This window comes from Pseudarthrobacter sp. rb (genome assembly GCF_056389225.1).
The window spans coordinates 55,516-112,993 of the sequence record NZ_JBWJAR010000009.1 but is presented as its reverse complement, the minus strand read 5'-3'; the positions used below and the strand labels follow the sequence as shown (position 1 = coordinate 112,993).

General features: G+C 65.5%; 52 protein-coding genes and 1 pseudogene (2 of these 53 running past the window's edge). 40 read left to right on the top strand and 13 right to left on the bottom strand.

What is annotated here, in order from left to right:
- From ACWRN3_RS13825 to ACWRN3_RS13815, 3 genes are all read left to right on the top strand, one after another.
- On the top strand, positions 1–284 hold the 3' end of the coding sequence (locus tag ACWRN3_RS13825; protein WP_476740979.1) for an SDR family NAD(P)-dependent oxidoreductase. 484 nt of this gene lie to the left of the window's left edge; 284 of the gene's 768 nt are visible here — the last part of the coding sequence; its start codon lies beyond the left edge, outside the window; it ends in the stop codon at positions 282–284.
- An 83-nt stretch (positions 285–367) separates the two neighbouring features.
- Positions 368–1,714 carry an MFS transporter gene (locus tag ACWRN3_RS13820; protein ID WP_324644265.1) on the top strand — a complete coding sequence of 449 codons (1,347 nt, stop codon included), beginning with the start codon at positions 368–370 and terminating at the stop codon, positions 1,712–1,714.
- Between the two features lie 28 nt (positions 1,715–1,742).
- The gene (locus ACWRN3_RS13815; RefSeq protein ID WP_476740978.1) at positions 1,743–2,561 is read left to right on the top strand and encodes a triose-phosphate isomerase family protein; all 819 of its coding nucleotides are present in this window, start codon (positions 1,743–1,745) and stop codon (positions 2,559–2,561) included.
- Here ACWRN3_RS13815 and ACWRN3_RS13810 read toward each other — a convergent pair.
- Positions 2,519–3,001, bottom strand: a complete 483-nt coding sequence (locus ACWRN3_RS13810; protein ID WP_324644266.1) for an SRPBCC family protein — start codon at positions 2,999–3,001, stop codon at positions 2,519–2,521. The genes ACWRN3_RS13815 and ACWRN3_RS13810 overlap by 43 nt on opposite strands.
- The gene (locus ACWRN3_RS13805) at positions 2,998–3,360 is read right to left on the bottom strand and encodes an ArsR/SmtB family transcription factor (protein ID WP_476740977.1); all 363 of its coding nucleotides are present in this window, start codon (positions 3,358–3,360) and stop codon (positions 2,998–3,000) included. The genes ACWRN3_RS13810 and ACWRN3_RS13805 overlap by 4 nt, the downstream gene beginning before the upstream one ends.
- 149 nt (positions 3,361–3,509) lie before the next feature.
- Between ACWRN3_RS13805 and ACWRN3_RS13800 the strand changes: the two genes are divergently transcribed.
- The 16 genes and pseudogenes from ACWRN3_RS13800 (at position 3,510) to ACWRN3_RS13725 (ending at position 21,121) form a co-directional block, all read left to right on the top strand.
- Positions 3,510–3,914: a tautomerase family protein gene (locus ACWRN3_RS13800; protein WP_476740976.1), complete on the top strand. Its 405-nt coding sequence runs from the start codon at positions 3,510–3,512 to the stop codon at positions 3,912–3,914.
- A 190-nt stretch (positions 3,915–4,104) separates the two neighbouring features.
- Positions 4,105–5,121: a 5-dehydro-2-deoxygluconokinase gene (iolC, locus tag ACWRN3_RS13795; RefSeq protein ID WP_476740975.1), complete on the top strand. Its 1,017-nt coding sequence runs from the start codon at positions 4,105–4,107 to the stop codon at positions 5,119–5,121.
- Positions 5,118–6,056, top strand: coding sequence for a Cgl0159 family (beta/alpha)8-fold protein (locus ACWRN3_RS13790; protein ID WP_476740974.1), 939 nt, complete (start codon positions 5,118–5,120; stop codon positions 6,054–6,056). The genes iolC and ACWRN3_RS13790 overlap by 4 nt, the downstream gene beginning before the upstream one ends.
- A 29-nt stretch (positions 6,057–6,085) precedes the next feature.
- Positions 6,086–8,044, top strand: coding sequence for a 3D-(3,5/4)-trihydroxycyclohexane-1,2-dione acylhydrolase (decyclizing) (iolD, locus tag ACWRN3_RS13785; RefSeq protein WP_476740973.1), 1,959 nt, complete (start codon positions 6,086–6,088; stop codon positions 8,042–8,044).
- Positions 8,045–8,086: 42 nt separating this feature from the next.
- Complete coding sequence (locus ACWRN3_RS13780; protein WP_476740972.1) at positions 8,087–9,598, top strand: CoA-acylating methylmalonate-semialdehyde dehydrogenase; 1,512 nt, start codon at positions 8,087–8,089, stop codon at positions 9,596–9,598.
- A gap of 92 nt (positions 9,599–9,690) precedes the next feature.
- The gene (locus ACWRN3_RS13775; protein WP_476740971.1) at positions 9,691–10,602 is read left to right on the top strand and encodes a sugar phosphate isomerase/epimerase family protein; all 912 of its coding nucleotides are present in this window, start codon (positions 9,691–9,693) and stop codon (positions 10,600–10,602) included.
- A 31-nt stretch (positions 10,603–10,633) separates the two neighbouring features.
- Positions 10,634–11,647, top strand: a complete 1,014-nt coding sequence (locus tag ACWRN3_RS13770) for a Gfo/Idh/MocA family protein (RefSeq protein ID WP_476740970.1) — start codon at positions 10,634–10,636, stop codon at positions 11,645–11,647.
- Between the two features lie 75 nt (positions 11,648–11,722).
- On the top strand, positions 11,723–12,598 hold the full coding sequence (locus tag ACWRN3_RS13765; protein WP_476740969.1) for a sugar phosphate isomerase/epimerase family protein: 876 nt from the start codon (positions 11,723–11,725) through the stop codon (positions 12,596–12,598).
- Entirely contained in the window at positions 12,595–14,037 is a 1,443-nt protein-coding gene (locus ACWRN3_RS13760) for a sugar porter family MFS transporter (protein WP_476740968.1), read from the top strand. Before ACWRN3_RS13765 ends, ACWRN3_RS13760 begins: the two co-directional genes overlap by 4 nt.
- 252 nt (positions 14,038–14,289) lie before the next feature.
- Entirely contained in the window at positions 14,290–15,285 is a 996-nt protein-coding gene (locus tag ACWRN3_RS13755; protein ID WP_476740967.1) for a substrate-binding domain-containing protein, read from the top strand.
- Between the two features lie 49 nt (positions 15,286–15,334).
- Positions 15,335–16,390 carry an ABC transporter permease gene (locus ACWRN3_RS13750; RefSeq protein WP_476741021.1) on the top strand — a complete coding sequence of 352 codons (1,056 nt, stop codon included), beginning with the start codon at positions 15,335–15,337 and terminating at the stop codon, positions 16,388–16,390.
- A gap of 10 nt (positions 16,391–16,400) precedes the next feature.
- Positions 16,401–17,336, top strand: a complete 936-nt coding sequence (locus ACWRN3_RS13745; RefSeq protein WP_476740966.1) for an ATP-binding cassette domain-containing protein — start codon at positions 16,401–16,403, stop codon at positions 17,334–17,336.
- Positions 17,337–17,427: 91 nt separating this feature from the next.
- Positions 17,428–17,958, top strand: a pseudogene (locus tag ACWRN3_RS13740) (Gfo/Idh/MocA family protein); the annotation flags it as partial.
- Positions 17,959–18,207: 249 nt separating this feature from the next.
- The gene (locus ACWRN3_RS13735; RefSeq protein ID WP_476740965.1) at positions 18,208–19,296 is read left to right on the top strand and encodes a Gfo/Idh/MocA family oxidoreductase; all 1,089 of its coding nucleotides are present in this window, start codon (positions 18,208–18,210) and stop codon (positions 19,294–19,296) included.
- Positions 19,296–20,081 carry a TIM barrel protein gene (locus ACWRN3_RS13730; protein WP_476740964.1) on the top strand — a complete coding sequence of 262 codons (786 nt, stop codon included), beginning with the start codon at positions 19,296–19,298 and terminating at the stop codon, positions 20,079–20,081. The genes ACWRN3_RS13735 and ACWRN3_RS13730 overlap by 1 nt, the downstream gene beginning before the upstream one ends.
- Positions 20,078–21,121, top strand: coding sequence for a Gfo/Idh/MocA family protein (locus ACWRN3_RS13725; RefSeq protein ID WP_476740963.1), 1,044 nt, complete (start codon positions 20,078–20,080; stop codon positions 21,119–21,121). Before ACWRN3_RS13730 ends, ACWRN3_RS13725 begins: the two co-directional genes overlap by 4 nt.
- Before the next feature lie 12 nt (positions 21,122–21,133).
- On the opposite strand, the gene ACWRN3_RS13720 is transcribed toward ACWRN3_RS13725, so the two are convergent.
- On the bottom strand, positions 21,134–21,583 hold the full coding sequence (locus ACWRN3_RS13720) for a MarR family winged helix-turn-helix transcriptional regulator (protein ID WP_476740962.1): 450 nt from the start codon (positions 21,581–21,583) through the stop codon (positions 21,134–21,136).
- A gap of 165 nt (positions 21,584–21,748) precedes the next feature.
- Between ACWRN3_RS13720 and ACWRN3_RS13715 the strand changes: the two genes are divergently transcribed.
- Positions 21,749–22,951, top strand: a complete 1,203-nt coding sequence (locus tag ACWRN3_RS13715; RefSeq protein ID WP_476740961.1) for an MFS transporter — start codon at positions 21,749–21,751, stop codon at positions 22,949–22,951.
- Between the two features lie 38 nt (positions 22,952–22,989).
- Here the strand turns inward: ACWRN3_RS13715 and iolB are convergent, their stop codons facing one another.
- Together iolB and ACWRN3_RS13705 are read right to left on the bottom strand one after the other, a co-directional pair.
- Positions 22,990–23,883: a 5-deoxy-glucuronate isomerase gene (gene iolB, locus ACWRN3_RS13710; RefSeq protein WP_476740960.1), complete on the bottom strand. Its 894-nt coding sequence runs from the start codon at positions 23,881–23,883 to the stop codon at positions 22,990–22,992.
- A 17-nt stretch (positions 23,884–23,900) separates the two neighbouring features.
- Complete coding sequence (locus tag ACWRN3_RS13705) at positions 23,901–24,641, bottom strand: GntR family transcriptional regulator (protein WP_324644281.1); 741 nt, start codon at positions 24,639–24,641, stop codon at positions 23,901–23,903.
- 411 nt (positions 24,642–25,052) lie between these two features.
- Between ACWRN3_RS13705 and ACWRN3_RS13700 the strand changes: the two genes are divergently transcribed.
- Positions 25,053–26,189 carry an LOG family protein gene (locus tag ACWRN3_RS13700; RefSeq protein ID WP_476740959.1) on the top strand — a complete coding sequence of 379 codons (1,137 nt, stop codon included), beginning with the start codon at positions 25,053–25,055 and terminating at the stop codon, positions 26,187–26,189.
- 41 nt (positions 26,190–26,230) lie between these two features.
- Here ACWRN3_RS13700 and ACWRN3_RS13695 read toward each other — a convergent pair whose 3' ends face one another.
- The gene (locus tag ACWRN3_RS13695; RefSeq protein WP_476740958.1) at positions 26,231–27,370 is read right to left on the bottom strand and encodes a VIT1/CCC1 transporter family protein; all 1,140 of its coding nucleotides are present in this window, start codon (positions 27,368–27,370) and stop codon (positions 26,231–26,233) included.
- A 266-nt stretch (positions 27,371–27,636) separates the two neighbouring features.
- Between ACWRN3_RS13695 and ACWRN3_RS13690 the strand changes: the two genes are divergently transcribed.
- The gene (locus ACWRN3_RS13690; protein ID WP_159632808.1) at positions 27,637–27,861 is read left to right on the top strand and encodes a hypothetical protein; all 225 of its coding nucleotides are present in this window, start codon (positions 27,637–27,639) and stop codon (positions 27,859–27,861) included.
- Positions 27,862–27,936: 75 nt separating this feature from the next.
- Here ACWRN3_RS13690 and ACWRN3_RS13685 read toward each other — a convergent pair whose 3' ends face one another.
- Positions 27,937–29,457: a sodium:solute symporter family protein gene (locus ACWRN3_RS13685; protein ID WP_476740957.1), complete on the bottom strand. Its 1,521-nt coding sequence runs from the start codon at positions 29,455–29,457 to the stop codon at positions 27,937–27,939.
- Positions 29,458–29,716: 259 nt separating this feature from the next.
- Between ACWRN3_RS13685 and ACWRN3_RS13680 the strand changes: the two genes are divergently transcribed.
- Positions 29,717–30,292 (top strand): helix-turn-helix domain-containing protein, encoded by a 576-nt coding sequence (locus ACWRN3_RS13680; protein WP_224025126.1) that lies wholly within the window; start codon positions 29,717–29,719, stop codon positions 30,290–30,292.
- A 123-nt stretch (positions 30,293–30,415) separates the two neighbouring features.
- Here the strand turns inward: ACWRN3_RS13680 and ACWRN3_RS13675 are convergent, their stop codons facing one another.
- Positions 30,416–31,246, bottom strand: a complete 831-nt coding sequence (locus tag ACWRN3_RS13675; protein WP_476740956.1) for an endonuclease domain-containing protein — start codon at positions 31,244–31,246, stop codon at positions 30,416–30,418.
- Between the two features lie 282 nt (positions 31,247–31,528).
- On the opposite strand from ACWRN3_RS13675, the gene speB reads away from it, so the two are divergent.
- The 10 genes from speB to ACWRN3_RS13625 all read left to right on the top strand — a co-directional run bounded on the left by speB (position 31,529) and on the right by ACWRN3_RS13625 (position 45,472).
- Positions 31,529–32,593 carry an agmatinase gene (gene speB / locus ACWRN3_RS13670; RefSeq protein WP_476740955.1) on the top strand — a complete coding sequence of 355 codons (1,065 nt, stop codon included), beginning with the start codon at positions 31,529–31,531 and terminating at the stop codon, positions 32,591–32,593.
- A gap of 4 nt (positions 32,594–32,597) precedes the next feature.
- Positions 32,598–34,301, top strand: coding sequence for a thiamine pyrophosphate-binding protein (locus ACWRN3_RS13665; protein ID WP_476740954.1), 1,704 nt, complete (start codon positions 32,598–32,600; stop codon positions 34,299–34,301).
- 155 nt (positions 34,302–34,456) lie between these two features.
- Positions 34,457–34,951, top strand: a complete 495-nt coding sequence (locus ACWRN3_RS13660) for a MarR family winged helix-turn-helix transcriptional regulator (RefSeq protein ID WP_324644286.1) — start codon at positions 34,457–34,459, stop codon at positions 34,949–34,951.
- Positions 34,944–37,151, top strand: coding sequence for an MDR family MFS transporter (locus ACWRN3_RS13655; protein WP_476740953.1), 2,208 nt, complete (start codon positions 34,944–34,946; stop codon positions 37,149–37,151). Before ACWRN3_RS13660 ends, ACWRN3_RS13655 begins: the two co-directional genes overlap by 8 nt.
- 233 nt (positions 37,152–37,384) lie before the next feature.
- Positions 37,385–39,118, top strand: a complete 1,734-nt coding sequence (locus ACWRN3_RS13650) for an ABC transporter ATP-binding protein (protein ID WP_324644288.1) — start codon at positions 37,385–37,387, stop codon at positions 39,116–39,118.
- Positions 39,115–41,160: an ABC transporter ATP-binding protein gene (locus tag ACWRN3_RS13645; protein WP_476740952.1), complete on the top strand. Its 2,046-nt coding sequence runs from the start codon at positions 39,115–39,117 to the stop codon at positions 41,158–41,160. The genes ACWRN3_RS13650 and ACWRN3_RS13645 overlap by 4 nt, the downstream gene beginning before the upstream one ends.
- A 38-nt stretch (positions 41,161–41,198) precedes the next feature.
- Positions 41,199–41,615, top strand: a complete 417-nt coding sequence (locus ACWRN3_RS13640; protein WP_324644290.1) for an acyl-CoA thioesterase — start codon at positions 41,199–41,201, stop codon at positions 41,613–41,615.
- A gap of 66 nt (positions 41,616–41,681) precedes the next feature.
- The gene (locus ACWRN3_RS13635) at positions 41,682–41,939 is read left to right on the top strand and encodes a PLD nuclease N-terminal domain-containing protein (RefSeq protein ID WP_476740951.1); all 258 of its coding nucleotides are present in this window, start codon (positions 41,682–41,684) and stop codon (positions 41,937–41,939) included.
- 70 nt (positions 41,940–42,009) lie between these two features.
- Entirely contained in the window at positions 42,010–44,241 is a 2,232-nt protein-coding gene (locus ACWRN3_RS13630) for an McrB family protein (RefSeq protein WP_476740950.1), read from the top strand.
- Positions 44,228–45,472 (top strand): 5-methylcytosine restriction system specificity protein McrC, encoded by a 1,245-nt coding sequence (locus ACWRN3_RS13625; protein WP_476740949.1) that lies wholly within the window; start codon positions 44,228–44,230, stop codon positions 45,470–45,472. The genes ACWRN3_RS13630 and ACWRN3_RS13625 overlap by 14 nt, the downstream gene beginning before the upstream one ends.
- Here the strand turns inward: ACWRN3_RS13625 and ACWRN3_RS13620 are convergent.
- The gene (locus tag ACWRN3_RS13620) at positions 45,441–47,105 is read right to left on the bottom strand and encodes a sensor histidine kinase (RefSeq protein ID WP_476740948.1); all 1,665 of its coding nucleotides are present in this window, start codon (positions 47,103–47,105) and stop codon (positions 45,441–45,443) included. The genes ACWRN3_RS13625 and ACWRN3_RS13620 overlap by 32 nt on opposite strands.
- A gap of 94 nt (positions 47,106–47,199) precedes the next feature.
- Between ACWRN3_RS13620 and ACWRN3_RS13615 the strand changes: the two genes are divergently transcribed.
- Entirely contained in the window at positions 47,200–47,964 is a 765-nt protein-coding gene (locus tag ACWRN3_RS13615; RefSeq protein WP_324644295.1) for a response regulator transcription factor, read from the top strand.
- Here the strand turns inward: ACWRN3_RS13615 and ACWRN3_RS13610 are convergent.
- A complete protein-coding gene (locus ACWRN3_RS13610) occupies positions 47,937–48,347 on the bottom strand; it encodes an Hpt domain-containing protein (protein ID WP_324644297.1) in 411 nt (136 codons plus the stop codon). The genes ACWRN3_RS13615 and ACWRN3_RS13610 overlap by 28 nt on opposite strands.
- A gap of 277 nt (positions 48,348–48,624) precedes the next feature.
- On the opposite strand from ACWRN3_RS13610, the gene ACWRN3_RS13605 reads away from it, so the two are divergent.
- Complete coding sequence (locus ACWRN3_RS13605; RefSeq protein WP_476741020.1) at positions 48,625–49,809, top strand: glycosyl hydrolase; 1,185 nt, start codon at positions 48,625–48,627, stop codon at positions 49,807–49,809.
- Between the two features lie 136 nt (positions 49,810–49,945).
- Here the strand turns inward: ACWRN3_RS13605 and ACWRN3_RS13600 are convergent, their stop codons facing one another.
- On the bottom strand, positions 49,946–50,404 hold the full coding sequence (locus ACWRN3_RS13600; protein ID WP_476740947.1) for a very short patch repair endonuclease: 459 nt from the start codon (positions 50,402–50,404) through the stop codon (positions 49,946–49,948).
- 19 nt (positions 50,405–50,423) lie between these two features.
- Positions 50,424–50,858, bottom strand: coding sequence for a pyridoxamine 5'-phosphate oxidase family protein (locus tag ACWRN3_RS13595; protein WP_224025138.1), 435 nt, complete (start codon positions 50,856–50,858; stop codon positions 50,424–50,426).
- A gap of 186 nt (positions 50,859–51,044) precedes the next feature.
- Here ACWRN3_RS13595 and ACWRN3_RS13590 point away from each other — a divergent pair, with 186 nt between their 5' ends.
- The 4 genes from ACWRN3_RS13590 (at position 51,045) to ACWRN3_RS13575 (ending at position 55,755) form a co-directional block, all read left to right on the top strand.
- Positions 51,045–52,772: a purine-cytosine permease family protein gene (locus tag ACWRN3_RS13590; RefSeq protein WP_476740946.1), complete on the top strand. Its 1,728-nt coding sequence runs from the start codon at positions 51,045–51,047 to the stop codon at positions 52,770–52,772.
- Between the two features lie 206 nt (positions 52,773–52,978).
- On the top strand, positions 52,979–53,647 hold the full coding sequence (locus ACWRN3_RS13585; RefSeq protein WP_476740945.1) for a DUF6318 family protein: 669 nt from the start codon (positions 52,979–52,981) through the stop codon (positions 53,645–53,647).
- A gap of 188 nt (positions 53,648–53,835) precedes the next feature.
- The gene (locus tag ACWRN3_RS13580; protein WP_324644304.1) at positions 53,836–54,570 is read left to right on the top strand and encodes a PKD domain-containing protein; all 735 of its coding nucleotides are present in this window, start codon (positions 53,836–53,838) and stop codon (positions 54,568–54,570) included.
- A 114-nt stretch (positions 54,571–54,684) separates the two neighbouring features.
- On the top strand, positions 54,685–55,755 hold the full coding sequence (locus tag ACWRN3_RS13575) for an alkene reductase (protein ID WP_324644306.1): 1,071 nt from the start codon (positions 54,685–54,687) through the stop codon (positions 55,753–55,755).
- A 233-nt stretch (positions 55,756–55,988) separates the two neighbouring features.
- Here the strand turns inward: ACWRN3_RS13575 and ACWRN3_RS13570 are convergent, their stop codons facing one another.
- Entirely contained in the window at positions 55,989–56,306 is a 318-nt protein-coding gene (locus tag ACWRN3_RS13570) for a hypothetical protein (RefSeq protein ID WP_141157959.1), read from the bottom strand.
- A 130-nt stretch (positions 56,307–56,436) separates the two neighbouring features.
- Between ACWRN3_RS13570 and ACWRN3_RS13565 the strand changes: the two genes are divergently transcribed.
- A protein-coding gene (locus tag ACWRN3_RS13565) for a Tex family protein (protein WP_476740944.1) crosses the window boundary here: on the top strand, positions 56,437–57,478 show its beginning. The gene runs 1,391 nt beyond the window's last position; 1,042 of the gene's 2,433 nt are visible here — the first part of the coding sequence; its start codon is at positions 56,437–56,439; its stop codon lies off the right edge, out of view.

Sequence of the window (57,478 nt, the reverse complement as noted above, 5' to 3'; positions counted from 1 at the left end):
CCGTGGCGAAGGCCGGCGTCATCGGCCTGACCCGCGCCACCGCCCGCGAACTGGGCGAGTACGACATCACGGTCAATGCCATCTCACCCGGTCCGATCGACACCGACATTATGGGCGGCACCCTCAGCGAGGAACGCAAGGATGAACTCGTTAAGGACCTGGTGGTGAACCGGGTGGGCACCACCCGAGACATCGCGGCGGCCATTTCCTTCCTCATCGGCGAGGACGCCGGCTACATTTCCGGCCAGACGCTGAACGTCGACGGCGGCCTGTACATGCACTGACGGCATCCGCACCGGATGCCACAAGCCCCGCAGGCCGCCGGCCTGCGGGGAACCACCAACGTCACCACTCGAAGGAGAGTGTTGTGTCAGAAACCACCGCAACATCCAAGGAACTCCTGGCCCGTCCGGTCCTGAAGTCCGCGATTTCCAAGGCGGCCCGCCGGCTCATGCCGATGCTGGTCATCCTCTACGTCGTTTCGTTCCTGGACCGCACCAACGTCGGCTTTGCCGAGGCGGCCCTGGGGGCGGACAAGGGGGTGTCCGCGGCGGCCTTCGCCCTCGGCGCCGGCATCTTCTTCATTGGCTACGCCATCTTCGAGATCCCCAGCAACCTGCTGCTCAAGAAGGTGGGTGCCAAGATCTGGCTGGCCCGCATTGCCATCACCTGGGGCATCGTTTCCGCGTGCTTCGCGTTCGTGCAGGGCGAGACCTCGTTCGTGATCCTGCGTTTCCTTCTTGGCGTCACCGAGGCAGGGCTGTTCCCCGGCGTCATCATGTACCTTGCCGAATGGTTCCCCAACAAGGTGCGGGTCCAGATGTTCGCCATCTTCTACCTGGCCCAGCCGTTCTCCCAGATGATCGGCAACCCGCTGTCCGGCTGGCTGATCAACATTGGCGACCAGGTGCCGGGCCTGCGCGGCTGGCAGGTCATGTTCTTCGTCGAAGGCCTGCTCGCCGTCCTGGCAGGCATCGCGGCCTTCTTCTTCCTGATCAACGGCCCGGAGAAGGCCAAATTCCTCAGCGGGGAGGAGAAGTACGCGCTGAAGGAGGTCATGGCACTTGAGGACAACATCAAGGACGAGACGGGGCCCCGCGGCATCCTCGCCGCCATGCGCAACGGCCGCGTCTGGTACTTCACCGTCATCTACTTCTGCCTGCAGATCGCTGTCTACGGTGTGACGTTCTTCCTGCCGCAGCAGGTGTCCTCCCTGACCGGGCAGAAAGTGGGGCTCGCCGTCGGCCTGCTCATCGCGGTGCCGTGGTTCTTCGGTATCTTCTCCTGCTACTTCATCGGCAAGGCTGCAAACACCGTGGCCAAGCGCCGCAAGTTCGGCACCATCCTGTTCATCTCCACCGGCCTGTGCATCTTCGGCTCGGCATGGGCGGGAACCAACCACCAGCCGGTCCTGGGCATGATCTTCATAACCCTGGCAGTCTGCAGCTTCCTGGCAGTGGGCCCCGTGGTGTGGTCATATCCCACCGCGTTCCTCGCCGGTTCCGCTGCCGCGGCAGGCATTGGACTGATCAACTCGCTGGGCAACCTGGGCGGCTTCGTGGCGCCCATCCTGCGGACCGCAGTCAACGAAGCCACGCAGTCGCCCACGGGGTCCATGGGCGTCTATGCCCTGGGCGTCCTGCCATTTGTGGCGGCAGCGATGATGTTCGCCACCAGGCGGTTCAAGAACAAGGCCGACGACCTGCTCGACTGAGCACACCACCACTCCACGCAAGGAAACCATGAGCACCTCCGGCAGCAGCACAGGCAAGGGCCCCCTCTACATCGGTGTCAGCACCAAGATGTACCTGGGCTACCAGGAAAGCCTGCGCTGGCTGTCGGAGGTGCGTTCCATCGTCGATGACAGGCCCGGACTGGGCAAGGCTTCCGCCACGGAGTCCCCGGTCCGGGTCTTCGTCATCCCGTCCTTCCCTGTCCTGGAGCCCGCCGCGCGGATCCTGGCAGGTTCGCCCGTACTCCTCGGCGCACAGAACTGCGCCTGGGGCGACGGGCCGCTGACCGGTGAAGTCAGCCCCGGCATGCTGGCCGAACTCGACGTCTCACTCGTCGAGATCGGCCATGCCGAGCGCCGCCGGCTGTTTGGCGAGGACGACGCCGTGGTGGCTCGCAAGGTGCGTGCCGCCGTCGGCCATTCCCTCACCCCGCTGCTCTGCATCGGCGAGCCGGACAGGCTCGACGCCGGAGCTGCCGCCGCCTTTTGCGTGGAGCAGGTCCGCGCCGCCACGGCCGGTGACCCGGCCCTGCTGAACCGCCTGGTCCTGGCCTACGAGCCTGTCTGGGCCATCGGTGCGCAGGAGCCCGCCCCACCGCACCACGTCAACGCCGTCCTGGCGCAGATCCGCGCAACGCTTGGCCCTGCCTGCCCGCTGATCTACGGCGGCAGCGCCGGGCCCGGACTGCTTCCCCGCCTGCCCGCCGCGGACGGACTCTTCCTGGGCCGCTTCGCCCACGATGCCGCCAACCTTGGCCGCGTGCTGGACGAAGCCCTCCTCCTGCGTCAGACCGACGCGCCCGCCAACAGCTCGTCCAGCCGCTCATAGCCTTCGGACATGCCGCCCTCCATGCCTGAGTGCAGCATGCCGTCCCGGGCCTCCATGCTTTGGTACATGGCGTGGCCCCGCAGCCTGCACCGGCCGCCGTCCAGCGCCTCGAACGTCATGGACTCCAGGCTGACCGAGTCCGGATAACCGCCGAACTCGAACGTCTGCAGGGCGAACTCGTTCTCGCGCACCGTGTGGAAGATGCCACGGAACTCGTACGGCACCCCCTCCGGACCCGTATGGATGTACCGGTAGCTCCCGCCGGTACGGAAGTCGTAGTGGTCCATTTCCATCTTCATGCCCCGCGGACCGAGCCATTGGGCCACCAGTTCCGGGTCCTTGTGGGCCCGGAACACGTCCGCCACCGGAAAGTCGAACTCCCGCTCAAAGTCGATGTAGGGGAGTCCCTCGGGGGCGGTGATCTTCAGTTGGTTGGTCATTTCCTGTCCTTTGCCTTTGGCGCCGTTTGCCCGGCGCTGGATTCAAGCACCGCATCGAGGCTGCGGAACTGCCCTTCGCGGACCAGCCTGTACTGGTCGATCCAGGCCGTGAGCGCCTCCAGCCGTGCGGGGTCCAGGTGAACGGGCCTGCGCTGGGCGTCCCTGCTGCGGGTGACCAATTTCGCCTGCTCGAGTACCTGGATGTGCTTCGAGACTGCCTGCTTGGAAATCTCGAAGGGCTCGGCCAGCTCGTTAACGGTGGCCGGACCACGGCTTAACCGGGCAATGATGCGTCGACGAACGGGGTCGGCCAGGGCAAGGAAAGCCACGTCCAAAGCCGCGTCGTCATACGCCACCATTCCCCCTCCTCTTAATCAACATAAACGTTTATCAACCTTTCGGTTGATCAATGCTAAGCCCGCTCTGGTTCCCGCCGCAAGAGGGGCCGTGCTAGGCCAAAATCAGATTTGTTAGTATGTCAATACAAACTATTAGAGGGAGAAGCTTCATGCCATTGGTTCGCATTGACGTCAACGAAGGCCGCACTGCCGATGAGCTGCAGCAGCTGAGCCGCGGCATCCACGATGCCATCCTTGAGGAATACGGCATTCCGGAGCGGGACTACTTCCACATCCTCACCGAACACGCGCAGGGCCAGATCTTCGCCCAGGACGCCGGGCTGGGCTTCGAGCGCACCGGGGGAGTGGTGATGATCCAGATCTTCACCCAGGGCGGCCGATCCCAGGAGGCGAAGCAGCGGCTCTTTGCTGCGGTGGCTGAAAAGCTTGCGGCAGTGGGGGTTGCCGGCGAGGACGTCTTCATTGGCTATGTCGAAAACACTGCCGGCGACTGGTCCTTCGGGTTTGGCCGCGCCCAGTACGTGACCGGCGAGTTGGCCGTTCCCCGGAAGTAGTGCGGATGTGCCGATTTGTAGCGGGATGGGCACGTTTCAACGCTTGTTGTAAGTATGTCAGTACAAACCTTTGACAGGACATTCAATCTAGGGCAAAGTAGTCCCTGTGGCCCACGCCACGGCCTGCCAGTCCCGGAACTCCTGCTCCTCAAAGGATCCGAGTTCCACACCAGAAAGGTCCACGATTCCCGTGACCCACGAGCTTCTTACGATCGGGCGCATCAGCGTTGATATCTACCCGAACGACATCGGGGTTGGCCTGGAGGACGTCAACTCCTTCGGCAAATACCTTGGCGGTTCACCGTCCAACGTCGCCGTTGCCGCTGCCCGGCACGGCCGCCGGACCGGCGTCATCACCCGCACCGGGGACGATGCGTTCGGCACCTACCTCCACCGGGAACTGCACAAGTTCAACGTCGACGACACCTTTGTCACGCCGGTTGCCGGCCTGCAGACACCGGTGACATTCTGCGCAATCAAGCCCGCCACGGACGAGTTCCCGCTGTACTTCTACGGCCGTTTCCCCACCGCTCCGGACCTGCAGATCATGGCTGAAGAGCTGGACCTGCGTGCCATCCGCGAGGCCGGTATTTTCTGGTCCACGGTGACCGGCCTGTGCCAGGAGCCTTCCCGGTCCGCGCACATCGCCGCGCACCAGGCCCGTCCCCGGACCGGCCTGGCCGGGGGACAGTTCACCGTCCTGGACCTGGACTACCGTCCCATGTTCTGGGCGTCCGAAGAGGAAGCCCGCGCAGAGGTGGCCAGGATCCTCCCGCACGTTACTGTCGCCATCGGCAATGACAAGGAATGCGCCGTGGCCGTGGGGGAGGGAACCCCTGATGAGCAGGCGGACCGGCTGCTGGCCGCCGGCGTGGAAATCGCCGTCGTCAAGCTCGGCGCGGAAGGAGTGATGGCCAAGACCCGCACCGAACGCGTGGTCTCCGCTCCCGTCTCGGTGGAAACCCTGAACGGCCTGGGGGCCGGCGACTCCTTCGGCGGCGCCTTCTGCCACGGGCTGCTGTCCGGTTGGCCGCTGGAACAGGTCCTGGACTACGCCAACGCCGCCGGTGCCATTGTGGCCTCCCGCCTGTCCTGCGCCGATGCGATGCCGACGCCGGACGAGGTCACCTCGCTGCTGGCTGAACGCGGACGTACCGTGCCGGGTGCGGTTTCCGGCGCTTCCATTCCCGAAGGAGCAGCACTGTGACCCTCACCTCCCTTGCCTCGAACCACGCCGTGGATGATGATCCCCGCCGTTACGAGCACCTGAGCACCATCCGCCTGGAAGATCCGGACGCCGTGGCCCGTGCCGCGAAGGCACGCCGCCGCCACCCCGGCGTGAAGGCCGGCCGGCAGAACTTCATCGTCGCCGCCGACCACCCCGCCCGCGGCGCCCTGGCTGTCGGCAGCGATCCGGTGGCCATGGCGGACCGCCGGCAGCTGCTGGACCGGCTCCGGATTGCCCTGGCCAACCCGGCCGTTGACGGTGTCCTGGCCTCCCCGGACATCATGGACGACCTTCTGCTGCTGGGCGCCCTGGACGGCAAGCTGGTGTTCGGATCGATGAACCGCGGGGGGCTGTCCGGCCTGGTGAACGAGTTCGATGACCGCTTCACCGGCCACACCGCCGCCGCTTTGGCGGCCCTTGGTGCGGACGGCGGCAAGATGCTGACCCGTATCTGCCTGGGCGACCCGGACACCGTGGTGACCCTGGAAGCGACAGCGAAGGCCATCGACTCGCTGGCAGAGCGGAAACTCATCGCCATGGTGGAGCCCTTCCTGTCGGTCCGCGAGAACGGCCGGGTCCATAACGACCTGTCTCCCAACGCGGTCATCAAGTCCATCGCCATCGCCGAGGGCCTGGGCTCCACCAGCGCGTACACCTGGATGAAGGTGCCCGTGGTGGCCGAAATGGAACGCGTCATGGCCGCCACCACCATGCCCACCGTCCTGTTGGGCGGTGACCCGGACGGGTCCCAGGACGAGGTCTTCGCCACCTGGGGTGCCGCGCTGGCTCTGCCCGGGGTCCAGGGCCTCACCGTCGGCCGGACCCTGCTCTATCCCGCGGACGGGGACGTCGCCGGCGCTGTTGCCGCGGCAGCCTCGCTCCTGCACCACACCACTGAACTCGCGGAGAACTAGCCATGGGCACAACAACAGGAACGCGCAGAATGACGGTGGCGCAGGCCGTCGTCGAATACCTTTCCCGGCAGTACAGCGTGGACACGGTGGGCGGCGTTGACTACCGTGAGCGGCTCATTCCGGGCACGTTCGGGATCTTCGGGCACGGCAACGTGGCCGGCGTGGGACAGGCGCTGAAGCAGTACCAGCAGCTGGACCCGGCCCTGATGCCGTACTACCAGGGCCGGAACGAACAGGCCCAGGTCCACCAGGCAGTTGGCTACGCCCGGCACACCCGCCGCCGCCAGACCTACGCCATCAGCACCTCCATCGGCCCGGGTTCCTCCAACCTGCTCACCGGTGCCGCGCTCGCCACCACCAACCGGCTCCCTGTCCTGCTGCTGCCGTCCGACACGTTCGCGACCCGCGCCGCTGACCCGGTGTTGCAGCAGCTGGAGCAGCCGTACGCGTACGACATCACCGTTAATGACGCGTTCCGGCCGCTGTCCAAGTTCTTCGATCGGGTGAACCGTCCGGAGCAGCTGTTCTCGGCGTTCCACCACGGCCTGCGCGTCCTCACGGACCCGGCCGAGACTGGCGCTGTCACGATTTCGCTGCCGCAGGACGTCCAGGCCGAGGCCTTCGACGTCCCCGCCGAGTTCCTGGCCGAGCGGGAATGGCGGATCCGCCGCCCCGACGCCGACGACGAGGACATCGCGCGGGCCGCCGCAGCCATCCGCGCCGCCAAGCGTCCGCTGATCATCGCCGGCGGCGGCGTTCTCTACGCCTACGCCAACGAGGAACTGGCCAAGTTTGCCGAGCTGACGGGGATCCCGGTGGGCAACACCCAGGCAGGCGTCGGCGTCCTGCCCTGGGACCACCAGTTCTCCCTCGGTGCCATTGGCTCCACCGGCACGACGGCGGCCAACGCCATCGCTGCCGAGGCGGACCTGATCATCGGCATCGGCACCCGCTATGAGGACTTCACCACCGCGTCACGGACCGCGTTCCAGAACCCGGATGTGCGCTTCGTGAACATCAACGTCGCCCCGATCGACGCCTACAAGCACGGCACCACGCTGCCGATCGTCGCCGACGCCCGCAAGGCCCTGGTGAAGCTCAACGCCGCCCTGGGCGGCTACCGGGTAGGGGCGGACCTGGAACAGAAGATCGCCGCGGAGAAGAAGCGCTGGAACGCCACGGTGGACGAAGCCTTCGACACCCGCTCCACGCCGCTGCCGGCGCAGAACGAGATCATCGGCGCCACCAATCGGGCCATGGATCCCCGCGACGTTGTCGTCTGCGCGGCCGGGTCCCTGCCCGGGGACCTGCACAAGATGTGGCGCGTACGGGACCCGTTCGGCTACCACGTCGAATACGCCTACTCCTGCATGGGCTACGAGATCCCCGGCGGCCTGGGCGTCAAGCGTGCAGCGATCGCCGAAGCGGCCGGCACGACGGCGGCAGGCGCCCTTGGCGGGGAAGCCGCCCAGGTGCGGGACGTCGTCGTAATGGTGGGGGACGGCTCCTACCTGATGATGCACACCGAACTGGTCACCGCCGTCGCCGAACGCATCAAACTGATCGTGGTCCTGATCCAGAACCACGGCTACGCCTCCATCGGCTCCCTGTCCGAATCCCTCGGGTCCCAGCGGTTCGGCACCCAGTACCGGGCCCTGAACGAGGAACAGCACAGCTTCGACGAAGGTGAGACCCTGCCCGTGGACCTGGCCCTGAACGCCGAGTCCCTGGGCGTGAAGGTCATGCGGATCGAACCGGGGGAGAAGGTCATCGCTGAACTCGAACAGGCCATCCGCGACGCGAAGGCCGCCCCCGAGAACAGTGGCCCGATCCTGATCCACGTCGAATCCGACCCCCTCCTGGACGCACCGTCCTCCGAGTCCTGGTGGGACGTCCCCGTCTCCCAGGTCTCCGAACTGGAATCCACTAAACAGGCCTTCCAGACCTACGTCGACCACAAGAACCGCCAGCGCAAACTCCTCGGCTGACCCCTCATCTTCATCCCCTTCGAATGCTCAAGGAAGAGTCCCATGACTGCCACCACCACCGAAACCGTCATTAACCACTTCATCAACGGTGCCGAAACCGCCGGCGAGGGTGACCGCACCACCAACGTGTACAACCCGGCCACCGGCGACGTCTCCGCCACCCTGCGCCTGGCTAACCGCGCCGACCTGGACACCGCCGTCGCTGCCGCCCGCAAGGCCGCCGACACCTGGGGCGACATCTCCCTGGCCAAGCGCACCGCTGTGCTGTTCAAGTTCCGGGAACTGGTCGCCGCCCACGTCGAAGAGTTGGCCCAATTGGTCACGGCTGAGCACGGAAAGGTGATCTCCGACGCCAAGGGTGAAATCGGCCGTGGCCTTGAAGTCATCGAGTACGCCTGCGGCATCCCCACCCTCCTCAAGGGTGACTACTCGGACCAGGTCTCCACGGGCATCGACGTCTTCAACTTCCGCGAGCCCCTCGGTGTCGTGGCGGGTATCACCCCGTTCAACTTCCCGGTCATGGTGCCGCTCTGGATGGCCCCGATGGCGATCGCCACCGGCAACGCCTTCATCCTCAAGCCCTCGGAGCGCGATCCCTCCGCCTCGCTGCTGCTGGCCAAGCTCTGGAAGGAAGCCGGCCTGCCGGACGGCGTGTTCCAGGTCCTGCACGGCGACAAGGAAACCGTTGACGGGCTGCTGACCCACCCGGACGTGGACGGCATCTCCTTCGTCGGTTCCACTCCGATCGCCCAATACGTCCATGAGACCGCCACCAGGCACGGCAAGCGCGTCCAGGCCCTGGGCGGGGCGAAGAACCACGCCATCGTGATGCCTGACGCCGACCTGGACAACGCCGCCGACCACCTCGCCGCCGCCGCCTTCGGTTCCGCCGGTGAACGCTGCATGGCGATCTCCGTCGCCGTGGCCGTCGGGGACGCAGCCGACCTCATCGTCAAGAAGGTCGAAGAGCGGGCCCTGGCCGTCAAGGTCAACAACGGCACCGCGCCGGACGCCGAAATGGGCCCCGTCATCACGCCCGCCTCCAAGGACCGCATCGTCAGGATCGTCACCGAAGCCGAGGCCGCAGGTGCCGCCATGGTGGTGGATGGCCGCGACCTGGTGGTCCCCGGGCACGAGAACGGCTTCTGGGTCGGCCCCACCGTGCTCGACCACGTCAAGACCGAAATGACGGCTTACACGGAAGAGATCTTCGGGCCGGTCCTTGTTGTGGTCCGTGTCGACACCCTTGAAGACGGCATCAAGCTGATCAACGCCAACCCCTACGGCAACGGCACCGCCATCTTCACTTCCTCCGGCGCCGCCGCCCGCAAGTTCCAGCGCAGCGTCACCGTGGGCATGATCGGCATCAACGTGCCCCTGCCCGTCCCGGTGGCCTACCACTCCTTCGGCGGCTGGAAGGCTTCCCTCTTCGGCGACAAGCACATCTACGGCCCCGAAGGCGTCAGCTTCTACACCCGCGGCAAGGTTGTCACCTCCCGCTGGCCCGAAACCCACCACGCCTCCGGCGCCTCCTACAACTTCCCCTCCAACTAGGACACCCCCGTCGATTGCTCCGTAACCGCCGTTATGAGCGTCCAAAAGGGCGGTTACGGAGCAATCGATGCAACGAAAAGGACAACGCTGTCATGACTGAAAACAAGCTGATCATCGGCACGGCGCCGGACTCCTGGGGTGTCTGGTTCGCGGACGATCCGAAGCAGACCCCATGGGAACGCTTCCTCGATGAGGTGGCCGAATCCGGCTACAAGTGGATCGAACTCGGACCGTACGGCTACCTGCCCACCGACCCCACCCGCCTGGCGGAGGAGCTGAAGCAGCGCGACCTGCAGATCTCCGCCGGCACGGTGTTTACCGCCTTCCACCGCGGCCTTGACCAGTGGGAAACCGCCTGGGAACCGGCCCGCAAGGTCGCCGAGCTCACCGCGGCCATGGGCGGCGAGCATATCGTGGTCATCCCCGCCATGTGGCGCGATGACGTCACCGGTGAAGCCGTGGAAAGCGGCACGCTGAGTGAAAAGGCCTGGAACGACCTGTTCGCCGGCCACAACCGCCTGGGCAAGACCCTGATCGAGGACTTCGGCCTGAAGCAGCAGTTCCACTCCCACGCCGACTCCCACGTTGGCGCGCAGGCGGACATCGAAACGCTGCTCGGAGCCACCGATCCCCAGTACCTGAACCTCTGCCTGGACACCGGACACGCCGAGTACTGCGGCGCCTCCAGCTTGGAACTGATCAAGAACTACCCGGACCGGATCGGCTACCTGCACCTGAAGCAGATCAACCCGGACATCCTCAGGAAGGTGAACGAGGAAAACATGACGTGGGCCGCCGCCAACCTGGCCGGCGTCATGACCGAACCGCCCACCGGCCTGCCCGACCTGCGCGCGGTCATCGAAGCAGTGGAGGCGCTCAACCGGCCCATCTTCGGCATCGTGGAACAGGACATGTATCCGGTGGCCTTCGATGTACCGATGCCCATTGCCAAGCGCACCCGCAACTACCTGCTGTCCTGCGGCTCCCGCACCGCCGTCAGCTAACCCCGTCCCAGACACCAAAAGGACCAGAACAATGACTGAAACCCTTCGCGTCGCCGTCGTCGGCGCAGGCCGCATGGGCGCCGACCACATCCAGCGCATCAACAAGCGCATCCATGGCGCGGAAGTTGCCGCCGTCGTCGACGTCGACCTTGCCCGCGCCCAGGCCGCCATCGAAGGCATCCCCGGCGCAGTGGCCCTCGCCGATGCCGAAGAGGCCCTCAACAACGGCGACGTCAACGCCGTCCTGATCGCCACCCCGGGCTTCCTGCACGAGGACATCCTGCTCAAGGCCCTCGCCAGGGACATTCCGATCCTCTGCGAAAAGCCCCTCACCCCCGACGCCGCATCGTCCTGGAAAATCGTCGAAGCCGAGGTGGCACTGGGCCATCAGCGGATCCAGGTGGGCTTCATGCGCCGCTTCGACGCCGAATACGCCACGCTGGGTTCGATCATCCGCAACCACGAACTCGGCGAACTGCTGATGCTGCACCACCAGCACCGCAACCCGGGCACCCCCGAGGGCTTCACCAACGAGATGCTGATCAACGACTCCGTGGTCCACGAGTTCGACGCCATCCGGTTCTTCACCGGCGAGGAAATCACCAGCGTCCAGGTCCGCCTGGGCAAGGCGACCAGGAACGCCCCGAACGGCCAGCACGATCCGCAGCACGTCCTGCTGGAGACCGAGTCCGGCGTCCTGGCCGACGTCGAAATCTATGTCAACGCCAAGTTCGGCTACGAGGTGGCTACGCAGGCCTCCTTCGAAGAGGGCATTGTCTGCATTGGCGGCGACAAGGGACCCTACACCCGCAGCGCCGGCCATTGGGGCGGCAACGTCACGCCCGGGTTCGAGGAGCGCTTTGGTGCGGCGTACGACGTCGAAATCCAGTCATGGGTTGACGCTGCACTTAAGGGCGACATCGGCGGCCCCTCCGCCTGGGACGGGTACGCCACCGCAGCGTGCTGCGAAGCAGGCGTCGAAGCGCAGAAGAACGGCGAAAAGGTCGCCGTGAAGCTGGCCGCAAAGCCCGACCTCTACAAGTAGGACAGGAGAAGGGGGACGGAGCCATTTCCGTCCCCTTTTCCGTTCCCCTGACTTATCCACAATGGAGTGTTTTTCGTGAAAATCGCACTTGACCCCACCCCGTTCCACCACTCGCACAGCCTGCTGGAATTCCCCAGGGTGGTGGCGGACCTTGGCTACAAGTACATGCAGATGACCCCGCACGCGGACTTCATCCCCTTCTTCAACCACCCCAAGGCGGACGACGACCTGGTGGGCCAGCTGAAAAAAGCCTGCCGCGACGCCGGAATCGAGATTGCCTCGGTCCTGCCGGTGCTCCGCTGGTCCGGCCCGGACGAGGATGCCCGCGAAGCAGCCGTCCGCTACTGGAAACGTGCCATCCAGATCACCGTTGACCTGGGCGTCAGCACCATGAACAGCGAGTTCAGCGGCCGGCCCGAGAAGGCCGAGGAGTCCGAGCGGGCGTTTTACCGCTCCATGGAGGAACTGCTGCCCATCATCGAGCGTGAGGGCATCGACCTGCTGATCGACCCCCACCCTGACGACTTCGTGGAGGAAGGCCTTGCCGCCATCCGCGTGATCCGCGGCGTGAACTCAAAGAACGTGGGCATGGTCTACGTGGCGTCCCACAGCTTCCACATGAAGAACTCGCCGCTGGATATCATGCGGGCCGCCGGGGACAAGCTTCGCCTGGTCCACGTGGCCGACACCATGGACCACCACGCCTCACACGGCCTGCGCTACATCACCAACCCGCCAGGCAACCCGGTCCGGGTGCACCAGCACCTGAAGATCGGCGACGGCGACGTGAACTGGGACGAGTTCTTCGGCGGCCTGAAGGAAATCGGCTTCCTGGACCGCGAGAATACTGTGATGGTCTCCAGCGTCTTTGCCGAGAATGAAAATGCCGAGGAGGTCTCCCGCTACCAGCTGGAGACCATGAAGCAGTACGTCCAAAAGGTCAGCGTATGAGTTCGACTGTTTCCGGTAAGGCAACTGTAAAGCAGCCGGGCAACCACCAGCGGGCGCTGCGGACGGCCACCATCATCTCCACGTTCGGCGGGCTGCTGTTCGGCTACGACACCGGCGTCATCAACGGCGCCCTGCCGTACATGCAGGAGGATCTGGGCCTCACCCCGCTGACAGAGGGCCTGGTGACCTCGTCGCTGCTGTTCGGTGCCGCCTTCGGTGCCCTGTTCGGCGGCCGACTGGCAGACCGCAACGGCCGGCGCAGGATGATCATGGTCCTTGCGGTCATCTTCCTGCTGGGCACGCTGGGCTGCACGTTCTCGCCAAACACCGAAGTGATGATCGCCGCCCGGTTCATCCTGGGTCTCGCGGTGGGCGGCGCATCCGTCACGGTTCCCGTCTACCTGGCCGAGGTATCGCCCAGCAACCGGCGTGGCCGGATTGTCACCCAGAACGAACTCATGATCGTCACCGGGCAGCTGCTCGCCTTCATCTTCAACGCCTACCTCGGCAACACCTTTGGTGAAGCCGGCGGCATCTGGCGCTGGATGCTGGTTATCGCCACCCTGCCGGCCATTGCCCTGTGGATCGGGATGAACTTCATGCCGGAGAGCCCCCGCTGGCTGGCCTCCATCGGCAGCTTCGGTGAGACACTCAGCGTGCTGCAGCGGATCCGTTCGCAGGAGGAGGCGCGCAGGGAGTTCGAAGAAGTCAAAGCCATGGCCGTGGAGGACTACAAGTCCAAGATGGGCTCCTGGAAGGACCTGGGAATCCCCTGGCTGCGCCGGATCTTCTTCGTGGGCCTCGGCCTTGCGGTGATCCAGCAGATCACCGGCGTGAACTCGATCATGTATTACGGAACACAGATCCTGTCGCAGTCCGGCTTCGGCCGGGAGGCGGCGCTGACGGCCAACATCGCCAACGGCGCCATCTCGGTCCTGGCCACGTTCGTCGGGATCTGGCTGCTGGGCAGGGTGGGCCGGCGCAGGATGCTGATCACCGGCCAGTTGGGAACCACGGCGGCGCTGCTGCTCATCGGCCTCTTCTCCCTGATCCTGCCTGAAGGCTCAGCCCGCGGGTTCGTCATCCTGTCCCTCACCGTGACGTTCCTGGCCTTCCAGCAGGGCGCCATCTCCCCGGTGACGTGGCTGATGCTTTCGGAAATCTTCCCGCTGAAGATCCGTGGCCTGGGCATGGGCGCCTCAGCGTTCCTGCTGTGGATCGTGAACTTCCTGATTGGATTCGGCTTTCCACAGCTGCTGGCCGCCATTGGGATCTCCAACACGTTCTTCGTCTTCGCCGTGCTGGGGGTGGGCGCCATCGCCTTTGCCGCAAGGTACGTGCCCGAAACCAAGGACAAGAGCCTGGAGGACCTGGAGCACTACTTCAAAAATGTGGCAGGAAGGGAACCTGACGCCGCCGGGAGCCGGCGCGCCTTCTAGCGAACCATCGTCTCGAGCACTTTTTGGATGCCCTGTTGAGCTTGTCTCAACGGGGCATCCTGCGTTTTGACTGGCCGCAGTACCTGCAGCAGCGACTTGGACGCCCCAAAGTAACCCTTCATTACGTCAGAACATGCTAATGACAGGACAAAGTATTGACTTTTGTGAGTCGCATCACCATGATCGTGGGGAAGGCAATTCAACCCACGTAAGGAAGCGTGGGTTCAGCCAGAAAATCAAAGGAGATTTATCGTGAAGAAGTTTTCGTGGCGCAAGGCGGTCCTGGTGGCGGCCGTTGTTCCGATGATGGCTCTCAGTGCTTGTTCCAGCCAGGGCGGTAAGCCTGCCGACAGTGGCAAGGCCGCCGGCGCCGGACAGGCGGCCACCACTGACAGGATTAAGGTTGCGCTGATTACCCACGCGGCTCCGGGCGACACCTTCTGGGACATCGTCCGCAAGGGCGCCGAAGAAGCTGCAGCCAAGGACAACGTGGAGCTCCTGTACACCTCGGACCCCGAAGGTGGCCGCCAGGCACAGCTGATCGAGCAGGCCGTGGATCAGAAAGTCGACGGCATCGCAGTCACGCTTGCCAAGCCCGACGCGCTGAAGACTGCCTTGAAGAAGGCAACGGATGCCGGCATCCCGGTGGTCAGCCTCAACGCCGGTGAGTCGGTCTCCGCGCAACTGGGCGCCTTTACGCACTTCGGTTCAAACGAGAAACTCGCCGGTGCCGCTGTTGGCCAGAAACTCGCGAGCGAATCCGTGTCCCATCCCATCTGCGTGATCCAGGAACAGGGCCACGTTGGCCTGGAGGCCAGGTGCGCTGGAGTCAAGGAAAAGATTCCGGGAACAGAAGTCCTCTACGTTACGGGCACGGACATGACCCAGGTATCCTCCACCGTCACTGCAAAGCTGCAGGCAACGGCGGACGCCGACGCCATCATCGGATTGGGTGCCCCGTACACGCTGACCATCCTGAAGGCTGTCAGCTCCGCCGGCAGCAAGGTCAAGGTGGCCTCATTCGACATGAACGCCGAGCTTGCCCAGAAGATCGCCAACGGCGAGATCCTCTTCACCGTGGACCAGCAGCCGTGGCTGCAGGGTTATGGCGCCATCGATTCAATCTGGCAAAACAAGCGTGGCGGCTTCACCATCGGTGGCGGCCAGCCGGTACTCACCGGTCCGGCCATCGTGGACAAAGCCGCAGCAGCCAAAGTGCTCCAGTTTGCCCAGCAAGGCGTCCGCTAACCACCCCGTGTCTCTGGACGAGGAACGGCCAGGCACAAAGGAGAACATCATGACCGCGACACATACACTCAAGAGGCCAGCGGCAGCAACCACGGATGAGCGGGTGGGTAAACGCAATCAACTGCAGAAGCTATTGGGCAGGCCTGAAGTCGGCGCCCTGGTAGGCGCGATTGTCCTCTTTATATTCTTTGCTTCAGTTTCACAGACGTTCATTCAACCCAATGCTTTTGCCACCGTGCTTTACGGCAGTTCGACAATCGGGATCATGGCCGTGGGCGTTTCCTTGCTGATGATCGGAGGGGAGTTCGACCTTTCCACTGGTGTAGCAGTCATCAGTTCCGCCCTTACAGCGTCGATGTTCAGCTGGTACTTCAGCGTGAACGTATGGGTTGGCGTGGTCCTTGCTTTGGTTGTTTCACTCGGCATCGGCTACATCAACGGCTGGATCCTGATGAAGACCAAGCTCCCGAGCTTTATTGTCACCCTCGCGACTTTCCTGATGCTGACGGGTTTGAACCTGGGCCTGACACGCCTGATCGGAGGCGGCGTCTCGTCGCCGTCCATTTCCAACATGGATGGATTTGCCTCCGCGAAAGCAGTCTTTTCCTCATCCGTGAACATCGCCGGGGTAGAGGTAAAAAACACTGTATTCATCTGGATCGCACTGGTCCTGGTCGCCTCCTGGGTGCTTCTAAGGACCAAGGTGGGCAACTGGATTTTCGCCGTCGGCGGCGACGAGAACGCAGCCCGCGCAGTGGGCGTGCCGGTCAAGGCCACCAAGATCGGGCTTTTCATGGCCGTCGGCTTCTGCGGCTGGGTTTTGGGCATGCACAACCTCTTCGCGTTCGACGCGGTGCAGTCGGGTGAAGGAGTCGGCAACGAATTCCTTTACATCATCGCCGCGGTGATCGGCGGCTGCCTCCTCACGGGCGGCTACGGTTCCGCCGTGGGCGGCGCGATCGGTGCGTTCATCTTCGGAATGGCCAATAAGGGCATCGTCTACGCACAGTGGAACCCGGACTGGTTCAAGTTCTTCCTGGGCCTGATGCTGCTGTTGGCCACCATCGTGAACCTCATCGTCAAACGCCGTGCTGAACTCAAGTAAGGGGCCGAACATGAATGCCAAACAAATCGATCAGCAGACGTTGCTCCGGAACGAGGCGGACCCGCTGACGCACACTCCGGTGCACCTGCTCTCCTTGGACGGGGTCGGCAAGCACTACGGAAACATCGTGGCGCTGCGGGACGTGACCATGGCCGTGGACAACGGCAGGGTCACATGTGTCCTTGGTGACAACGGAGCCGGAAAGTCCACCCTGATCAAGATCATTGCCGGCCTGCACCAGCATGACGAAGGCGTGCTGCAGATCATGGGCGAGGAGCGGAAGTTCAGCTCTCCCAGGGAGGCCCTGGATGCCGGCATTGCCACCGTGTACCAGGACCTTGCGGTGGTGCCGCTGATGCCGATCTGGCGCAACTTCTTCCTGGGGTCCGAGCTGACCACCGGAAAAGGGCCCTTCCAGCGGATGGATGTCCAGGCAATGAAGGACATCACCAAGAAAGAGCTCGCGGACATGGGCATCGACCTGCGCGACGTGGAACAGCCCATCGGCCAGTTGTCAGGCGGCGAGCGGCAGTGCGTGGCCATTGCACGCGCGGTGTACTTCGGTGCCAAGGTCCTCATCCTGGACGAGCCGACGGCGGCCCTGGGCGTCAAACAGTCGGGTGTGGTTTTGCGTTACATCCTGCAGGCCCGTGACCGCGGGCTGGGGGTCATCTTCATCACCCACAACCCGCACCACGCCTTCCCCGTCGGGGACAGGTTCCTGCTGCTCAAGCGTGGCAAGTCCATCGGCTACTACGACAAGAAGGACATCACCCTGGACGAGCTCACGGCCCAGATGGCCGGCGGCGCAGAACTTGCAGAGCTTGCCCACGAGCTCGAACAGCTCGGCGGACATGGGGATGTGGTCAAGGAAGTCCAGGCCGAGGTTGCCGACGTGAGCCACACGTCCGAGCCGTCAAGGGACAGCAGCCCGCGGCACGTGTAGCAGGACCGGACGGGCCCGCCGGATATGGACTGGACGGGCCCGCCGCTACCTGCCAATGGTGCAAGGAAAGAACAGCAGACGGGAAGACAGCATGCCGATCCGGGTTGGCGTCATTGGCGCCGGTGTCATGGGCGCAGACCACATCAAGAACCTGGGCACCGCCATCAGCGGGGCCGACGTCACCTTCGTAGCAGACCTCGACGCCGGGCGGGCCGCGGAAGCGGCGCCTCCATCGGCACGCATCACCACCGATCCTTCCGAGCTGATCAACTCCAGCGAGGTGGACGCCGTCGTTGTTGCCTCGCACGACTCAACGCTGCTGTCGCTGGGCTTCATGCGGCGCTTTGATCCCGGGTACGTGGCCCTGCGCAGGTCCGTGCAGGAACGGGCCCAGGGTGAGCCGCTGATTGTCCGCTGCACCAGCCGCAACGCCGCTGCGGGCCCCGGCACCACAGCGGAATCCGCCATTACCAACTCGGCCATCCACGAGCTGGACATCATCCCCTGGCTGCTGGGTTCGCCCATCACTGAAGTCTCATGGCAGGCGGGGCGGAGCAGCGTGGAAGAAGCCGGAACCCGCCGGGCTGCCGTGCCTGCGGACTGGCGGCCCCGCTTCGCCGAAGTCCTTGGCCGGCCAGAAAGGCTGCATGCCACATCGGCCAGCCGCAGCCGTCCGGGGTCAACACCCAGCTCCCTGCAGTGATGCAGTTCGCCGACGGCGGTGAGGTCCAAAGCCCGCAGCGCCCCCTCGCTGCCTCCACCCGGACCCTGGAAGTAGCCGACGAAATCTGCCGCCAGCTTCCATCGAGTTTCCAGGCCAATGCAACAGCTGCCTGGGTTTCTATTGATCCATTACTGAAAGGACGAGCCAATGGCTTACATACCGCACAAGCAAACACCAGGTCCCGCACCCGTCCGGATCGGGCTCATCGGTTCCGGCTGGATGGGGGCTTTCCATGCCGAGAGCATCGCCCGCCGAGTCCCCGGTGCTGAGCTGGCCGCCATCGCGGACCCCAACGTCGAATCCGCCCAGGCCCTTGCCACGGAACTGGGCACCGCCAAGGTCACAGCCAGCGCCGAAGATATCTTTGCGGACCCGGAGATCGACGCCGTCATCATCGCCAGCCCGGCACGGTTTCACTCGGCACTGATCGCGCAGGCCGCAGCCGCCGGGAAACACGTTTTCTGCGAGAAACCCGCCGGCCAGTCCCTGGAGGAACTCGATGCCGCGCTGGAAGCTGTGGAGGAAGCCGGTGTGCACTTCCAGATCGGCTTCAACCGCCGGTACGCCGACGACTTCCAGGCTGCCAAGAAGGACCTGGCAGCCGGCATCGCCGGAACGCCGCAGCTCCTGCGCTCGCTGACCCGCGATCCCGGAAACGGAAGCATCCCCAACGCGGCACGGGTCCCGGCCTGGACCATTTTCCTGGAGACCCTCATCCACGACTTCGATACCCTCAACTGGTTCAACGAGGGCGCAGAGCCGGTGGAGGTGTACGCGGTGGCGGATGCACTGGTGGAGCCTTCCCTGCGCAGCCAGGGTTTCCTGGACACCGCGGTGGTCACCATCAGGTACAGCAACGGCGCGGTGGCGGTGGCGGAAGCGAACTTCAGCGCGCTCTACGGGTACGACATCCGCGGGGAAGTCTTTGGGTCCAAGGGCATGGTCCAGGCCGGGCGCGCCACGGAAACTGCAGCCCGCCGGTACACGGCCGAGGGGCTCTCGGCAGACACTCCGCGCCTCAACGTCGAGCTCTTCCGCCAGGCCTACACCGACGAACTTGCTGATTTTGCAGGGGCCGTACGTGCCCGGCTGGACGGCAAGCCGTCGCCGTCGTCCGACGTCACCCTGACTCCCGGCGCTGCCGACGCCCGCCGCGCCCTTGCCATGGCACTGGCCTGCATTGAGTCCGTCAAGAGCGGGGCCCCCGTTGCCGTTGCCGAGAAAGCCGCACTCTGATGCGCCTGGCAGTCTGCGCGGAGATGGTCTACCCCGACCTTCCGTTTGTGGAGCGGGTGCGCCGCATCCACGAGGCCGGCTTCGACGTCGAACTGTGGGATTCGCGCAGCAAGGACATCCAGGCGCTGAAGGCCACCGGTGCCGTTTTCTCGTCCATGACGGGCTACACCTCAGGCAGCCTGGTGGACCCGGACACCTGCGATGACGTGGTCCGGACAGCCGAATCCTTGATCCCCACCGCGCTGGAACTCGGCGTGAGCCGCATGGTGGTGCATCCGGCCGAACTGGTGGACGGTCACGCCGCCCGCCCGGCCTACCGTTCCACTGGTCGCATGTGGGCAACAGGCGCGCGGACCCTCGAGAGGCTCGGGAACCTGGGCGAACCGCACGGCGTGACATTCTGCCTGGAAAACCTCAACACTATCCTTGACCATCCCGGCATCCCACTCGCACGGGCCAAGGACACACTGGCCTTGGTGGAAGCTACGGCGCATCCCTACGCAAAGCTGATGCTGGACCTTTACCACGCGCAACTGGGGGAGGGGAACCTGATTGAGCTGGTGCGTTCAGCCCTGCCGTACATCGGCGAAATCCAGGTGGCGGACGTGCCCGGCCGTTGCGAGCCGGGCACCGGGGAGATCAACTACGCCGCGGTCGCCAAGGCCCTTGCCGGGCTTGGATACCAAGGCACCGTGGGTATGGAGGCCTGGGCCAAGGGTGACAGCGACGCCGCCCTTGAAGCCTTCAGAACGGCGTTCACCGTCTATGCGGAGGAAGAACTGTGAAAACTGTGACTCTTGGCCTGGTGGGTGTGGGCCGGATCGGCAGCATGCACGCGGATAACATCGCCAGGCTCAACGATGCCATGAAACCGGAAGGCATTGAGGTCAGGCTGCGGCTTACCGACGTTGCCGAAGATCATGCCAGGACCGTCGCCCACAGCTTGGGCGCGGAGTTCCTTCCGTCCGTGGAAGCGCTGCTCGCCTCCGGCCTGGACGGACTGGTGGTTGCCACCGGCACGGGTACGCATCCTGGCCTCATCAAGGCAGGGGTGGATGCCGGCATTCCGGTCTTCTGCGAAAAGCCGGTGGCCTTGAATGTTGCCGATGCCCTGCCTGTGCTGGACTACATCCGGGACAAGAACGGCGTGGTCCAGATCGGCCACCAGCGCCGTTTCGATGCCGGCTACCTGGAAGCACGGAGGGCTTATCAGGCAGGCGAGTTGGGGTGGATCCACTCCCTGCGCGCGGTCACCTGCGACATGGCCCCGCCGCCCGTGGAATTCCTGGCCACCTCCGGCGGGCTCTTCCGTGACTGCTCGGTGCACGACTTTGACATCCTTCGCTGGCTGACCGGCCGTGAAATCGTAGAGGTCTATGCCAAGGGATCCAACAACGGGGACCCGGAGATCGGCGCTGTAGGGGATGTGGACACAGCGCTGGCGCTGGTGACCTTCGACGACGGCACAGTAGGCACGGTCTCGGCGACCCGGTACAACGGGGCGGGCCACGACGTGCGGCTGGAAATCCAGGGGTCCAGCCGGTCGCTCATGGTGGGCCTCGACGACAGGACCGCTTTGGCATCAGCCGAGCCCGGCGTGTTATTTCCCTCGGGCGAGCCGCACACGACGTTTGCCGGGCGCTTCGACCAGGCCTACCGTTCCGAGATGGCCGCGTTCGTTGAGCTTGTCCTGGGCCGTCGGGACAACCCGTGCACGCCCGAGGACGCTGTGGCCGCCTCCCGGGTGGCCGATGCCGCGCAGGCGTCCCTGGCCACCGGCCTTCCGGTCCGGGTGGCAGGAGCCGTAGCCAGCCGGGTGGCCTGAGCCGCGCCCCGGTCAGGACAGCGCGTGCAGCTTGGGGAGCGCGTCAACCAAGGGGGCCAGTTCCGGAATGTCCCGCGCTGCGCCCAGGGCATGTTCGAGGGTGGCATCGTGCACCGGCCTCGCTTCCTCCAGGAGGCTGAGGCCGGTGGGTGTCAGTTCCGTGTAGATACCGCGGCGGTCGTCGTCGCACAGGATCCTGGTCAGGAGGCCGCGGTCCTCCAGCCGGTTCACCAGCCTTGTGGTGGCGCTGGGGCTCAGGGCGGTGGCGCGCGCCAGCTGCTGCATGCGCATGTGCCATCCGTCCTGACGGCTGAGGGCGTCCAGCACCGTGTACTCCACCACGGAGAGCTTCGACTTCGCCTGGAGGGCCCGTTCCAGTTCGTTTTCGATCAGCCCGTGCAGGGCCGCCAGGGTGCGCCAGCCCTGGGCGCGGACTTCGACGGCGTCGTCCTTGATGCCCATGCTTGCTCCTTCACAGAACGGCTCCGCAAAGAGGCCATCCGTAGCTCGAATCAGATAGTTGCTTGCGCGGTATATTTGCATGTGCAACAATAAATACCGCGCCTGCAACTATCTTAGGCGCCTCCCATCCCTGGAACAACCACACGCAGCTCAAGGAGCATTCGCATGCCTGTTGGCCTGATAGCACTCGCCCTTGGCGGGTTTGGCATTGGACTCACTGAATTCGTCATCGCCGGTCTCCTCCCGGAGGTAGCGGCGGACTTCAGGGTGAGTGAAGCGTCGGCCGGCTGGTTCATCTCCGGCTATGCGCTCTCCGTTGTGGTGGGCGCGCTGGGCCTGACGGCCGCCGTGACACGTTTCCAGCGCAAGCCGGTGCTGGCCGCCCTGCTGGTCCTGTTCATCGCCGGGAACCTGCTCTCCGCCACGGCGGACGGCTACTGGCCCATGATGCTGGGCCGCGTTGTCGCCGCCCTCTCGCACGGCGCCTTCTTCGGGATCGGGGCCGTGGTGGCAGCCGGCATGGTCCCGCCCAGCAAGAAGGCCGGCGCCATCGCGCTCATGTTCACCGGCCTGACCGCGGCGAACGTCCTGGGCGTCCCGTTCGGAACGCTGCTGGGCCAGGCAGCAGGCTGGCGTGCCACCTTCTGGGCCATCACGGCCATCGGGGTGGCCGCGCTCGCCGGCATCCTGGCGCTGGTCCCCACGCCAGCAGGTGCGACCGAAGAAGCTGGCAGCCTCCGCTCGGAGCTCCGCGCCTTCCGCTCGGGGCAGGTGTGGCTTTCCATTGTGGTGACCATCCTGGGCTTCGGCGGCATGTTCGGCGCGTTCACCTACATCGCCTACACCCTGACTGAAGTCTCCGGATTCGCGGCGTCAACCGTGCCGTGGCTGCTCATTGTCTTCGGCGTGGGCCTCTTCGCCGGCAACACCCTGGGCGGTAAGGCCGCCGACCGCAACGTGGACAGGACGCTCCTCGTGGTGCTCGCCGCGCTGACCGTGGTCCTGGTAGCGTTCGCCCTGACAGCCGCCAATCCTGCCCTGACGGTCATCTCGCTGGTCCTGATGGGAGGCTTCGGCTTTGCCACCGTGCCGGGCCTGCAGATGCGCGTGATGAAGTACGCCTCGGGGGCGCCCACACTCGCCTCCGGCGCCAACATCGGAGCCTTCAACGTGGGCAACGCCCTGGGCGCATGGCTGGGCGGCGTCACCATCACAGCAGGGCTCGGCTACACCTCGCCCAGTTGGGCCGGCGCGGCCATCACGCTTGCGGGCCTGGGGGTCATGGCACTCGCCGCGGCTGGCGCCAAGCGGAGCGAAAAGCACGCGGAGGGCCAGGTCCAGGCGGCGGAGGAGCTGGTCAGCCGCTAAGCGGCGGGACGCGAGGAGCTGCGCACCCTCAGTGCGGGTCAGGCGCCGAACGGCAGCCGCGGGTCGATGTCCTGGCTCTCCCAGGTCTGCCGCACCCAGCCGTGGTGCGGGTCGTCACTGATCAGCCACTCCCGCACGGGACCGGGGCCCGCCATGACATTCAGGTAGTACATGTCGTAACCGGGCGCGGCCATGGCAGGACCGTGCCACCCGTAAGGAACCAGGACAACGTCGCCCGTGCGGACTTCGGCCGAGACATCAATGGGGCGCTCGTCGGAGGCGTAAACGCGCTGGTAGCCGATGGCGTCGGCGTCGGAGGGAGCCCCTGACCCTGCCGCCACCTGTGTCTCGAAGTAGTAGATCTCCTCCAGGGAGGTCTCGCCGTCCTTCTCCTCATCATGCTTGTGCGGAGGATACGAGGACCAGTTCCCGGCCGGGGTGAGGACCTCGCAGACGATGAAGCGGTCGGCCTCGAGTGCTGCCGGCGTGCCGAAGTTGTGGACCTGGCGTGAGCAGTTGCCGGCGCCGCGCAGTTCCACCGGCGTTTCGGTCGCGGATACCAGCCGGGTGGGGTACGACGCGTTCGCCGGTGCGGTGGCCACGGCAACGCGGCCCCCTTCGGCAGAGCTGATGCTCACGGCGCGGCCGGTGCCGGAGTAGAGCACGTCCGTCGGCCCGGAGAAGACCGAGGGCCGGCCGTTCAAGGGATGGTCGGTGGCGTCAACGGTGACGATGAAGGACCCGTTGAGGGGCACAACGATCCGTTCCTCGTCCCCGGCGGGAAGTTCGACGGCGGCGCCGGCAGGCACGGTGGCCACCTTCAGTCCGGTGTGTGCCCAGCCGTCTACGGTGAGAGAGGAGTCGGATGTTCCGATCGAGACATCCCATTTGCCGTCGGCGGCGGTGCCCAGGGGGTAGACCCAGTTGGTCATGGAGTTGGCTCCTTGGATTATCGCTGTACGAGTGTCATTTCGAAGCTGTAGGAATCGGCGCGGTACACATGCTGTCCTGTTTCCACCCGGCGTCCGGTATCGTCCACGGCGGTGCGTTCCATGGTGACCAGCGCGGATCCTTCGCTGGTTTCCAGCATGGAGGCCTGGTACTCATTAGCGGTCATGGCGCCGATCCGCTGGGTGGCCAGCCGGAAGTTCACCCCGCCGCGGCGGAGGATCGAGTACAGGCCCTCGGCACCGAGCATTGCCTCGTCCATCTCGGCGATGTCGTCGCGCACCCAGTTCTCCATGAGGGCCAGGGGTTTGCCGCCCACTTTCCGCAGCCTGGTGAAGTGGTACACCTTCGAGCCTGCGGGGAGCTGGAGCGTGGCCAGGATGGCGTCGTCGGCCTCGATGTGGGAGAAGCTCAGGACTTCCGTGGTGGGTTTCTTGCCGTTGTTGGTGAGGTCGTCATAGAGGCTGGACAGCTCCAAAGGGCGTCGCACCTGGCTGGAGACCACCTGCGTTCCCACGCCGCGCTTGCGCACCAGCAGGCCGGACCGGACCAATTCGTCCATGGCCTTGCGCATGGTTGGCCGGGACAGGTTGAGCTGGGCTGCCAGGTCGATCTCGTTATCCAACCGGCTGCCGGGCTCCAGCACGCCACTGTAAATGGCTGCCTCGATGCCCTGGACCACCTGGTGGTACAAGGGCACGGGGGAGGAGCGGTCGATGCTGAGTCCCAGGTTGTTCGCCACAGTGCATTTCCTCATACGTCGGTGTCAGCACCTTGATCTGGTCTCGACGCCGGCGCTGGCGGGCCTCTTCGGCATATGTCCGCTTGATAGGACATAGTTTCTTCCTTGAATCGTAGCAGGCGCCTGCCGCCGGTCAAGGGATTGCGTCCGCACCCCGCCCGACGAGGCGTCTCCGCGCCGTGCTGTACATGAACGACTCCCTCAACATGACCGCCTCGAGGAAGCCAGTGTGGTGAGCGCACTGCTGTTCCCGGGTGCCGCCGTCGGCGCCCTCACCGGAGGCGGCATGGCCGACCACCGCGGGGCCTGCCCGGCGCCTTTCCGTGATTGACGAAAAGGGCAGGGTCCGGTCCCGCGTTTGCGTCCGGTGGCCTAGGCTGGCTCCATGATGTGGACTGTGGGGCAGCAGCCGTGAATTACGCCGGAAGCCTTGGCCCCCGTCCCCGCACCCTCGAGGTACAGGACCTGGCGAGCTTCGACCGTCTGGTGGCCGGCGGTGCGGTCAATCTGCACGGCTGGCATGCACAGTCCCTGGACCTGCGGGGCCGGTCGGCCGCACTGAAAAGCGTCAGCGTCGAAGGCGCCATGTTCCTCGGCTGCCTCTTTGACGACGGCATGGAAGCCAACCTGCGCGGCCGCGGTGCCCTGATCTTTCCGCGGCTTGATGGCGTCCCCTTCGACCCCTACCGGGCTTCGCTGTATTCACCGGCCGAGCTGTATGCCGGTCTTGCCAGGTCCCCGTACGAGGAACTGCCGGATGCCCGCATCTACCACTGGAGCATCCAGCCGGGGCAACGACACCGCGTGGACGCAACCCTGGCCTCTGCCCTGCACGACCATGCAATCGGGGACGCGCTGGAGGAACTGACGCGATCGGAGGCGTGGACCCGCCGGTCCATCGTCGGTGTCATGGGCGGCCATGCCGCGCCCCGGGGGAGCCGGGAGTTTGCGGACGCAGCGCGGCTCGGGAAGCTGCTGGCCGGTGAGGGCTATTCGGTGGCCACCGGCGGCGGCCCCGGTGCCATGGAGGCGGCTAACCTGGGCGCCTACCTGTGCCAGGCGTCCGACGGCGACTTGGAGGCGGCGCTTGCCACGCTCGCGGTGGTCCCGGGGTTCCGGCCGTCCGTGTCGGCGTGGGCGCGGGCGGCGGCTGCCGTCGTCGAACGCCATCCGGACGGGACTCCGTCGCTCGGGATCCCCACCTGGTTTTACGGGCATGAGCCGCCCAACTACTTTGCCACGCACATCGCCAAATACTTCGCCAATGCCATCCGCGAGGCCATCCTGCTGGAACTGTGCCACGGCGGCATCGTCTTCCTGCCGGGAGCCGCCGGCACCGTCCAGGAGATCTTCCAGGACGCCTGCGAGAACTACTACGGCGCCCGCGAAAAGGTGGCCCCCATGGTCCTGGTGGGTCGGCGCTACTGGGAGCAGGAGTATCCGGCCTGGCCCATGCTGCGCAGCCTGGCCGCCGGCAGGGCCATGGCGGACTACATCCACCTGGTGGACACGGTGGATGAAGCAGTGGAGGTCCTCCGGCAGCGCTGAACGCTGCCGGAGGACCTCCACGAAGTGTCCTTTGCCTGGTGCTAGCCGACGGCCGTGCCGAAGAGCAGGCCCAGCAGGTACGTGATGGCTGCCGCGCCCAGGCCGATGGCAAGCTGCCGCAGGCCGCGGGTCAGCGGGGAGGTGCCGGACAGCAGGCCGACGGCGGCACCGGTCGCCAGGAGCGCGATGCCCACCAGGGCGCCTGCGACCACGAGGGCAGCGACGCCGGTGAGGCCGAACAGGAACGGCAGGATGGGGACGATGGCGCCGGAGGCGAAGAAGCAGAAGCTGGACAGCGCCGCACCCCAGGCCGTGCCCACTGCCTCATGCTGGTCCTCTTCCTCCGGCAGGTCCGGCTGCAGGGACAAGCTGGGGTCGCAGTCGCAGGGCAGCAACCCCATGCGCTCGGCCACCCGGTGTTCGGCCGCTTCCCGGGACATGCCGCGGGCCAGGTACACCAGGAGCAATTCATTGTGCTCGAGGTCAAGCTTGGGTGCGGCCGCCAGCGTGACCTGCGTGGGCCGGGTGGCCGCCAGCAGTTCGCGCTGGGAGCGGACGGAAATGAATTCGCCCGCGCCCATGGACATGGCACCGGCCAGGAGCCCGGCGATGCCGCTGAGGAGCACCACGCTGCTGGCCACGCCGGACGCGGCCATGCCCATCACCAGGGAGAGGTTGCTGACCAGGCCGTCGTTCGCGCCAAAGACCGCGGCGCGGAAGGTACCGGCCAGGCGGTTGCGCCCACGGGTGGCCAGGCCCCGCACCACTTCCTCATGGATCTGCTCATCAGCGGCCATGGCGGCTGTGGCGTTGGGGTCCTTGGCATAGGGGGAGCGGCCCTCGGCGCGCTGGGCCAGGGCAAGCACAAACACGGAGCCAAAGTGGCGGGCCAGGAATCCGAGGAAACGGCTCCGGGCGGAGGCCCTTTTCGGCTTGCCTGCGTGGTCGCCCAGCAGCGCCAGCCAATGGGCCTCATGCCGGCCTTCGGCCTCGGCCAGGGCAAGGAGGATGGACCGTTCCTCGCCCTCGCGGTTCTGGGCCAGGTCCCGGTAGACGGCGGCTTCCGCGCGCTCGTCGGCCAGGTATTGGCGCCACCGCTTGATGTTCGACGGCGAGGGCTGGGTTGGGTTGCCGGCCCCGGCGGGCGTGGCGTGGGATTCGGACTGGGCGTGCTGCGACACTGTAACTCCTGGGCTGGAAAGGGCATGTACTCGCGCCTTTGCCCTGCCAGCCTACTGCGGATTTCCGCGGTTTTTTGGCTGGCAAACCTCGCTGGGAAGTTTCGGTTGACCTTAAAACGTCGGGTGCCCCGGCTGCAGTTAGGGACTCATTTCCGGGACCGCGGCGGCTATTGACCCGTCCGCCCGGCCGGTGCTCTGATGAAGGTGTGGCGCAGCCTGCGCCCTACCTGAAAGAGCACGTCAGGCGAACATACGGAGGTTGAATCATGAGCACCACCGGACAGCACCCGGACATGCCGCACCTGGACGCCGTCGAAGCGGACCCCGCCTACGATTACGCCGAGGATGCACCGGTAGACGACGCGGACTGGGACGCGGAAGACGAATTCATCGACGAGGAAGAGCCGGTGGTCCAGCCGGCCCCGGTAGTCATCGACGCCGAGGACCGTGAGGTCCCGCTGGATGACGACGAGCGCGACACGGGGGAGTAGGACTTACGACGGCGGCACCTCCTTTCGCTGCAGGGCGAAAGGAGGTGCCGCCGGCGTGCGTTTAATCCCTGCGGGTCAGCGGCCGGCGAGGACTTCCTCCGGAGTGCCTTCCTGCTCCTGCCCGGCAACCCGGAGTTGCCAGGCGCGCATGACCGCGGGATCGGTGGGGCGCGTGAGCAGCGAGGCGGCAACGTACACAATGGCCGAGCTGAGCAGGCCGTAGTAGATGGGTTCGTTGGCGTAGATTCCGTCCAACGGGACCTCGGCGTTGATCTCGAGGATGATCATGGTGCCGAGGGTGATGACCGAGCCGACGGCCATCGAAGCAGCGGCGGCGATGCCGGTGCCGCGCTTCCACACCAGGCCGCCAAGGATGGCCACCAGGAGGCCGCCCACCAGGATGTCGTACGCAATGGTCAGGGCCGCGACAACGTCCTTGGTGACGATGGCGATGACAATGGCCACGATGCCCAGCGCCAGGACCCAGATCCGGTTGGCCTTGACGTCGTGCTCAGGGTTTTCGGTGTCTCCGGTGTTGACCGTCCTGCCGAACCAGCCGGCCACGAAGGGCAGGACGTCGGCACGGGCAACGGTGGCGGCAGCGATCAGAGCGCCGGAGGCGGTGGACATCATGGCCGCCACGGCAGCGGCCAGGACCAGGCCGCCGATGCCGATGGGCAGGATGTTCTGGGCCACCTCGGCGTAGACGTCGTCCTTCGCGGCGATCTTGACGTTGGACAGTGCAACGTTGGCGGCCATACCGATCAGGGAGCCGGCAACACCGTAGAGGATGCAGTAGATGCCTGCCGTGGCGCCGCCCCAGCGGGCCACCATGGGGGTCTTGGCGGTGAACACGCGCTGCCAGATGTCCTGCCCGATCAGCAGGCCCAGGGTGTAGACCACGAAGTAGGTGATGATCGTCTGGATGCCGATGCCGTCGATCTGGAAGAAGCTGGCATCTACCCGGCTGCGGATCCCGTCCAGGCCGCCGGCTGCGTTCAGCGTGAAGGGCAGCATCAGGAAGAAGATGCCCACCGTCTTGATCACGAACTGGACCTGGTCCGCAAGGGTGATGGACCACATGCCGCCGATGGTGGAGTACACCAGCACGATGGCGCCGCCGATGGCGATGGCCAGTGCCCGGTCAAGGCCGAAAAGAACGACGAAGATGGTGGCGTAGGCGCCGGTGGAGGTGGCGCAGAGCATCAGGGTGTAGGCGAGCATGACGATGCCGGACGCCTCGGTGGCCCTGCTTCCGTAGCGGAGGGTGAGCATTTGGGAAACCGTGTAGATCTTCAGCTTCTGGATGGTCCCGGCAAAGAGCAGGCTTAGGAGCAGGACGCCCGCACCGATGGCTACCACGAGCCACATCCCGGAGATGCCGAACTTGTAACCAAGCCCCACGCCGCCCACTGTGGACGCTCCGCCCAGGACGACGGCGGCCATGGTTCCGGTGTAGAGGAACGGGCCAAGGCGGCGTCCGGCCACCAGGAAGTCACTGTTGTTCCTGGTGCGGGACTTGCCCCACCAGCCGAAGGCCAGCATTGCGAGAAGATACACCACCACAATGGCGATGTTGATGGCACGTGCATCCATAAATGGCTCCTTGGAGCTGTTGGGGCCGGGTGTGGGACCTGGGGCAGGGACGCCCGGAACCGCCGCGGACGAATACGGAAAGGACCTGTAATTGCCTCATAGGCAACAGGAGTTTCCAAAGACTAGGGTGTGACGCGGGCGACAGTCAAGGAGATCGCTCCTGCGGCCGCGCAGGTGTGGCATGCGCGCGTCACAAAAGGGCTGCCGATTAGTATGGCTCGAGAGTGGAGCCGGGCTGCCGGCCGTGAAAGGTTCGTAGATGAAGGCACTGCCAGTTGAGCCGAGCAATGTCCCTGTTGCCATCGGCTCCAGGATCCGGGCCGCCAGGCAGTCCCAGCGGCTCACCATCGAGCAGGTCGCGGATGCCACCGGCCTGACCAAAGGCTTCCTCAGCCGGGTGGAGCGGGACCTGACATCACCGTCCGTCGCCTCCCTGGTGACGCTGTGCCAGGTGCTCTCCATCTCCATCGGCGACCTTTTCGTGGCACCCGAAACACACCTGACCAAACGCAACGACGGTCCCCGGATCTCGCTCGGCGGCCAGGGCATCGTGGAGCGGCTCCTGACGGCCCGCTCGGAGCGCCGGGTCCAGATCATCCAGGCAGTGATCGAGCCGCACGGCCGCGGTGAGTCCGAGCTTTACGCCGTGGACTGCGATGTGGATGTGCTGCATGTCATCAAGGGGTCCATCAAGCTGATCCTCACCAACGAGGAGTACGACCTCGAGACGGGCGACACCGTGACCTTCCCGGGCCGGGAACCCCACACCTGGGTCAATCCCACGGACAAGCCGGTCGAGGTGCTCTGGGTCCTGGTGCCCGCCGCGAGCCGCTGACCCGTCCCGGCCGTGCATTCCTGCCCAGTTACCTTCGGTAGTCCCCACCTCAGCCGCCGCATTCTGCGGAAAGCGCTGAAGAGGAGCGCCCTTGGCCGGTGGTAAGTGGGCTGGATTGCACACCTACCGGCGCAGGCTCCGCCGGTCGCCTGCCAGTATGGTCCGGATGTCCCGGATGACCGAGGCGGGGTCAAACCAGATGTGCTCCGGCATGAAGCGAAGGACGGCGTAACCGCTGACGGCTGCGGCGTTGTTGCGCCTCCGGTCCCGGAGCATATCGGTGCGTTTGGAGTGGAAGGCGAAGCCATCGATCTCCACAATCAGGAAGCCATTCAGCAGGAAATCCACGCGGCCAATTCCCGGTAGGAAGACTTGGGTGTCGTAGGCGACTCCATGGGCACGGAACAGGTGTTGCGCATCAACCTCCACGATTGATTCTGCACGCACGTCAAGTTCGCGCAGGACGCGGAGTGCGGAGCCGGAGCGGTCGGCCTGCAGCTGTGACGCCAGCAGTTCGCGTGGCACGCCATGCAGTCTGATGGCCGAGGTTGCCAAAGCGGCGGATGCCGGAGACGGCAGGCAACCCAGGGCATGGAGTGCCACATCCTCCACGGCAGCCAGCGGCAGGGATGCGTGTCCCGGGAATCGTACGGTGCGGTGCCGGATAAAGCCGCTGCCGTGGCCATGGGCGCAGGCCAGATGGGGCTGTGGGGGCGCGGCGCGAAGCCAGAGGCCGTAGTGGCGGGCGGCGCTGGCGCAGGTCAGCCGACTGTTGTTCAGGACTGCAGTGAGGAGTGCCTTGTCGCATTCCGGCAGGACGAAGATGCCGCGCCGAGGCTGGGCAGCGCCCAGTCCGGTGAGCCGTAAGAGGTCCCGGCGCCGGAATCCTGCATCCAGGAGTTGGCCGGACCGGGCTACGCCGCCGCACTCTTGCAGGTATTCGAGGATGTCCATGTGGCCATTGGAAGGTTTTGGTTGAGTGTGTGGAACCTGGGTCGAGGCGCATGTGGGTAAGCGGTGCCTCGGGGCGGGCGTTCCTGCCCGGTTGCCCATGGTCCACGTGGGGCGCGATGCCGGATGGCAAGGATCCGTGGTGTACATCTGTCCACGGTGTGGGAGTAAGTGGGCGGGAGTGCACCGGGGGAGTGAGAGGTAAACAGCTGGTGCTCATTAGAAAACAGCGGTGTATGATGACAGTCACACAGTCCCCTCAACTCCTCGAAGGAGAGGCCTCCATTGGAAGAGCTGCGCATTGAAGCCAACGGCAACCTTGGCCCCATCGATTCATCCCGGATCCCCCGCTATGCGGGAGCTGCCACGTATGCCCGCCTCCCGCGGCTGGACCAGGTGGCCAAGGCCGATGTGACAGTGGTGGGCGTGCCTTTCGATTCGGGCGTTTCCTACCGCCCGGGCGCCCGCTTCGGCGCGAACCACGTCCGCGAGGCCAGCCGCCTGCTCCGCCCGTACAACCCGGCGTGGGACGTCAGCCCCTTCGAGAACATCCAGGTGGCCGATGCCGGGGACATGGCGGTCAACCCGTTCAACATCAACGAAGCCATCGAGACCATCCAGCAGAACGCGCTGGACCTTACGGCTGCCGGCAGCAGGCTGCTGACCCTGGGTGGCGACCACACCATCGCCCTCCCGTTGCTGCGCGCCGCCGCCGAACGTGCCGGCGGACCCATCGCCATGCTCCACTTCGACGCCCACCTGGACACCTGGGACACCTACTTCGGCGCCGAATACACCCACGGCACGCCCTTCCGCCGCGCAGTGGAAGAGGGCATCCTGGACACCGAAGCCATCAGCCACATCGGCACCCGCGGTCCCCTGTACGGCAAGAAGGACCTCGACGACGACCACCGCTTTGGGTTCGGCATCGTCACCTCCGCGGACGTCTACTACCAGGGCGTCCTGGAGACCGTGGCCAAGGTGCGCGACCGCATCGGCAACCGTCCGCTCTACATCTCGGTGGACATCGACGTCCTGGACCCGGCTCACGCGCCCGGCACCGGAACCCCTGAAGCCGGCGGCATCACCAGCCGTGAACTCCTGGAAATCATCCGGGGCTTCCGTGGCATGAACCTCGTGGGCGCCGACGTCGTCGAGGTGTCACCGGCCTATGACCACGCCGAGATCACCGGCGTGGCGGCCAGCCATGTCGCCTACGAACTGGTGACCCTCATGGCAGACAACGCAGTGCCCGGGAGCCGGTTCGGAGCAGAGACCGGGTACCAGGCACAGGCGCTCGGCCAGGAGGCCCGCCGCCCCGCCGGCTTCGCTGCCGCCGGCAAGGAGTAGGGCCGTGACGGAATCCGGCGCCGCACCTGTCCCGGCGCAGGGGAGCGGTGCCCGCAACGGCGGGGACCTCGTCGTCGAAACCCTGGAAGCGCTGGGAGCCAAGACTGTGTTCGGCATCCCAGGCCAGCACGCCCTGGGACTCTTCGATGCCATGGGCCGCGGGAACCTGCACTTTGTCTCGTCCCGGGTGGAGAACAACAGCGCCTTCGCCGCGGACGGGTACTCCCGCGCCACCGGCGAAGTGGGCGTGCTGTTCCTGTCCACCGGTCCCGGCGCGCTGACCTCGCTGGCCGGACTGCAGGAGGCCTACGCCACGGGTGTGCCCATGGTGGTGGTGGCCAGTCAGATTCCGCTGGAGGGACTCGGGGCCCGGCGCAAGGGCATGCTGCACCAGCTCGATGACCAAAAGGCCTCCGCCGCCAACGTCACCAAAAGCCAGCGGCTGATCCAGCACGCTTCCGGAATTCCGTCTGCCATCCAGGACGCCTGGACCGAGGCCATCTCCTCGCCGCAGGGCCCGGTATGGCTCGAGATCCCGCAGAATGTGCTGCTGGACCCGATCATGGTCCCGCCGGTCGAGGACGCGCTCGCCGAGGCGGCTGACAACCCGCCCCGGATTGAGCTGGTGCGCGAGGCCGTGAAGTGGCTGGAAACAGCACAGCGCCCGGCCATCATCGCCGGCGGCGGCACGCGCCGAGGGAAGGCGGAGAAGTCGCTGCTGTCCCTCGCCGAGAAACTGTGGGCGCCGGTGATCTGCACCCCGGGCGGCAACGGCGCGTTCCCCTGGAACCACGAGCTGTCCCTGCAGTCCTGGATCGAGGACCGGTACATGACCGACCTCCTCGAGGACGCGGACGTCCTGGTGGTCATCGGGTCATCACTGGGCGAGGTCACCTCCAACTACTTCACCTTTGAACCGCGCGGCAGGATCATCCAGATCGACGCCGAGCCCCGGGTCCTGGAGTCCAACCGGCCAGGCCTGGGCATCCGCGCCGACGCCGGCCAGGCGCTCGCGGCGCTGGACGAGGCCCTTAACGCGGCCCTCGAGCCGGGCAGGACGACCACGCCCGACTGGCACGGCAGCACCCCGGAAGAGCTGGTCAAAGAGTCACTTGCCAAGGTCCGCGCCCGGCTGGAATCGCAGGACCTCGCCAAGGAACTCAAATTCATGGCGGATATCCGCGAGGCCGTGCCGGCGGACATGCAGACGTTCTGGGACATGACCATCGCCGCCTACTGGGGCTGGTCCTGCTGGGACGCCCGTGAAGGACAGTTCCACTCCGCCCAGGGCGCCGGCGGCCTGGGCTACGCGTTTCCCGGGGCCATCGGGGCTGCCGTGGGGCTGGAGACGCTGGGCAAGCCCGGCCGGGTACTGGCCGTCTCCGGCGACGGCTCATCCATGTACTCCATTGCCGAACTGGCCACGGCGAAGCAGCACAACGTGCCGGTCACCTGGCTGATCGTGGACGACGGTGGCTACGGCATCCTGCGCGAATACATGGTGGGTTCGTTCGGCAAGGCCACCGCCACTGAGCTGGCCCGGCCGGACTTCGTGAAGCTCGCGGAATCCTTTGGCGTGCCTGCCGTCCGGGTCGCCCCGGAGGATGTGGGGGACGCGCTCAGGGCAGGATTCGCTGCAGACGGCCCTAACGTCGTCGTGGTCGAAACCCTCCTGAAGATGTTCGGCCCCACCCATCTCGCACCCTGATTCGACGCCCCCTGCAAGCTCCCCCACTTACCGGATCCCCTCCGGCTGAAGTGGGGGAGCCAGGCGTTTAATGCGGCAAGGGCACTAACTTCGTTTCCCTAAGCAACCTTTTCCTGATACAGTTGCTTGCAGCAACTAATTCTTTAGGGAGCATCATGTCTGTCGCACCGGCCACCGCAGCCGACCTCGTCAGCCACATCTATGACCTCCAGCGTGCATTGCGCTGCGTGACCATGATCAACGTCAAAGGCCAGGACACCGGGATCGCCCTCCAGGGCGTCCTCAAGTTCATCGGCGAAGGGGAGACCCGCGCAGCGCACCTGGCCGAGCGCCTGGGGGTCAGCGCGCCGGTGCTGAGCCGGCACGTGGCCGAGCTGGCTGACGCGGGCCTGGTGCTCCGCACGCCGGATCCGGATGATGGCCGGGCCCAGCTGCTGGCACTTTCCCCGCGGGGCAAGGAGAAGCTCGCAGAACTGGTGCGGCACCGGGCGGAGACGCTCCAGGCATACCTCGCCGACTGGAACGAGGATGACGCCGTAGCAACAGCCGCGATGCTGAGCAAGCTCACCGCATCCCTGAAGAATTCCATCCGGGCAAGGGCGGCCGGAACCACTACCGAACAGAAAATGCAGGAGTCCATTAATGGCTAACGTCACCGCCGCCGCCGACCAGGAGCAGCAGCGCCAGCGCGAACGCACCGTTAAACAGGAGTCGCGGCAATCCAAGCGCCACGAACCCGGCGCGCCCATGAACCACCGGCAGATCATGGAGGCCCTGACCGGCCTCCTCGCTGCCTTCTTCACCGCCATCCTCAGCAGCACCATCGTGGCCAACGCGCTGCCTACCATCATGTCCGAGCTCAAGGGCACCCAGACGGACTTCGCGTGGGTCATCACCGCGGCGCTGCTGGCCAACGCAGCCACCACCCCCATTTGGGGCAAGCTCGCCGACCTTTTCGACAAGAAGGTCCTGGTCCAGCTCAGCATCGTGATCTTCGTGGCCGGCTCCGTCATGGCAGGCTTCTCCGAAAACATCCCGTTCCTGCTCACCGCCCGTGTGATCCAGGGCATCGCCATGGGCGGCCTCACCGCCCTGGCTCAGGCGATCATCGGCTCCATCATTCCGCCGCGTGAACGCGGCAAATACTCCGGCTACATGGGCGCCGTCATGGCAGTGGGCACCGCCGGCGGACCGCTGCTGGGCGGTTTCATCGTGGACAGCTCGCTCGGCTGGCGCTGGACCTTCTTTGTCTGCGTGCCGCTCGCCGTCGTCGCCCTGATCCTGCTCCAGGTCACCCTGAAGATCCCGCACGTCCGCCGTCCTGCCAGGATCGACTGGCTCGGTGCCATCCTGCTGACCTCCGGCGTCAGCCTGCTTCTGATCTGGGTGTCCTTCGCCGGTAAGGCCGACTACTACGACTGGTGGTCCTGGCAGTCGGCAGTCATGGTGGGCGGCGGCGTCCTGCTGCTCGCACTGCTGGTCCTGGTCGAGTCCAAGGTGTCCGCACCGATCATCCCGCTGAAGATCATCTCGGAGCGCACCACCGCGCTGGCCATCGTGGCTTCCGTGGCCGTCGGCGTCGCCATGTTTGGCTCCTCCACCTTCCTGGGCCAGTACTACCAGGTAGCCCGCGGTGCAACGCCCACCGAGGCCGGCCTGCTCACGCTGCCCATGATCGCCGGCAACCTCGTCGGGTCCGTCGTCTCCGGCCAGCTCATCAGCCGCTACGGCAAGTGGAAGCGCTTCCTGATCGGCGGCACCATCCTGCTGATCGGCGGCCTGGCACTCGCCGGCACCATGGACCACACCACCGAACTCTGGCTGACCGGCCTTTACACCGGCATCTTCGGCATCGGCCTGGGCATGCTTATGCAGAACCTGGTCCTCGCCGTCCAGAACACCGTCCAGGCCAAGGACATCGGGTCCGCCAGCGCCTCCGTGGCCTTCTTCCGCTCTGTCGGCGGTGCCATCGGCGTATCCGTCCTGGGCGCCGTCATGGCCAACCACGTCAAGGACCTGGCCACCGACGGTCTCACCAGGCTGGGCATCCAGCCCGGCGGAAACAGCGGTGCCACCCTTGACCTCAAGGACCTGCCCGCACCGATCGCGGACGTTATGCGCGCCGCCTACGGTGATGCCACGGCCGGCATCTTCATGATCTCCGCCGTGGTGAGCGCCGTTGCCCTCATCGCCGTGATCTTCATCAATGAAGTGCCGCTCCGCAAGACGGTGGACATCACCCCCGAAGCCACGCTGCAGGCCAACGCGGCCGGTGAAGCGGGCATGACGGCCATGACCGGCCAGCTGCCCATGGTCTCCGGCGCCGCTCCGGACAGGGGCGCCCCCGCCGGGGACATCACCGCCCGGAGTGCCGTGCGTACCGGCGCGGCTCCCGCAAAAATGTACGACGCCGGTGCTGCCGCCGCAGCAGCAGCGTCCGGCAGGATTGCCACGGAGGACTTCGAGGATGTCTTTGCGCGCAGCTTCCGCTCGGAAGAGCTGGACCTGCGGTCCGCGGACAATGTGGACAAGGCCGCCAACGCGATTGCCAGCGCCGCTGACACCCTGCAGAAGCTGCAGGATACCCAGCACCTGCTGGCCCGCCAGCAGGCCGAACTGGGAACCATGGTGCTGGACATCCAGGAACAGCTGCGCTCCCAGCAGGAGGTGGCTGCCAGGCAGGCAGCCACGGCAGCAGAGCTCAGCCGGCTGCAGCGCAAGCTGTTGAAGGAACGCAAGATCCAGGCAGCAGCCGCGCTGTACCTGGCCGGGCACGGCCGGCACAGTGCCGCCGCCCCGCCTGCCACTCCGTCCGCCGATGGTGCTTTGGAGCCGGACCAGGGACTGTAGCCGGCCCGCGGGCCAGCACTAAGCCGTCCCTGCCGGGGCCGGCCAGCCCCCCGCCGGAAAGCAACAAAGCCGCAGCCCGCACCCGGAAAACCTTCCGGGTGCGGGCTGCGGCTTTCCTGCATCCTGCCGGCAAGTGGCTGCATCGCGGGACCCCGCCGTCAACAGCGGGTTCCCGCGGGAAAAGATGCTCTGCCGGAGCCCAATTGTCAGTGGGCGTTACTAGAGTTGAGTCCATGCTCCTCACCCTCATACGGCGCTACTCCAAACCGTATTTGCCGTATATCACCGCCGTGGTCATTTTCCAGCTTGCCGCCACCATCGCCGCGCTTTACCTGCCCAGCCTGAACGCCCAGATTATTGACCAGGGCGTGGCTCGCGGAGACACCGATTTCATCTGGCGAACCGGTGCGCTGATGCTCCTGGTGGCCTTCGCCCAGGTGGCAGCGGCCATCGCCGGTGTCTACTTCGGCTCCAGGACGGCCATGGCCGTTGGCCGGGACCTGCGCCGCGCCGTGTTCCGCAAGGTCACCAGCTTCTCCGCCAAGGACGTCAACGCGTTTGGCGCGCCCACGCTGATCACCCGGGGCACCAATGATGTCCAGCAGGTGCAGATGCTCCTCCTGATGGGGCTGAACTTCATGGTGGCCACGCCCATCATGTGCATCGGCGGCATCATCATGGCGCTGCGCGAGGACCTCAACCTGTCCTGGCTGGTCTGGGTCTCCGTCCCGCTGCTGGCCGTGGTGGTGGGATACCTGGTGGTCCGGCTCATGCCGCTCTTCCGCTCCATGCAACGGAAGATCGACCGGATTAACGCCGTGCTGCGCGAACAGATCATCGGTATCCGCGTGGTCCGGGCCTTCGTGCGGGAACCTTATGAGACGGACCGCTTTGGCGGTGCCAACAAGGAACTCACGGACGTCTCGCTCCGCATCGGTGCCCTGTTCGTCCTCATGTTCCCGGCCATCAGCATGATCCTGCACCTGTCCACCGCCGCCGTGCTCTGGTTCGGCGGTCAGCGGGTGGACGCCGGTGCCATGCAGGTGGGGTCGCTGACCGCGTTCCTGCAGTACCTGCTGCAGATCCTGATGGCCGTCATGATGGGCACGTTCATGGCCATGATGATCCCGCGCGCCTCAGTCTGCGCGGACCGCATCGGCGAGGTTCTCGACGTCGAGCCCTCCATCCACGACCCCCTAAGCCCCGAGGCCCCGGCGTCCCTTGCCGGCGTGGTGGAGTACCGCAACGTGACCTTCGCCTACCCCGGAGCCGAGTCGCCCGTGCTCAGCAACATCAGCTTCACAGCCCGGCCGGGCCAGACCATCGCCATCATCGGCTCCACGGGCGCCGGCAAGACCTCCCTCCTGTCCCTCCTGCCGCGGCTGTATGATCCCGCGGAAGGCCAGGTGCTGCTGGATGGGGTCCCCGTCGACAGGCTGGACCGTGCAGAGATCACTCGGCGCGTGGCCTTGGTGCCGCAGCGTCCTTACCTGTTCTCGGGCACCATCGGGCACAATCTCCGGTTCGGCAGGACCGAGGCCACGGACCAGGAACTGTGGGACGCCCTCCAGGTAGCCCAGGGCGAGTCGTTCGTCCGCGAGAAGAAGAACGGCCTGGACTCCCGGATCTCCCAGGGCGGCACGAATGTCTCCGGCGGCCAGCGCCAGCGCCTCTGCATCGCACGCGCCCTGGTGACCAAGCCGCGGGTCTACCTGTTCGACGACTCCTTCTCCGCCCTTGACGTCGCCACTGACGCCCGGCTCCGCGCCGCCCTCAAGCGCACCACGTCGGACGCCACCGTCATCATCGTGGCCCAGCGGATCTCCACCATCACTGAGGCCGACCAGATCCTGGTGCTGGACAACGGGCGGATCGTGGACCGCGGCACGCACGAGGAACTCCTGGAAACCTCGCCCACCTACCAGGAAATTGTCGAATCCCAGTTGAGCGTGGAGGAAGTGGCATGAGCCCCCGCAGGAAGGACGCCGCTTCCATGGAACAGGCCGGGCAGTCCACCCCGCCCCAGGACGATGACTACATCGAGGAGGAATTCACGCCCTCCGAGGCCGACGGGGACATGTTCGGTGGCATGCCCGCCAAGAAAGCCCAGCACTTCTGGCCTTCCGCGAAACGCCTCATGGGCCTCCTGAAGCCCGAGGCCATGGGCATCTGCGCGGTGGTGGGCCTGGTGGTCATTTCCGTGGTCCTGAACGTCATAGCTCCCAAGATTTTGGGCCAGGCCATGGACGTCATCTTCGCCGGGGTAGTCGGCCGGCAGCTGCCCGCCGGCGCCAGCAAGGAGCAGTTCGTGGCAGGCCTGCGCCAGCAGGGCCAGGACAACTTCGCGGACATGGTTTCCAGGATGGAACTGGTACCGGGCACCGGCATCAACTTCAGCAAGCTCAGCATGCTCATCGCCATCGTCCTGCTCATGTACTTCGTGGCCAACATCTTCATGTGGCTGCAGGGGTACGTGCTGAACCGCATCGTCATGAAAGTGATCCGGCGGCTCCGCGACGATACCGAAAGCAAGCTGAACCGGCTGCCGCTGAACTACTTCGACACCCGGCAGCGCGGCGACGTGCTGTCCCGCGTGACCAACGACGTCGACAATATCCAACAGGCGCTCCAGCAGGCGTTCGCGCAGCTGGTGAACTCCGTGCTGACCGTGGTGGGCATCGTGATCATGATGTTCATCGTCTCCTGGCAACTGGCGCTGATCGCCCTGGTCGCGCTCCCGCTGTCAGGGGTGGCGGCCGGGCTGATCGGGGCCCGGAGCCAGAAGCTCTTCGCCGCCCAGTGGAAGAACACCGGGTCGCTGAACGGCCAGATCGAGGAATCCTTCTCCGGCCACGACCTGGTCCGCGTCTTCGGCCGGGACGCTGACATGCTGGCCCGGTTCGAGGAACGGAACGAGGCCCTGTACAAGGCAAGCTTCGGGGCGCAGTTCGTTTCCGGGATCATCTTCCCCGTCATGCAGTTCGTGTCCTACCTCAGCTACGTGGGCATTGCTGTGGTGGGCGGACTCCGGGTGGCCTCCGGCGCCATGTCCCTGGGTGATGCCACCGCGTTCATCCAGTACTCCCGCGAGTTCACCCAGCCGCTGGGCCAGATGGCCGGAATGGCCAACATGCTCCAGTCCGGCGTGGCGTCCTCGGAACGCGTTTTCGAATTCCTGGACGCCGACGAACAGGATGCCGAAACCGCCACTGAACACCTGCCGGCCAAAACCGACGGGCATGTGGACTTCAGGGGCGTCACCTTCAGCTACACCGCGGATAAGCCACTCATCGAGAACCTGTCCTTCACGGCGGAGCCTGGCAACACCGTGGCCATCGTCGGGCCCACGGGAGCCGGCAAGACCACCCTGGTGAACCTGGTGATGCGCTTTTACGAGCTCAACTCGGGATCCATCATGCTGGACGGTGTGGACGTCACCCACCTCAGCCGCTCCGAACTGCGCTCCAAAGTGGGCATGGTGCTGCAGGACGCCTGGCTGTTCGGCGGGTCCATCTACGACAACATCCGCTACGGCAACCTCGACGCCACAGAGGAGCAGGTCATGGCAGCCGCCAAGGCCACCTTCGTGGACCGGTTTGTCCGGGCGCTCCCCGAGGGATACAACACCGTGATCGACGAAGAGGGCAACAACGTCAGTGCCGGTGAGAAACAGCTGATCACCATTGCCCGCGCATTTGTGGCCAACCCGTCGCTGCTGATCCTGGACGAGGCCACCAGTTCCGTGGACACCCGCACCGAGCTCCTGGTGCAGAAGGCCATGGCCGCGCTGCGCTCCGACCGGACCAGCTTCGTCATCGCGCACCGTCTCTCCACCATCCGCGATGCCGATACGATCCTGGTTATGGAGAACGGACGAATCGTGGAACAGGGCAACCATCAGGTGCTGCTCGCTGCAGGCGGGGCCTACCACCGCCTCTACATGTCGCAGTTTGCCGGTGCGGACGCCGGAGACCTCCCGGTTGACGATTCGACGGCGGTGCGCAGCTGAGCGCGCACGGCGGCCAGCGGATCGAGGTGCTGGTGCCGATGCGCTGGGGCGACATGGACGCCTATGGCCACATCAACAACGTCCAGATCGTTCGGATGCTGGAGGAGGCCCGGATCGCAGCTTTCGGACCGCCGCGGGGTGCGGGCCTTCAGGGTATTGAGCCCCCGGTGTCGCTGTTCAATGAGGTCCCGGCCGGGACCCTTGCCCTGGTGGTGGACCACAAGATCCGTTACGTCCGGACACTTGAATACCGCAACGTTCCTGCTGTGGTCCAGGTATGGATCGGTGCCGTCAAGGGCGCCAGTTTCGACATCCACTACCTGCTCCAGGACCCCGTTACCCGTGAGGACTGCGTGAAGGCGAGCAGTCATCTGGCGTTCGTGGATGAAGCCACGGGCCGGGTGCAAAGGCTCAGCCAGGAACAGAAAGACCGGATGGCCCCCTACAGGCACTAAGACTCTGGACAGCCTGCACCGGACCCACTGGACTGGAACCACGTTGTACACCGAAAGGAAGCGCTCATGGCCAGCAACAAGAACCGCACCGCCCGAAAGAAGAAGACCTGGAAGGAAATGTCACCGGGTGCCAAGATGGGCACCATTGTGACGGGCCTGGTTCAGGTTTCCCTGCTGGTTGCCGCCCAGCGGGACATCTCCCGGCGCCCGGCAGAACTCATCAACGGGCCCAAGGCTGCATGGCGGGCGGCGTCCTTTGTTAATTTCATCGGGCCCATGGGGTACTTCATCTTCGGCCGGAAGCACTCCGCCACCGGCAACTAGCCCTGCCTGGCAGGAGGGCGGCCGGGCAACGTGGAGCGGCCGCCCAGCTTGACCCTGTAAATTTGAGGGCATGACCCCCACTGCCACTGTTGCCATGACCCGCGCCCTCGGCATCTCCCAGGAGATCGAGGACGCGGCGTGGTTTGTGTTGGGTCCCGGCCTCCAGGGCAAGGCCTCGCCCCTGGACGGCCGCACCAGGACGTGGTCCGTTCCGGCGGCCGCGGAACTGCTCGACCGGCTGGATCGCGGCATCGCCGACCCCAAGGCCCCGATGATGACGAACCTCCGCGAAAACCTGGAGGGTGCCACCCGGGGAGCAAAACAGCTGGCCGTGGAGCTGCTCTTCCTGCAGTCCCTCCCGCTGGCCCACGAAGTGAAGTCCCTCAAGGTCAAGCGCGCCCGCGTGGCCGAAGCCGCCGGCTGGCTGGAGCCGCCGCTGGAACTTCCCGAGGAACTGTACGCGGGGATGACCGACCACGGCGTGATCCGGGACCGGACCGCCGAATTCAACTGGACCATCTGGGACCACCTGAAGTGGCTGTGCCGGTTCGTGCGGAATGTTGCCCAGCGGCCGGCTGCTGTGGTGCAGGCGGCCATCAAAGACCCCCTGCAGTTCCACCGCCTCGCCGCATCCACCCCCGACGACCAGCCCGCCATCCGCCGGAGTATCGAATTCCTGGCGTGGCCCAGCTACTTCGAGCCCGTGGTGGCGGACGTGGAGCGGCAGGAAATCCGCGACGCCTTCGCTTCCCTGGTGGGAGGGGCGAAAGGCGACGGGGAAGAGGACATCACCGCGGACATCCACCGCATCCGGCTGCACCTGGACGAGCAGGCCGGCCAGCGGATCGACTGGTACTCCCGCCAGCTGGTCAGCCAGTGGCGCAAGGTGGGCGACCCCGGCCGGCGCGCCTGGCTGCTCCGGACGCACAGCGACCACGCCGAGCTGCTCACCGCCTGGCACGGCGAAGAAAAGGTGACCCTCGACGTCGAGCATCTCCGCACGCTGGACCCCGGCGTCACCGCCGGCCTGGTGCAGCACGCCGTGGACGAGGACTACAAGCACCTTGGCTACGTGGAACGCGAGGACACCAAGACCGCGGTCTTCGCCTTCCTGACCGTCATGAAGCCCGGGGACCTGGTGCTGTACCAGCACGCCGGAACCGTACGGCTGGGCGGCGTGCTGGGCGAGCCCGAGTACAACGACGACAACCGGCGCCTGCGCCGCAAGGTGCGCTGGTTCGACGACGGCCATACCGCCACCAGCCTTCCCCGGCATGTCCAGCGCCAGCTCGCCACCCCCGGCATCGTGGTGGACGTGACCCGCGTGGTCCAGGCGCTGCAGGCGCTGCTGCCGGCCGAGGCGGAAACCGAGCCCGACGGCGATACTGACGGCGCCGCCGTCGTCCCCCCTGTCCAGGAGGGCTTCCGCCCGCTGACGCAGGAATTCGCAGCCTCGCTGCACATGGAGCTGGATCCCCTCCAGGAGATCGCCGACCTGCTGGAGGAAAACCGCCAGCTGGTCCTCTACGGCCCTCCCGGCACGGGCAAGACCTACCTGGCCAAGCACCTCGCCGCGGAACTGGCGGACGACACCACGGACGAACGCGTCAAGCTGGTCCAGTTCCACCCGTCCTACGCCTACGAGGACTTCTTCGAGGGCTACCGGCCGGACAAGACCGATGAAGGCCAGGTGTCCTTCAAGCTGGTGGCCGGTCCGCTGCGCCGGCTGGCGGAGGAAGCTGCGAAGCCAGGGAATGAGAAGAAGCCGTACTTCCTGATCATCGATGAGATGAACCGCGCCAACCTGGCCAAGGTGTTCGGTGAGCTGTATTTCCTGCTGGAGTACCGCGATGACCGGATCTACCTGCAGTACAGCCCCAACGAGCCGTTCACGCTGCCGGACAACCTCTACATCATCGGCACCATGAACACCGCTGACCGGTCCATCGCCATGATGGACGCGGCCATCCGCCGGCGCTTCTCCTTCATCGAGCTGCACCCGCAGACCGAGCCGGTCAAGGGCTCCCTGCTCCGGTTCCTGCAGGCCAGGCAGCTGGATACCACCCCGGCGCTGCTGCTGGACGCGCTCAACGGGGCCATTGACGAGTGGGACCGGGACCTGATGATCGGCCCGTCCTACTTCATGAAGCCCGCAGCCCAAACCCCTGCCGGTCTGCGCCGGATCTGGAAGTACGAGCTCATGCCGCTGCTGGAGGAGCACTATCACGGCCAGCTGACGCGGGCGCAGCTGGAGGAGCGGTTCGGGCTGGACCAGCTGCTGGGACGCGTTGCAGCGCGCTGACCCCAGGGCGTCCGTGCGGCACCTTGTCCTGGACGAGCTGTCCCGCGGGCTGGTGGAACGGCTGGATGCGCCCACTGCTTCCTTCCTGAATTCCAGCGGGTTGGCCAAGGCCTCGCCCATGGGCATGGGGCTGTACCGGATCGAGCCGGTGGGCAGGGTGGGCTCGGTGCGCACCCCCACGCTCCAGCTGGACGTCCGGCCCAAGGACCGGCTGGGGCTCAGCCGGCTCCTGTTTTTGCTCAGCTACGCGGGGGAGCAGGGGTTCCGCCCGGAGCTGGTGGCGGCGGACGAGGACCGGGAGCTGTGGAGCGCGCTCGCGGAGTCCCTGGCGCAGCTGGCCGAACGCGCCCTGGGCCGCGGGGTCCTGCAGGGCTACCTCACCGTGGACGAATCCCTGCGCACGGTCAAGGGCCGGATCCGGATTTCGGACCAGATCTCCCGCCGCCCCGGCATGCTGGTCCCGCTGGAGGTCTCCTACGACGAATTTACCGAGGACATCGCCGAGAACCGAATCCTGCGCGCCGCCCTGGAACGGATGGGGCAGGTGCCCGGAGTCCGGCCCGAGGTGCTGGGGCGGCTCCGCCGGCTGAAGGGAAAGCTCGACGCCGTCACCCGCCTTCCAGCGGGCGCCCCGGTGCCGCCGTGGACGCCCACCAGGATGAACCTGCGCTACCACGCAGTGCTGCGGCTGGCGGAGCTGATCCTGCGCAACGCATCCGCCGAAGCGGGGGAGGGCAGGCAGCTGACAGCGTCGTTCGTGGTGGACATGGCGCAGGTTTTCGAAGACTTCGTGGGAACGGCACTGCGCAGTGCGATGGCGTCATATCCGGGGGAACTGCGGCTGCGGTACAACGCCCTCCTCAGCGAGGCGGTGCGCGATTCCGACCGGCTGTCCGTGCGCCCGGATGCCGTCCACATGCTCGGCGGACGCCCGGTGGTGGCCTACAACGCCAAGTACCGGGCGGCGTCGGACGCCGGCGCGTCGCTGACGGCCGACCACTACCAGATGCTGGCCCACTGCACGGCACTGGCTGTGCCCACCGCGTGGCTGGTCTACGCGGGCAAAGGCGAGATGAAGCTCCGCCGCATCCTGAACACCGACATCGACATCGTGGAGTTCCCGCTGGACCTCAGCCAGCCGCCTTCGGCCATCCTGGCATCCATCCGGGACCTCGCCTCCCAATCCTGGGGCGAGGTGCTCAGGACCGCTGCACCGGAACCCGGAACGTAAACGTCGTTCCCTCGCCCAGCGTGCTCTCGACGTCGATGGTCCCGCCGTGGGCTTCCACGATCGCCTTGCTGATGGGCAGGCCCAGGCCGACGCCCGGGATGGCGGTGCGCCGGACGTTGCTGGTCCGGAAGAACTTGGCGAACACCTCGGAGGCGTCCTCCGGGCTCATGCCCATCCCCGTGTCCTTGACCCGGCAGGCCAAATGGCCGTTTTCCCGCGCCAGCGACACCACTACCTCGCCGCCGTCAGGGGAGTATTTGATGGCGTTGGACACCAGGTTGTCCAGGACCTGGGAGATCCTGGCGCTGTCCACGTGGGCCTCCAGCCGTTCCGGGGTTTCCGCCCGGAGTTCCACCCCGGCGGCGGCTGCACGTGGCAACGCCGAGGACACGCTGCCGCGCACCAGCTCGGCAACATCCACGGCATCCGGTGAGACGATCAGCTGGCCGTTCCGGCTGGCCAGCAGGTCTGACACCAAGGTCAGGAGGCGCTCGGAATTCCGGCGGATGATCTCCAGCATCTCCCGCTCGGGCTCGTCCGGATCATCGGCCAGCAGGATCTCAACGTAGCCCAGGATCGACGTCAGCGGGGTCCGGAATTCGTGGGAGACGCTGGAGACGAAGTCGTCCTTGGCGGTGAGTGCGTTCACCAGATCGGTGACGTCGCTGAAGACGATCACCGAGCCGGTGAAGTTGCCGTCGGAGTCCTTCATGGCCCGTGCCGTGGTCACGAGTGCCCGCTGGTCCTTCCCGTCGCCCAGCCAGACCAGGTAATCAGTGAAGGTTTCCCCCAGGACGGCGCGGCGCACCGGACGCTCCTGGACGGGGATCAGGGTTTTCCGGTCCGGGCCGTAGACCAACAGCTGCGATTCGTTGGGGTCCGCAATGTTCTTTGGCCGGGCCAGTTCATGGTTGGCCCGCTGCTTCCGGTTCATCAGGATGTCATGGCCGTCGGCATCAACCGCCAGGACGCCCAGATGCACGGTATCCAGCACAGTGTTCAGCAGCGATTCCTGGCGCTTGCTGGTCCGCAGGCTGGCGCGCAGCTGCTCGTCCTTTTCTTCCAGCTGTTCCTGCTGGCGCATCATGCTCAACGTCAGGACGCTCACGGACACGCCGATGCCCAGCATCATGACGGGCAGCAGCAGCGAACGGGCGAAGTCCTGCGGCGTGGAAGTTTCCTTCAGGAGCAACGGCACCCAAATGATGGCCAGCGGGCCAAGGAAAGAGAACCACAGCGCGGCCCTCGGGTAGTACCCGGACGCGCAGAGCCAAATGACGGGGAACACGGCCAGCAGGCTGATTCCCGTCAGGCTTTCCTGGCCGCCTTCCCTGCCCGCCGCGATGGAGATGAAGTCCAGCAGCGGGATCGCCAGGAAACTGGTGTAGGGCAGCCGCCCCCAGGGAATGACGTAGCAGAGTGCCATGATGGCCAGCTGCGAAACGAGGAACGCGACGAACAATGGGTTGTTCATTGTGGCCGGGAAGAATGCCCACACCAGCACGGCCGTCAAAATGGTGGTCACGAACAGCGGCATCTGGCTCATCGCCACCCGGTCCGTCAGCCGGTATTCATGGAAGGGCCGTTTGAAAAACCGCAGCCGTCCCGAGGACCAGGCGGTGGGGTCGCTCATGGCGCGGAGGACGCGGATGTGGGGGTGTGCGGGACCATACCAGCAGGATATCCGCAGCCAGCTATACTTCAGACGTTGGCACTGAGGGGGCTCTATGAGTGAGGCACGTGTGGGTCTGGTCATCGAAGATGACCACGACATTCGGGAACTGGTTCGCACTGTGCTGACCCAGGCTGGATTTGAGGTAACCGTCGCCAGCGGCGGCGCCGAGGGCGTCCTGATGGCCAAGAGCCTTAATCCCGATGTCATTACGCTGGACCTGGGGTTGCCGGACATCGACGGCTTTGAGGTCTCCCGGCAGATCCGCGAGTTTTCGGATGCGTACATCGTGATGCTGACGGCGCGCACCGAGGAGCTGGACACCCTGATCGGGCTCGAATCCGGGGCCGATGACTACCTCACCAAGCCGTTCCGCCCGCGGGAGCTCCGCGCGCGGGTTGCGGCCATGATGCGCCGGCCGCGGTCCGTTCCTGATCCGCACGAAGTTTCGGTGGATGCCTCCGCGGACAGCGCGGCCCATCCGGAGCGCGGAAACTTCAGCCACAACGGCCTGGAGCTCAGCTACGCCTCCCGCACCGTCACCGTTGACGGCAAGGAGATGAACCTGACCCGTACCGAGTTCGAACTCCTTTACGCGCTCCTGGAAGCAGGACGGACGGTCAGGACCAAGTCCGACCTGGTGCGGCGGCTCCGCGACGAGGATTACGACGTCGGCAGCTACATCAGCGAGGCAGACGAACGTTCCGTGGAGGTCCACATGGGGAACCTGCGCAAAAAGCTGGGGGACTCACCGCAGCAGCCACGGTGGCTGCAAACCGTTCGCGGGGTGGGCTACCGTTTGGCCCCGGGGCAGCACTGAGCCTGCAGCCGGTGCATGGTCTGCCTGCTGCACTGGGTGATGGGCCGCAGGTAGGTGGCGGCCAGCCTGGGCAGCGCCACCGCCATGTCAGCGTGGCGGGCCTCGGCCCGGATCTCGTTCTCCAGCTCCAAGGCCAGTGCGGCCAGGCGCTCGGCTCCCACCATCTGGCTTGACGTCTTCAGGCTCAGGACCGCGTCCATGGAGCCCTCCAGGTCCCCCGTGGTCAGGGCCAGCCGCAACCGGCCCAGCCGCTGCGGCAGGTACTCGATGAAGTTCCCCACGAAGACGCGGCTGTAGCCTTCCTCCTCCTCGAGTTCGTCCCGCAGCCGGTCCAGGACGGACTGGTCTACCAGCGGCCTGGGGGCATCATCTGATGTGCTCATGACACTCCTTTCTGCTGGCTTTGTGACTCGGGAAACTGGGCGGTGAGGCCGGAACGCTTGCTCTTTTTCAGGTTAGGACTGTTCCCATGACCTAGCAGAAGACTCGGCAAGAATTGTGGTTTTCTTGATGGGAGTGCGGATTTCTGCCCATAAGATCAAGGCCAGTGCTTTCTGCACTGACGCCACCGGCGGCCGAGGCCGCCTTTCAATCTGGGGATAGATTGCCGTGTTCCGAATACTCAGGTCCTTATTTGTCGCGCTCATAATCGGGGTTGGACTGGCGGTGTCCGTCATCCAGCCGGCCAGCGCAGCAGCCACCTCACCGCAAGTTTCGCTCAATCCCACCTCCGGACCGGCCGGTTCCGCCGTGACCGTCACCGGAACCGGGTTCAAGGCCTCCACCACAGGCACCGTGATCGTCGGTTCCTCCACGTTCGCGTTCCAAACAACATCGACGGGTGCATTCAGCACAGGCATCACCATTCCGTCGGCGTCCACCGGGAACCTCACCATCACCGCCAAGACGTCGTCCATCAAGGCATCCGCCACATTCGTGGTCCAGGCGGCGCCGGCTCCGGCACCCGCAACGGCGCCGGCCATCAGTTCCGCCGCCTTGCGCTTTGGAGCGGCAACGCCGGGGGGACCCCTGGCAAGTTCGGAACTGGACGAGGTGGCCACAGTGTCGGGGGAAATCCCTTCCATCGTGATGAGTTACAAGGATTTCCTGCAGTCCCCGCCCATCACTGAGCTGGACGCTGTCCGCTCCCGCGGAGCGACGCCCCTGGTCACCTGGGAGCCCTGGGCGTGGGGAGGCGGCGTAGACCAGCCGGCGTATTCGTTGGCCAGGATTACTGCCGGGGATTTCGACGGTTACGTCAGCCAGTGGGGCCAGTCCCTCGCGGCCTGGGGCAAGCCGGTCATGCTGCGTTTTGCCCACGAGATGAACGGCAACTGGTATCCCTGGGCCGAAGGCGTCAACGGCAACCAGGCCGGAGATTACGTCGCTGCCTGGCGGCACGTGCACGACGTCGTTGCCGCCACGGGTGCCACCAACGTCCAGTGGGTTTGGTCGCCGAACGTGCCTTACTGGGGCTCCACTGACCTGGCAGGCCTGTACCCGGGCCCGGGCTACGCGGACATCGTGGCCCTGGACGGCTACAACTGGGGCACCTCGCAAACCTGGAGCAGCTGGGTTTCCCCCGTGGACCTCCTCGGCCCCGGCATCTCCCAGCTCCGCACCCTGGCCCCCGGGAAACCCGTGCTGATAGCGGAAACGGCGTCCAGCGAACTGGGCGGTTCCAAAGCGACCTGGAACACGGACCTGGTGTCCTACCTTGCCGCCCAGCCGGACGTGATGGGCTTCGTCTGGTTCCACATGCAAAAGGAAACAGACTGGCGCATCAACAGCAGTGACTCGTCGGCGTCGGCGTTCAAGTCCGCCCTGTTGGCACGGAGAAGCTAGGGGATAGGATAGCTGCTCCGAAACGGTCAGTGGCGGCTGCCTGGTCGCCGGCAACCCGTTTATCCTGCCGGGCCAGGATCAAGGTCGGTGGTGGGAGCAGCGAAAGATTTCCTCAAGATTGGCTGTTTATGGACCCTCAGGCGCCGGCTTCGAGGAAATGCACCAACTGGGCTTCGAGGGCCGATCGGTCCTTCAGTTCGCACTCCCAGACCGTCAGCACGTCCCAGCCGGCGTCTTGCAGCTGCCGACGCTGGCCGGCGTCGCGCTCCCGGGTCCGGGTCCGCTTTGCTGCCCAGAACTCGGCGTTGGCTTTTGGAGCGTGCAGACCCACCCTGCAGTCGTGGAAATGCCAGAAGCAGCCATTGACGAAGATCACCTTGTGCCGGGCGGCGAAGACGAGGTCAGGATTGCCTGGCAGTTTGGTGCTGCCGGACCGGCCGTGCAGCCGGTACCGGTAGCCCCTGGCGTGCAGGAGCTGCCGCACCAGCAGCTCGGGTTTGGTGTTCTTCCCGCGGATCCGGGACATGTTCCAGCTGCGCTGCGCAGGAGTGAGTTTGTCTGCAGTGGGCTTGGCCGCGCTGGAATCGTCCGGCATCCTTCCAGTCTAGGAGGGCCTAGATCTCCCGTTCCGGCTGTTCGCCGAACACGAAGTGCCGGCCGCTGACGGAGGTTGGATCGATCTCCACATAAAAGTCCTTGAGCGTGGGGACCCAGGTCTTCAGGCCCAGTTCTTCGATGGCAGCGAGCTCATCCGAGTTGCTGAGGACCCTTGCCGTCCCCCGGAGGACAACGGACCAGGCCTCCTGCGACAGGATGCCGTCCGTTTCGAACAGCACCTTGGCGTTGATGGTGAGTTGCGCCAGTTTGTTTCCAGGCGCCGTGCGCAGGTAGAGCTTCCGGTTGGAGGTCACGTAATTCACCGGAAAGATGTCCGGTTCCCCTGCGACGGAGACCACCAGCCTCCCGTGCTGCGTCGCCGCCAAAAGCCGCCACGACTGCTCATCATCGAGTTCCAGGACAGGATTGCCGTCCGCGTGTTCAAACATCATGCGGCCATTGTTCTACGTGGAGTAGAAATGCGCCAGAGGCTTTGTGCCCCCTATTCCCCCGCTTTGTGACAGCACGGTCAAGGCTTAACAGTTCGGAAACAGGTCTGTGACCGGACTGTATTTCCCGCTGGATAGCGTCGCACGCAGGGCCGTGACGGCTAAACGCAAACGAAAGCGACGCACCTAATGGGCAACGACACAGATACAACGCAATTACTGGAACCGGCGGCACCCTCCGGTGCCGCCGTCGTCGGACATTCCCCGGCAACCCCGACGGCCGGCAACACCGCGGCGCTGAACGCCACCGAGGAAAGCCTCGAGGATTACACGCTGCGGTTCGCGCCGCGCTCCTACCGCAAGTGGAGTGCTGGCGTGGTGGCAACCAGCGCTCTGGGCGGCATCGCCTACCTGGCGGACTTCTCGATCGGGGCGAACATCGGCATCTCCTACGGAACGGTCAACGCGATCCTGGGGATCCTGGTGGCGGCCGTGGTCATCTTCGCCACCGGCTTTCCCTTGGCGTACTACGCCGCGCGCTACAACATCGACCTGGACCTGATCACCCGGGGCTCCGGCTTTGGCTACTACGGGTCGGTGGTCACCAACGTCATCTTTGCCACGTTCACTTTCATCTTCTTTGCGCTGGAGGGCTCCATCATGGCGCAGGGGCTGGAGCTGGGGCTGGGCATTCCGCAGTGGCTGGGATACGCCGCGTCCACGGTGATCATCATTCCGCTGGTCATCTACGGCATGAACACGCTGGCCAAGCTCCAGGTGTGGACCACCCCGCTGTGGCTGCTCCTGATGGTCGTACCTGTGGGTTACCTGCTGGTCTCGCACCCGGAGAGCATCGACAGCTTCTTCGCCTACACCGGAGCGACCGGCGACGGCGGCCCCAACCTTGCGTCCGTGATGCTCGCCGCCGGCGTGTGCCTGTCCTTGATGGCGCAGATTGCCGAGCAGATCGACTACCTCCGGTTCATGCCGCCGCGCACCGAGGCCAACCGGAGCGCCTGGTGGCGCGCAGTGATCCTGGCCGGCCCGGGCTGGGTGATCTTCGGGGCCATCAAGCAGATCGTGGGCCTGTTTATTGCCATCTACCTGATCGCCACGCTGGATCCTGCCGCCTCCGCCACGGCCAATGAGCCCGTTCACCAGTTCCTGGGCGTGTACCAGGAGATGATGCCCGCGTGGCTGGCGATGACGCTTGCGGTGGTTTTGGTGGTCATCTCGCAGATCAAGATCAACGTCACCAACGCGTACTCCGGCTCGCTGGCCTGGACCAACTCCTTCACGCGCATCACCAAGACCTACCCGGGCCGGATGGTGTTCGTGGTGGTGAACCTGCTGATCGCGCTGGTCCTGATGGAAGCGAACATGTTCGACTTCCTCAACACCATCCTCGGGTTCTACGCCAACTGCGCCATCGCCTGGGTTGTCACCGTGGCGTCCGATATTGCCATCAACAAGTACCTGCTCAAGATTTCCCCCAAGGTGCCTGAGTTCCGCCGCGGCATGCTGTACGCCGTGAACCCTGTTGGCTTCGTGTCGATGCTGGTCTCCGCCGGAGTTTCGATTGCCGTGTTCTTCGGGGCATTTGGAGCCGCGATCCAGCCATACTCGCCCATCTTTGCGGTGGGCCTGGCGCTGGTCCTTCCACCGGTGCTGGCGGCGGTGACCCGTGGCCGCTTCTATCTCCGGCGATTCGACGACGGGATCGACCTGCCCATGTTCGACGCCGACGGGAACCCCAGCGACGCCAAGCTCCTTTGCCACGTGACGGGGTTGGAGTTCGAACGCCCGGACATGGTGCGGTCCGCGCAGGACGCGTCCGACGGCGGTCCGCAGTATGTTTCGTCCCTCGCCTTGTCCACGGACAAGACGGGGGAGTTGGTCCTGCCCGCACAGAAGTAGGGTTTTGTTTTCTTCATTCTTTATCGACGGGGGAGCCGGTGCACTTTATGCACCGGCTCCCTTTATGACTTTTTGCTGGACGGACCCGGTGGTAAAACGGTGGGCGGTACCTGTGGATAAGTCTGATCGGGGAATTGTGACGTGGGCTACCCTTAAGGCACTGTTCGGAGCAAGCCGTCTTGAAACTACTGGGGGAATAGCGGCCCATGACATCACAGAACTCCTTTACGTCCCGCGCTGTGCCGTCGGGAGCAGCAGCCCTTGTTGTTGGTTTGGCGCTCGCTTTGTCCGGCTGCAACTCCGGAGGGTCGCCGGGGCCAGGCGGCACTTCGTCCCAAGTGGCGGCGGAGACACCCACTGCCAGCGCCACCGCCACCGCCACTCCCACCCCAACGCCGAGTGCCGCCTACAAGCCCGCCGACGCCTCCGGACCCGCCCAGAACGTCCCGGTGCCTGTGCTGCCCGAGGTGGCTAAGACGGAGACGAAGGAAGGGCTCGAGGCGTTTACGCGGTATTGGTTTGAGCTGCTGAACTATGCCTACCAAACGGGTGACGTTGCAGGCCTGCAGGCTGTAACTTCGGCTAACTGTGAGTACTGCTCGAAGCTGGCGACTTCCTTGAGCACTAACTATCAAGGGGATCGCTGGCTGGCCGGTGGAAAGATCACTACGCCGGCCAGCACCACGTCATTTGAGAAATCCGACGACGGCAACTTTCAGGTCGTTTTGCAGGTTCTGCAGACTCCAGTTAGCTACTACGAGCCCGGCGGTAGAGAATTCAGAGCCGCAAGTAATGGTTCAAACACGGGTAATGTCCTACTGGCGGACTTCGTAAATGGCGCTTGGCGCGTCAACGACCTGCACCCGATACGCTGATGCCTGGTCCAAGATGGCAAAGCGTTTTCACTCTGCTTCTTCTGTCCTTGGTTCTCATCGGGGTGCCAACAGTTCCTGCAGTCGCGGACGACGGACTTGAAGCTGATTTCGGTGAAGTGGGAATTGATCTCGACACGTGGACGAGGGATCCGGTCACCGGTCACATGTCTCCGCCTGCACCCGGCACCGTGAGTACCGACCCCAACGAGTACAAGTACGAACTTCAGTGCCATCTCGGCGGAGGCGACTTCGATACGCCCTGCCTCGCCCGTCAGCTCGACTGCAAAGACCGGGAAGACGGCGCCAAGGGCATCCCGGTCATGTGGCTGTCGCGGCCCCGGGGTGTGCCGGGGGCTGTTTGGGCGCATCACTCTGGCCCCACTTGCCTTTACGACCCGAAGCCCGAGGACCTCCTGCCCAGGATCGCCGCGGATATCCAGCGGCAGTTCCAGAACCTCCCGGTCAGCGCCGGGGCGGTCGTGGCCCAGCCCAGCCCCAACACCCTCCGGGGCGCCGAGACGAATTTCTACGCGGAAGCGGCTGAACAGCAGTTCGACATCACCATGTTCGGCCAGAAAGTCCACGTGGTAGCCACGCCCGTGCAGTACACGTGGAACTACGGAGACGGAACAGTCTTCGGCCCGCAGCCTTCCATGGGTGGCCCGTTGCCGCAGGACCGGTGGGGCGAGAAGACCCGCACCAGCCACGCGTATGCCTCCACGGGCGATTTCCAGGTTGTCCTGACCACCTCGTTCCAGGGCACGTACTCGGTGAACTCCGGGCCGCCGCTGCCGATCCCCGGCCAAGGCCAGTTCAACGCGCCACCGCAAACCATCAGTGTGTGGCGTTCGATAACGCGCAACTACGCCGACGACTGCAATGCCAATCCGCAGGGACAGGGCTGCCCGGGCGTTGGGGGATAGCGCGGGGACCGAAAAACCTGTGATCCCCGTCGCACCGGCGCAAGTCCGGAATAGTTGCACGCGCCCCACAGTTGGCAAAGACAGTACGTCTTAAGCCTTCGAAAGGAACTGCGCATGCTGTTTTCCCCACTCACCCTCGGCGAACTTGAACTTCCCAACCGCCTGGTGATGGCACCCCTGACCCGCCTCCGTGCGGGTGAGAAAGGCATCCCCGGGCCGCTCCTGGCCGAGCACTACCGCCAGCGCGCCTCCCTGGGCCTGATCGTCAGTGAGGGCACGTACCCCACCCCGGCCGGCCAGGCCTACCCGGGCCAGCCCGGTATCGTCACCGAAGAACAGGTTGCAGGTTGGAAGACGGTTACCGACGCCGTCCACGCCGAAGGCGGGCGCATGTTCGCCCAGATCATGCATGGCGGCCGCGTTTCCCACTCCGACATCACCGGTGGGCTGCCCATCGTGGCTCCCAGCGCCGTAGCCATTGACGGCGACGTCCGGACTCCTGCCGGCAAGAAGCCGTACCCGGTGCCGCACGCCCTCACCACCGACGAACTCCCCATGGTCATCCAGGAATTCGTCAACGCCTCGCTGAACGCCATCGAGGCAGGGTTCGACGGCGTGGAACTGCACGCGGCCAACGGCTACCTCCTGCACGAGTTCCTGGCGCCAAACTCCAACGTCCGGACGGACAGCTACGGCGGATCACCGGAAAACCGCGCCCGATTCGTCATCGAAACCATCAACGCCGTCGTGGCAGCCCTTGGCGCGAACCGCGTGGGCGTGCGCATTTCCCCTGAGCACAACGTGCAGGGCATCGCCGAGACGGACGCAGCGGACGTTCGTGCCACCTACGAGGTCCTCGTGGACAGCATCGCGCCGCTCAACCTGGCATACCTGAGCATCCTGCACCACGAGCCCACCGGCGAACTTGTCCAGGACCTTCGTGCACGCTTCGGCGGCACTTTCCTGGTGAACACCGGCTTCGGCGTGATCACCACGCGCGAAGAAGCCGTGAACCTGGTGGCGGAAGGCCACGCAGACGCCGTTGTGGTGGGACGTCCCGCCATCGCCAACCCGGACCTTGCACGGCGCTGGAAGGAAAGCCTTCCGCTCAACGAGCCCGACGCATCCACGTTCTACGCGGAGGGCGCCACCGGTTACACGGATTACCCGCTGTACCAGGGCTGAGCGGCGGCCCACCCGCCGACCCGGATAAAACAACGACGGCGGCACCCATCATGGGTGCCGCCGTCGTTGGGTGTCAGGGGTGCTGGTCCCGGACAGCGGCGCCGGAGGCCATCCGACGACCCCCGGCTGAAGACTTGTGTGGCCCGCCGGACTCCACTGGAAGCCGGCGGTGATCAGATGCTACTCCAACGAATGGACTCTTACCAGAGCCAGTTTTCCCACCTGGACGTTAGCTACAGAACGGCCTCGCGGCCTGTGCCTTCCTTCATCAGCAGGCGCCCATCCTCGATCGAAACCAGCACGCTCTTGGGTTTCCCACTGACCTTGGTAATGGCTTTCAACCCCCGATTCGTGACCTCAACTCCCACCTGTGCGCCCTTTGCCGGCAACTCCACGGACACCTCGGATGCGATGCCGAGCAGCGGATTGGTCGAGATTCCCAGGTCCCGGCGCACTTCCTTGCCGTTGACGGTCACGGTGACGTTAGCCTCGTCGAACCCCTCCTGAAACACCACAAGCAGTTCCCGCATGATGGCCTCTTCCTCGAGCATGGGCGCCAGTAACGGCATGTCCACTACAGCACTTTGCCGGGCCCAGCGGAATACCCTCCCGGGCCCTGCTGAATCCCCATCCGCATGGCGCCTGGTGGAGCCCGGCAGCGCGGTAAGGCAAGATGTTCTGGTGACTCAACTGCCTGCACCTTCCGCCGTCTCCGCCCCCTCCCGCGCATCGGAGGACGACGCGATCTTCGCCCAGATCGCTGACGAACTGGGGGTCAAGGCCTGGCAGGTAAAGGCCGCGGTTGGATTGCTCGACGGCGGGGCAACGGTTCCGTTCATCGCCCGGTACCGCAAGGAAGCCACCGGCACGCTGGACGACACGCAGCTCCGTGACCTCGACGAACGCCTGCGCTACCTCCGCGAACTGGCAGACCGCCGCGGTGCAGTCCTCGAAGCAATTGAGGCGCAGGGCCAGCTGACGCCCGAACTGCGCAAGGCGATCCTGGCCGCGGACACCAAGTCGCGGCTCGAAGACATCTACCTCCCGTTCAAGTCCAAGCGCCGGACCAAGGCCCAGATCGCCCGGGAGGCCGGGCTGGAGCCGCTCGCCGATGCGCTGCTGAAGCGGCCGGACCTGGACCCCGAACACGAAGCCCGGAAGTACCTCAACAGTGACCACGCCATCGGTGACCCCGCCGCCGCGCTCGCCGGGGCCCGGGCCATCCTTGTGGAGCGCGTGGCGCAGGACCCTGACCTCGCCGCAAACCTGCGGGACAGGATGTGGACGCAGGGCCGGATGGTCTCCCGCGTCAAAAAGGGCAAGGAAGCCGAAGGCCAGAAGTTCGCCGATTACTTCGAGTTCGCGCAGGCGCCGGACCGGATGCCGTCCCACCGTGTGCTCGCGTTGTTCCGCGGGGAGAAGGACGGCGTCCTTGAGCTGGACCTCGCCGAAGCCGACCCATCGGACGACGCCGCCCTCACCGCCGCCCGCGCCCGCTACGAGTCCGCAGTTGCCAGGTTCCTCGGGGTCGCCGACCGTGGCCGTCCCGCCGACGCATGGCTGATGCAGACAGCCCAGGTGGCCTGGCGTTCACGCGTGCTGGCCCGCCTCACGTCCGACCTCCGCGCCCGGTTGTTCGCCGCAGCGGAGGACGAAGCGGTCCGGGTGTTCGCCGCCAACCTCAGGGACGTCCTGCTGGCCGCCCCAGCCGGAAACCGTGCCA

Coding starts and splice junctions, on each gene's coding strand:
- iolB (WP_476740960.1), bottom strand. CDS start 23,883: ATGACCAACTGGGTCTACCCCCTGGGCACCGCCGCCGACGGCAAATGG.
- ACWRN3_RS13595 (WP_224025138.1), bottom strand. CDS start 50,858: ATGATGTTTGAACACGCGGACGGCAATCCTGTCCTGGAACTCGATGAT.
- ACWRN3_RS13805 (WP_476740977.1), bottom strand. CDS start 3,360: ATGGTGGCGTATGACGACGCGGCTTTGGACGTGGCTTTCCTTGCCCTG.
- ACWRN3_RS13620 (WP_476740948.1), bottom strand. CDS start 47,105: ATGAGCGACCCCACCGCCTGGTCCTCGGGACGGCTGCGGTTTTTCAAA.
- ACWRN3_RS13655 (WP_476740953.1), top strand. CDS start 34,944: ATGGCTAACGTCACCGCCGCCGCCGACCAGGAGCAGCAGCGCCAGCGC.
- ACWRN3_RS13800 (WP_476740976.1), top strand. CDS start 3,510: ATGCCATTGGTTCGCATTGACGTCAACGAAGGCCGCACTGCCGATGAG.
- ACWRN3_RS13770 (WP_476740970.1), top strand. CDS start 10,634: ATGACTGAAACCCTTCGCGTCGCCGTCGTCGGCGCAGGCCGCATGGGC.
- ACWRN3_RS13585 (WP_476740945.1), top strand. CDS start 52,979: ATGACATCACAGAACTCCTTTACGTCCCGCGCTGTGCCGTCGGGAGCA.
- ACWRN3_RS13750 (WP_476741021.1), top strand. CDS start 15,335: ATGACCGCGACACATACACTCAAGAGGCCAGCGGCAGCAACCACGGAT.
- ACWRN3_RS13690 (WP_159632808.1), top strand. CDS start 27,637: ATGAGCACCACCGGACAGCACCCGGACATGCCGCACCTGGACGCCGTC.
- ACWRN3_RS13745 (WP_476740966.1), top strand. CDS start 16,401: ATGAATGCCAAACAAATCGATCAGCAGACGTTGCTCCGGAACGAGGCG.
- ACWRN3_RS13730 (WP_476740964.1), top strand. CDS start 19,296: ATGCGCCTGGCAGTCTGCGCGGAGATGGTCTACCCCGACCTTCCGTTT.
- ACWRN3_RS13600 (WP_476740947.1), bottom strand. CDS start 50,404: ATGCCGGACGATTCCAGCGCGGCCAAGCCCACTGCAGACAAACTCACT.
- ACWRN3_RS13685 (WP_476740957.1), bottom strand. CDS start 29,457: ATGGATGCACGTGCCATCAACATCGCCATTGTGGTGGTGTATCTTCTC.
- ACWRN3_RS13735 (WP_476740965.1), top strand. CDS start 18,208: ATGGCTTACATACCGCACAAGCAAACACCAGGTCCCGCACCCGTCCGG.
- ACWRN3_RS13760 (WP_476740968.1), top strand. CDS start 12,595: ATGAGTTCGACTGTTTCCGGTAAGGCAACTGTAAAGCAGCCGGGCAAC.
- ACWRN3_RS13680 (WP_224025126.1), top strand. CDS start 29,717: ATGAAGGCACTGCCAGTTGAGCCGAGCAATGTCCCTGTTGCCATCGGC.
- ACWRN3_RS13635 (WP_476740951.1), top strand. CDS start 41,682: ATGGCCAGCAACAAGAACCGCACCGCCCGAAAGAAGAAGACCTGGAAG.
- ACWRN3_RS13815 (WP_476740978.1), top strand. CDS start 1,743: ATGAGCACCTCCGGCAGCAGCACAGGCAAGGGCCCCCTCTACATCGGT.
- ACWRN3_RS13570 (WP_141157959.1), bottom strand. CDS start 56,306: ATGCTCGAGGAAGAGGCCATCATGCGGGAACTGCTTGTGGTGTTTCAG.
- ACWRN3_RS13575 (WP_324644306.1), top strand. CDS start 54,685: ATGCTGTTTTCCCCACTCACCCTCGGCGAACTTGAACTTCCCAACCGC.
- ACWRN3_RS13650 (WP_324644288.1), top strand. CDS start 37,385: ATGCTCCTCACCCTCATACGGCGCTACTCCAAACCGTATTTGCCGTAT.
- ACWRN3_RS13610 (WP_324644297.1), bottom strand. CDS start 48,347: ATGAGCACATCAGATGATGCCCCCAGGCCGCTGGTAGACCAGTCCGTC.
- ACWRN3_RS13645 (WP_476740952.1), top strand. CDS start 39,115: ATGAGCCCCCGCAGGAAGGACGCCGCTTCCATGGAACAGGCCGGGCAG.
- ACWRN3_RS13810 (WP_324644266.1), bottom strand. CDS start 3,001: ATGACCAACCAACTGAAGATCACCGCCCCCGAGGGACTCCCCTACATC.
- ACWRN3_RS13660 (WP_324644286.1), top strand. CDS start 34,457: ATGTCTGTCGCACCGGCCACCGCAGCCGACCTCGTCAGCCACATCTAT.
- ACWRN3_RS13780 (WP_476740972.1), top strand. CDS start 8,087: ATGACTGCCACCACCACCGAAACCGTCATTAACCACTTCATCAACGGT.
- ACWRN3_RS13775 (WP_476740971.1), top strand. CDS start 9,691: ATGACTGAAAACAAGCTGATCATCGGCACGGCGCCGGACTCCTGGGGT.
- ACWRN3_RS13715 (WP_476740961.1), top strand. CDS start 21,749: ATGCCTGTTGGCCTGATAGCACTCGCCCTTGGCGGGTTTGGCATTGGA.
- ACWRN3_RS13630 (WP_476740950.1), top strand. CDS start 42,010: ATGACCCCCACTGCCACTGTTGCCATGACCCGCGCCCTCGGCATCTCC.
- iolD (WP_476740973.1), top strand. CDS start 6,086: ATGACGGTGGCGCAGGCCGTCGTCGAATACCTTTCCCGGCAGTACAGC.
- ACWRN3_RS13615 (WP_324644295.1), top strand. CDS start 47,200: ATGAGTGAGGCACGTGTGGGTCTGGTCATCGAAGATGACCACGACATT.
- ACWRN3_RS13640 (WP_324644290.1), top strand. CDS start 41,199: ATGCGCTGGGGCGACATGGACGCCTATGGCCACATCAACAACGTCCAG.
- ACWRN3_RS13720 (WP_476740962.1), bottom strand. CDS start 21,583: ATGGGCATCAAGGACGACGCCGTCGAAGTCCGCGCCCAGGGCTGGCGC.
- ACWRN3_RS13590 (WP_476740946.1), top strand. CDS start 51,045: ATGGGCAACGACACAGATACAACGCAATTACTGGAACCGGCGGCACCC.
- ACWRN3_RS13675 (WP_476740956.1), bottom strand. CDS start 31,246: ATGGACATCCTCGAATACCTGCAAGAGTGCGGCGGCGTAGCCCGGTCC.